Source organism: Mycolicibacterium vulneris (assembly GCF_002104765.1).
GTDB lineage: Bacteria > Actinomycetota > Actinomycetes > Mycobacteriales > Mycobacteriaceae > Mycobacterium > Mycobacterium vulneris.
The window spans coordinates 1-57,671 of the sequence record NZ_NCXM01000022.1 but is presented as its reverse complement, the minus strand read 5'-3'; the positions used below and the strand labels follow the sequence as shown (position 1 = coordinate 57,671).

The window sequence follows — 57,671 nt, the reverse complement described above, 5'->3', positions numbered from 1 at the left end:
TGGTGGACACCGGACTCAGCAAGACGTTCACGCCACCGGCCAACGCCAGATCGCAGTCACCGGAGTGCAATGCCTGGCAGGCCTGATGAACGGCCACCAACGACGAACTGCACGCGGTGTCGACCGCCACCGCCGGCCCTTCCAGCCCGAGCACGAAGGCAACCCGGCCCGAAATCGCATTGAGCGCGTTGCCCGTGATGAAGTGGGGCTCGATCTTCTCGACCGAGTCGGCGGACAGCAGATGCGAATACTCGTTGGAGCCGACCCCCACGAAGATCCCGCTTCGGCTGCCGCGCAAATCGCCCGGCGAATACCCGGCTCGTTCCAAGCCCTCCCACGCAGTTTCCAGCATCAGCCGTTGCTGCGGATCGATCCAGACAGCCTCGCGCGGGGAGATACCGAAGAATTCCGGATCGAAACCGTCTATTCCGTCGAGGAATCCACCGAAGCGGCTGTAGATCTTGCCCGGAGTGTCGGGATCCGGATCGTAGAACTCGTCGATGTCGTATCGGTCATCCGGGACTTCCCGGATCGCATCGACGCCGCCGGACAACACTTCCCAGAAAGCTTCGGGATCGGGTGCGCCGGGGAAGCGGCACGCCACTGCGACGATCGCGATCGGCTCATCCGTGCGCGTCGTCGCTACCGACGCCGGCCGCGGCCGCGGATCGGCGGATGCCTGCTGGCTGAGCCCGAGCACGTCGCCGAGCAGGTAGTCCGCCACGTCGGACAGGCGTGGGTAGTCCATCGCCAGGGTCGCCGGCAACTCCTTGCCCACCCCTTGCTCCATGCGGCGCCGCAGTTCGACGGCCATCAGCGAATCCATGCCCAGATCGAAGAATCCGGCGTCCGCGCGGATCTCCGCGGCATCGACTCGGGTCACCTCCGCTACTGCGTCACGCAGGTAGTCCGTCACGAGTTTCTTGCGCTGCTGCACCGGAGCGGTAGTGAGCTGCTCGACCAGCTGCGTCCTACCGGATGCCGTTGGCGCGGAGACGAAATCGGGAACTTCACCCGCCAACTCCGCCAGCAACGACCGCTTGCCAGCCTGCTGGTACAGCGGCAGGAAACGGGACCAGTCGATCCGGGCCACGACCCCTTGTGCAACGCCCTGCGCAGCAGAAGCCGCGATGACATCGGCCATGCCCGCCAGCGCATCGGCAGGTGACAATGTCCGGACCCCGCGTTCAGCCAGTCGCGCCCGGGCCTCCTCGTCGGCCATACCCGCCGACCAGGGACCGAAGTTGACGCTGATCCCAGCCACGCCCTGCTCGCGCAGCCGCCAGGCCAACCCGTCGAGGAAGGCGTTGGCCGCGCCGTAGGCCGTCTGGCCGAGTCCGCCCCACACCGAAGCGATCGAAGAAGTGCTGAGGAAGAAGTCCAGCTGCAGGTCGGCGGCTGCCTCGCTCAAATGCCAAGCCCCCCAGACCTTCCCAGCGAACACTCGATCTACCTCAGCGTCGTCCAGGGCGCGCAGCGGAGTGGTACCGATCTCGCCCGCCGCATGGACGATGCCTGCCACCGGCGGCAGTTCGGCCCGCACCGTGCCTAACAGGCGCGCGACGTCGTGGGCGTCGGCCACATCGGCGGTGACAACCCGAACCTCGCATCCGTGCTGTTCGCGCAGGGCATCGATGCGCTGTTGGGCGGTCTCGCTGGGCGAGCGCCGGCCGGTCAGCACCAGGTGCCGGGCGCCGTGTGCTGCCAGGTACCCGGCGATTTCCAGTCCGACCGAACCAAGGCCACCGGTCACCAAATACGTTGCATCACCACGCAATGTCAGTGGTGCTGCGGCAGGCTGCCCGATTCGCCGGACCAGCCGGGGAACATAGACGTCATGACCACGCAGCGCGATCTGGTCTTCGCTGACCGCCGAGTCGCGCGATGTCGCCGCCACCTTGATCAACCGCGACCATTCGTCGTCATTACCTTCAGCGAGGTCCGCCAGCCCGCCCCACAATTGCGGATGCTCCAGCGAGGCGGCGCGACCGAATCCCCATAGGCAACTCTGATCCGGGAATACGGTGTCGGCGTCGACGACTCGTTGCGCGCCACGGGTGACCATCCAAATGGGTTGGCGCAGTTCGGCGGCGGCCGCGGCACGGAAGAGTCGCCGCGTTCCGGCCAGTACCCGGTGTTGCATCCGCAGCAGCGACCGCATCGATGGTGCGGTGCCGGAATCCAGGGCCGCGGCATGCACGATGCGTAGCGGCGCATCGTGTGCCGCCGCAGCGCGCAATACGATCTCGAGCCGTTCCTCGTCCGCGTCGGTCGCGGGCAACGCCAGAATCCGAGACTGCTGCCCGCGCGCGGTGAGCGTGTCGACCAAAGGCTGGACGACATCGTCATCGCCGACGACAAGCCAGGTGGATCCCTCGCCGGCTTCCGCGTCGGAAAGCGGCGCCGTGGACTTCTCCCAGCGAATTTCGTAACGATCGTCCGAGATGGACTGGCCCTTACGCTGTTGATTGTGTTGCGCGGCAAGCTTTGTCAGAACATTTAGGGTGTTTTGATCACCGCTCGCACCATCGAGTAGCGCTGCGAGCTCCGCGATCCGGTCGTCCTCGAGAAGGCGGACGGCGTCGGTACGCGAGAAGGCGGTCTGGCGGGCAGTGGGCCGGACCCGCTTGTCGCGGAACCAGTACTGGCGATGCTGGAACGGGTAGGTCGGCAGGTCGAGCTTTCGCGCTGGTTCCTGCCGCACAGCACCGAATTTGGGCAAGTGGCCCAGAACGTAGGCATCGGCAAGGGCTTCGGTGATCTGGCGATGGTCGGCGGTGTTTCGACGCATGGACGCGATCGCCCGCGGTGCAGTGGCCGGGTCAGGCCATGCGCGCAGGGCTGCGGCGGTGAGAACCGGTTGCGGGCCCACCTCCAACAACACTTTGCAATTCAGGTCGGCAAGAGTCCGTACGCTCTTGGCGAATTCGACTGGTTGGCGGGCGTGGCGACGCCAATAGGAGCCGTCTAATTTCACGCTTCTGCCGAGCGCGGCACCGGTACGGTTGCACACCAGAAGCCGTTGTGGCGAGCTGAAATTGAACCGGTTCGCGTACGACTCGAACTCGTCGAGGATCGGATCCAGCAGCGACGAGTGGAACGCATGGCTGGTGTCCAGCCAGTCACACCGGACACCGTCGGCGGTCAACCTGGCCACCGCCTGCTCGAGATCCTGCGCGGGCCCAGACAATACGGTGTTAGCGCCGTTGTAGGCGGCGACCGACAGGCTCGGGAGCTCGTCAGTCAGGGCCTCGACGCGCTCGACGGTGGTGAACACCGCGACCATCCGACCACCCGCAGGCAAACTGCCGAAAAGACGGCCGCGCTCGGCCATCAGCAGCGCGCCGTCCTCGAGGCTGAACACACCCGCGACGCAGGCCGCCGAATACTGGCCGACGCTGTGGCCCAGCACCACGTCGGGTTCGAAGCCCCACGACTGCCAGAGGCGGGCCAGGCCCATCTCCACCGCGAACAACGCGGGCTGGGCAAAGGTGGTCTGACACAACGTCTCTTCGCTGTCTGGACCATCCACATCGAAAATTACTTCCAGCAAAGGCTTTTCGAGAACGTCGGCAACAACTGCAGCGCAGCGGGTCAGTGTCTCCGCGAACACCGGCTCGGTGTCGAACAGCTCCCTGGCCATGCCGGCGTACTGGCTGCCTTGACCGGTGAACAGCCACGCAGTCTTCGGTGTGTCATCGGATACACCCCGAATCAAACCGGGTGCCGGGCGGTCGTCGGCGAGCGCGCCGAGCAACTCACTGGCAGATTCTCTCGAATTCACCACCAACGCTGCCCGGTGCTCCAAGTGCGCTCGCCCCACCCCGGTGGTAAAGCGCAAATCGGCAAGGGTGGCTTCGGGGTTCGCGCTCAACCAACTTCGGTATCGATCGGCGATCTGCACGAGCGCGGCGGGTGTCCGCGCCGACAGCGGAAGGATGCTGAACCGTCGGTCTTCGGCCGGGTCGGCGGAAATCGGGGTTGCAGCAATCTGAACCAGTTCCTCGGGCGCTTCCTCGAGGATGACGTGCGCGTTGGTCCCGGCGAACCCGAACGAACTGACTCCCGCGATACGCGGCCGACCGTTCCGTTCCCAGGCAGTCGCTTCTTGGACGACCTGCACCGGAAGGCGGTCCCACGGAATGTGTGGAGACGGATTGCGAAAGTGTAGGTGCTGCGGCAGTAATCCGTGTTCGAGCGAGAGAATGACCTTGATGACGCCCGCGATCCCTGCGGCCGCTTCCAGGTGCCCGATGTTGGTCTTCACCGAGCCGATCAACAGCGGCCGGCTTGCCTCGCGCCCGGCGCCGAGCACCGCGCCCGCGGCCTGGGCCTCGATCGGATCACCCAGCGACGTCCCGGTCCCATGTGCCTCCAGGTATCCGACGTCCCCGGGTGCGATGCCGGCGCGCTGCAGCGCCTCGGCGATAACGCGTTGCTGGGCAATGCCGTTCGGCACGGTCAAACCGCCCGATGCGCCGTCCTGGTTGATTGCGCTGCCCCGGATCACGGCCCGAATCCGGTCACCGTCACGGATCGCGTCTTCAAGCCGCTTCACGACAATGACGCCACAACCTTCGCCACGCACGTAGCCATCCGCGGCGGCATCGAAAGTTTTGCACCGGCCGTCGGGCGCGAGCATGTGCGCGTGGGAGAAGGTGATCATGGTCGCGGGGGTGAGCAGGACATTTGCGCCGCCGGCCAGCGCAAGGTCGCATTCCCCCAAGCGCAGCGCTTGGCATGCCTGATGGATCGCCACCAACGACGAGCTGCAGGCCGTGTCGACGGCGACCGCCGGACCCTGCAGTCCCAACCGATAGCTGATCCGGCCCGCTGCCGCGGCAGACGACGTCCCGATCGCCATGTAGGCCTCGATCTCGGCGTAAGTCAGCTCGTCGGAAGCCATTCCAAGGTAGTCATGGGTGGACATCCCGACGAACACACCAGTGTTGGTGTTCGCCAACGCCGTTGGCGCGGTGCCCGAATGTTCCACCGCCCGCCACGCCGTCTCCAGCAAGATCCGATGCTGCGGGTCCATCAACCTGACCTCGCGCGCCGACATGCCGAAAAACGGCGCGTCGAAACCCGTTACGTCATCGACGAAACCCGCCCGACGGGTCACAACCTTCCCGGGCGCATCGGGATCCGGGTCGAAGAATTCATCGGCGTCCCAACGGTCCTGGGGCACCTCCGATATCGCATCCCGACCATCCCGCAGCAGCTGCCAGAATTCGTCGGTGTCCGAGGCGCCGGGAAAGCGCGCCGCGTATCCGACGATCGCAAAACCGGATGCGGGCTCGATGAGACCTTCGGCGGTTGACATGTGGTTGTCCTCTCCGTTTCGGCTCGCGAGGATTCCGTCGCCGTGCACCTTTCAGCGCCACGGCCGTGGTGTCCGTACCAGATCTTGGGCCGCTCACTGCACACCCCGGAGCAGACAGCGTGCGGAAGTTTGCTGGTGCACTGCCTCCAGCAACCGTCGTCAGCTCAAATCACTTCACCACCAAACCAGCCCGTGTTCGGAGAGTACCCCGACCCGCCGTGCCGCAGATATCTTCAAGCGCCGCACTCAAATTCGCGCTTCCCGCAAATCATCGACCGCAGGAAGGCTTCAGGTATAGGCGACGACAATACACCCGGCAGAATGGGCGGGCGGACCCTGCCGCTGCGGCAGCGACAAGGCACCTCCTCGACCTGCATGCACGTCGATCGCCCCATCGCACGCGATCGACTCCCACAGTCACGCGGGATCTCATGTCCCGCAACGTGGTCCACCAGTCCAGATACATCAGGGCATGCGATGACTTGCCTGCTCTCAACGGGCCTTGATCCGACATTGCAACGCACGGCCCATCTCGACACTCCTAGCAAGATCAAATGCTCCCGCCGGCTCAGCCGTCGCTGACCGGCCGACAAAGGCGTGCGGCGGCGAAACAATCAGGTCCGTCAATCAATGTACGCATGGCGGTCCGATTGTGCACGCGTATAACAGTCAAACGAGTATGGCGCTTCTCTGCGGCGTGTTGCACAAGTATCGTCAGGTGATCGCGCGAGTATCGTCAACTGTCGGCGCCGGCCTGCGTCCGGCGCGGGGCCGTTCCATCCTGACCACCGCCTGCCGTGTCGGTGGGTTGTCGCACGCGCATCCGCGCACCTCGCTTCGGTCACTCCGGACAGGGTTATCTTGGTGCCGCGACCGGCAGGGCCGAACCGCGGCCGTCGAGACCGAGGAGACTAGATTGCGCATCGGGAAAATTACGATCGGCTCGCTCGGTGATTGGACCCCGGCCCCTGGGTCGGTCATCTCCTGGCACCCGACGGCCGCGGCCGCCGAGAAGGCGCAACAGGCGCCGGCCAGTTCGGTACCGGTCAGCTACATGCAGGGCCAGCATCTTCGTAATTTTCACGAGCGAACGTCCGCGGGGCTCGACTTTTCCCGGCAAATCATCGCGACCTGTGACGTACCCGGCCAATGCGATATTTCCGCCATGAACCATGCCGTCAACGCATACCTGCGCCGGCATGACACGTTCCGCAGTTGGTTCGACCACACCGGCGACGGAGAGTTCATCAGGCACACCATCAGCGACCCCGCTGATATTGAATTCGCCCCGATCGATCACGGCGAAATGACAGGTGACGAAATGCGCGCTCATGTGGTGGCGATACCGAATCCGCTGGAGTGGGGCTGCTTCACCTTCGGGATTGTCCAGAGCGATGATCACTTTACTTTCTTTGCCGCTATGGATCATGTCCACGGGGACGCGACGCTGATCGGCACAACGATGCTCGAGGCCAACGGAATGTATGCGGCGGCGAGCGCAGGCGGTGAACCCCTCGAGCTTCCCGATGCCGGCAGCTTTGACGATTTCTGCGCGGGGGAGCGTCGGTACACGTCGACGTTAACCGTGGATTCGCCTGAGGTACGCACGTGGATTGACTTCGCCGAGAACAACAATGGCAGTTTTCCTGAATTTCCGCTGCCATTGGGCAACCCGTCGGGGGCGACTGCCAGCGACATGGTCTCCGAACTCCTGATGGACGCAGAACAGACGGAGCGATTCGAATCGGCTTGCACCGCGGTCGGCGCGCGTTTCATCGGTGGCCTGTTCGCGTGCATCGCCCAGGTCGAGCACGAATTCACCGGTGCGCCAACGTATTACGGCCTAACTCCGAGGGATACACGCAGGACTACAGATAATTTCATGACGCAGGGTTGGTTTACCGGCTTGGTCCCGATCGCCGTGCCGATAGCCGCAGCCACTTTCGCCGAGGCCGCCTGGGCGGCGCAGACTTCTTTCGATTCAGGTCAGCACCTGGCGAAGGTGCCGTATTACCGCGTATTGGAATTAGCGCCGTGGCTGAAGTGGCCGCAGCCAAACTTTCCGGTATCGAACTTTTTCCATGGTGGCGCCGCTCCCCTAAATGCCGTGCTCGCGGCAGCTGACCTCGGCTATGCGAACAACATAGGAATCTACTCGGACGGCCGGTATTCGTACCAGCTGACCATCTACCTATTTCGGTACGGGGAAGGCACGGCAATGGCGATGATGTTCCCCGATGATCCGATCGCTCAGAAATCGGTTGCCCGCTATTTGGAAGCGATGCGGTCCGTGTGCGGGCGGGTCGCCGACACCGGGCATTGGGGACGCGTTGGGTAGCGTGGAGTAGTTCGATGACTCGCGGGAAATTGCGCGGTTTGACCACAGCGTCGGCGGGTGCCGCCGCAGAACGCAAACAACTGCGGCGGCCGGGATGAGGCCGATATGCGACGAATAGCCGCTTTTGTGGTGCGGTGGCCCTGGGTCGTTATAGGGGCCTGGGCCGCTTTAGCGGTCGCCCTGCCACTGACATTCCCATCCCTCAACGAGATGGCCCAAAAGCATCCGCTCGCTATCTTGCCGAGCAATGCGCCGTCCAGTATCACCGCCCGAAAGATGACCGAGGCGTTCCACGAGTCGGGCTCCGACGACCTCCTACTGGTGGCCCTGACCGATGAGAAGGGCCTCGGCCCCGCCGACGAAGCCACTTACCGCAAATTGGTGACCGCGCTGCGCCAGGACACGCGAGATGTCGTGATGTTGCAGGATTTCGTCAGCGCGCCGCCCCTGCGTTCGGTCGTGACCAGCAAGGACCACAAGGCTTGGGTGTTCCCGGTCGGCGTTGCGGGCGAGCTGGGCACCCCGCAGTCTTACGCTGCCTTCAACCGGATCAGCGACATCGTCAAACGAACGCTGGAGAACAATCCGACCGGAACGCCCCTGGCGGTGAACCTCACCGGCCCCGCGGCGACCGTCGCCGACCTCACCGTCGCGGGCGATCGGGATCGGCTCCCGATCGAGCTGGCGATCGCCATTCTGGTGCTCATCGTCCTGATATTCGTTTACCGCAGCGCGGTCACAATGCTGCTGCCGTTGATCACTATCGGGTTGTCCCTGATGATCGCGGAGGCGGCGGTGGCGGGCTACTCGCAATTCACCGGCTCGGGGGTCTCTAACCAGTCCATCGTGTTCCTGAGCGCGATCATGGCTGGCGCCGGGACCGATTACGCCGTCTTTCTCATCAGTCGCTATCACGACTATCTGCGGTCGGGAGACGATTTCGATCAGGCGATGAAGAAGGCGCTGATCTCGATCGGGAAGGTGATCACTGCGTCCGCCAGCACCGTGGGAATCACCTTTCTCCTCATCAGCTTCGCCCGGATGGGCGTGTTCAAAACGGTCGGGATCTCCTCGGCAATCGGGATCGGCGTCGCATTCCTGGCCGCAGTGACGCTGTTGCCGGCAATCATGGTGCTCGCCGGACCACGCGGTTGGATCAAGCCCCGGCGTGAACTGACCGCGCGGTTCTGGCGGCGTTCCGGGATACGCATTGTGCGCCGGCCGAGGGCACATCTGGTTGCCAGCGTGCTTGTGCTGATCATCTTGGCCAGCTGCGCGGGCTTGGTGCGCTACAACTACGACGACCGCAAGGCCCTGCGGGCGTCTGCTCCGAGCTCCATCGGATACGCGGCGCTGGATCGCCATTTCCCCGTGAATCAATCCATTCCGGAATACATCCTGGTCCAGTCGCCGCATGACCTTCGCACGCCGCAGGCCCTTGCGGACTTGGAACAGATGGCGGATCGCGTCAGCCAACTGCCGAATGTCGGTGCCGTCAGCGGCATCACCCGCCCCACCGGGAATGTGCCGGAACAATTCAGAGCCACCTATCAGGCAGGCGCAATCGGCAGCCTGCTGGCCGGCGGGTCCAGGATGATCAACGACCAGACCAATGACCTCAACCGCCTGACCGAAGGGGCCGGCACGCTGGCCGACAACCTTGGCGATGTCCGCGGCCAGGTCAACCAGCTCGCTGCGAGCGTGCGCGAACTGGAGACTGCCTTCTCATCGACGAAGAACCAGTACAGCGGCAACGCGCTGGTCGAAGAGGTCGACATCGCAGCCCGACTCGTCGACCACGTCAACTCGCTCAGCAATGCGATGGGTTGGAACTTCTCGGCCGCCAAGAACATGTTCGCGTGGATAGGCCCGGTCTTGACGGCGCTGCAAGGCAACCCGGTCTGCGATGCCGACTCGTCGTGTAGCGCCACCCGCGGGACGTTCGAGCAGCTGGTGGGCGCGCGCGATCAAGCAGACCTCGACGCCATCAATGACTTGTCCCACCAACTGCAGGAGTACCCGGACAAGCGGGCCCTGAAAGCGTCGACAGACCGCCTGCGCAGCGCGTTCGCGAAGCTCAGCGACGTGCTGCATTCCATGGGGATGGACAAACCCGGCGGCCTGCAGGCCAACCTCAACACCCTGCAAAGTGGCGCAGACCAGCTCGCCGGTGGGAGCCGGCAGGTGGCCGACGCGGTGGCTCAACTCATCGACAAGGTCAAGCAGCTGGGCGCGGGGCTCAGCGAGTCAGCCGCGTTTTTGCTGTCGCTGAAACGTGACGCGGCGCGTCCGGCAATGGCGGGGTTCAATATCCCGTCCCAGCTTCTGCACCTACCGGAGTTCCAGCAGGCGGCCAAGGTGTTCATTTCACAAGACGGCCGCTCGGTGCGGTACTTGGTCCAAACCAAACTCAATCCCTTCAGCACCGAAGCCATGGATCAGGTCAATGCCATCACCGCGACCGCCCGGGGAGCCCAACCCAATACCGCGTTGGCGGACGCCACCGTATCGATGGCGGGGTACACCGCAGGCCTGAAGGACACGCGGGACTATTACCAACACGACATCCGGTTTATCATCGCGGTAACCCTGCTCGTCGTGCTGCTGACGTTGATCGCGCTGCTACGCGCGATCGTCGCGCCGCTGTATCTGGTTGCCACCGTGGTTATTTCGTATCTATCGGCGGTGGGGATCGGCGGTCTGGGGTTTCAATTCCTACTCGGTCAGCACTTGCATTGGAGCGTGCCGCCGCTGGCATTCGTGGTGCTGGTCGCGGTGGGAGCCGACTACAACATGCTGCTTGTCTCGCGAATGCGTGACGAGTCTCCGCACAGCATGCGTTACGGCATCATCCGCACCCTGAGTTCGACAGGCGGCGTGATCACTGCGGCGGGTCTGATCTTCGCCGCGTCGATGTGCGGTCTCCTGTTCTCCAGCATCGGCACCGTGATTCAAGGCGGTTTCGTGATCGGCGTGGGAATTCTGCTGGATACCTTCTTGGTGCGCACCATCACGGTTCCCGCCATCGCTGCGCTGGCGGGGCGGGCGAACTGGTGGCCGTCACGAATGAGCGTAGGGCGATCCTTGCGGCGGCGGCCGCCGTCGCAAGCGGCGGTCGGACGCGCCGAACCAGAGCCCAGTTAGCACGCACCCATGATGTATGTGAGACTAGAGAAGCCGAAGGGTCAGGAGTAGGGATGAAGAAACTACTCGCAGGAGTTGCGGCGCTGTTAACTGTAAGTGGCGCAGGGCATTTCGGCATCGGTACTGCAAAGGCCGACACGCCGATCGGCGGCCCGCCCACCCCCGGGGCGCCGGGCGACCAGACCGCCTACGCCCTTGGCGGCGCTCATGTGCTGGGCATCCCCTACGACCAGTACATCCGTATGGAGGGCGCGGAGTGGTTCCCGGGCCAGCAGCGCCAAATCGTTCGCTACCCCGCTGGTCAGGTGCAGGGGCATGTCTTGGAGCGACTCTTCCCGGGGATCGGCAAGATCGATGAATCCTTCCCGGGCCTGGGGATCGACGGCCCCAGCGTGGGCGAGTCTGTCGACGAGGGCATCAACAACCTCGACGCGGCGATCCGCACCACCGGTCGCCCCGGCACGGCGATCGGCTTGTCCGAGGGCGGGTTCGTTGTCGACGGCGAGCAGGCCCGACTGGCCAATGATCCGACCGCTCCCCCACCCGAGACGCTGAACTTCGCAACATTCGGCGACCCGATCGGGCAGCACGCCTTCGGCCAGAGTTTCCTGAGCGCCATGTTCCCGGTCGGCAGCGTTGTTCCAGCGCTCGACTACCGCATGCCACCGCCGTACGAGAGCCAGTACGACACCGACAAGTTCGTGGCAGCGTACGACTCGATTGCGGACTTCCCTGACCGGCCGGACAACTTGTTCGCTCTCGCCAACACGCTGCTGGGTCTCGCCACGGGTCACACCGCGGTGGCCTTCACGAACCCGAGCATGGTGCCGCCGCAGAACATCAGAACCACGGTTAACTCCCGGGGCGCCAAAATCACCACGATCATGGTCCCCGAAAAGCACCTTCCGCTGGTCATGCCGCTGGCCTACATCGGGATCCCGGAGGACACGCTGAACAAACTCGACGCGATCCTGACTCCCCGGGTGAACGCGGGCTATTCACGAAACGACGACCCGGCGACCGCTCCCGTGCAGGTGGACCCCGTGCACGGCTTCGACCCAGCGGCCGTCACGGCGCCGGCCAACCAGGCGACATTCGGCGGCGGCGCTGACCCGTTCTCGCAGATCCTCAGCGGTGCGATGTCCGTGTTGTCGCACAGCGCAGGCGAAGCCGACCACTGAACCCGAGCCGCAAATCGACTATCAGTACGGACGTGATGTGACGCCTATGTCCCAGTCTTCTATTCTCTCGATGCTGCATGGCCGTGCCAGCTTGCGGCCCAACGACATAGCGTTCACGTTCACCAATTACGACGACGACTGGGCGGGTGTTCCCGAGAGTCTGACGTGGTCGCAGTTGTCGCGCCGGACACTGAACTTGGCACGCGAACTTCACCTGCACGGGTCCGTCGGAGACAGGGCGGTGATCCTGGCTCCCCAGAGCCTCGACTACATCGTGGCCTTCTTGGGATCCATGCAGGCTGGTCTCATCGCAGTGCCGCTTCCATTGCCGCATCGAGGCTCGAGTCATGAGCGGGTGAGCGGGGTCCTCGCCGACACGTCGCCCTCGGTTGTTCTCACAACGTCCGCCGTCGCGGAAGACATCACCGAATACGTCGATAAAGCACGCCTGGACGCGGCTCCCAAGATCGTCGAAATCGATTCGCTGAACCTCAACGTCGATGGCGGAACAAGCGTTCGGACGGCCGATGTGCCCAGCACGGCGTATTTGCAGTACAGCTCAGGCTCAACACGGCAGCCAACCGGCGTCATGATCTCGCACCGCAACCTCCGGGTGAATTTCGAGCAGTTGATGCGTGGCTTCTTCGCGGACTCTAAGGTCAAAGCCCCACCAGATCTCACGATCGTCTCGTGGTTGCCCTTTTACCACGACATGGGTTTGGTGCTGGGGGTCTGCGCCCCGATCCTGGGCGGCTATCGCGGCGAGCTGAGCAGTCCGATCTCGTTTCTGGAAAGGCCGGCCAGATGGATGCGATCGTTGGCCGGCAGTCCTCATGCCTGGTCGGCGGCGCCGAATTTCGCCTTTGACTTGGCCGCCCGCAAAACCACCGACAACGACCTGGCCGGGCTCGATCTGTCCGGCGTGCTGGGCATCATCAGCGGTGCCGAACGCGTCGAGCCCGCCACGTTGCAGCGTTTCGTCGACAGGTTTGCGCACTTCAACTTTCACGACCATATGGTGCGTCCGTCATATGGTTTGGCGGAGGGAACCGTCTTCGCGGCGGCCGGCACCTGGAGCGATGCATCGGGCGCGGTTCATTTCGATGTCGGGGAGCTGTCCGCCGGCCGCGCTCAGCAATGTGCGGCCGGGACGGGCACCGCGCTGGTCAAATACAAAGTGCCGCACTCACCGACGCTGCGGATCGTCGACTGCGACACGTACCGAGAGTGCCCGCAGGGCTCGATCGGCGAGATCTGGCTGCATGGCGACAACGTGGCCGACGGCTACTGGCGCAAACCTCCGGAGGAGCAGCGTTGCTTCGGCGCAACACTCGTCGACCCGTCGCCGGGCACGCCCGAAGGGCCCTGGCTGAGAACCGGAGACCAAGGCTTCAGCTTCGACGGCGAGCTGTTCATTGTCGGCCGCATCAAGGATCTGCTGATCATCCAGGGGCGTAACCATTATCCCGAGGACATCGAGGCGACGATCCAAGAGATCACCCGCGGCCGGGTCGCGGCGATATCGGTTCCGCTGAACAGTACCGAGAAGTTGGTCACCATCATCGAGGTCAAAGAGCGAGGCGACTCCAACGAAGAGGCGATGCACCGCTTCACCCGCGTCAAACGCGATGTCACCTCCGCGATAGCCAATGCGCACGGCTTGAACGTCGGGGACCTCGTCCTGGTGCCACCCGGATCCATCCCCACCACGACGAGCGGCAAGATCCGCCGCGCCGCCTGTATCGAGCAGTACCAACAGAAGCAGTTCGTCCGGCTGGACGCCTGAACCGGCCAGTGGCGGGCATGCAGCCGTATCAATGTTGATCACTGTCCTGGTGATGGCCGTTGCCGTCAGTGTCGAACCATTCCGCATCGGTATGACGGTGCTCATGCTGAACAGGCCCAGACCGGTGCTGCAATTGCTCGCATTCTTATCTGGCGGTTTCGCGATGGGAATGACGGTGGGCCTGGTGGTCCTGTTCCTGCTTCGCCGCGGACTGATGGGGTCCAGCTACTTCACAGTGCCGAGGATTCAGATCCTGATCGGGTTGCTGGCGCTGGTGGTCGCGGTGGCAGTGGCCGTGGACATCCCCGGACGAATGGGCTCGCGCCCGGCAAGGTTGGCGATGCCGGGCCACCGATTTCTGAGGGGGCATTCGCTGCCGGTCGCGGGAATCGCCGGTCTCAGCATCGCATTGCCGTCGGTCGATTACCTTGCCGCGCTGGCGGTCATATTGGCCTCCGGCGCGGCGGCCATGACGCAGGTCGCAGTCCTGTTGATGTTCAACATCGTGGCGTTCGCGCTCGTGGAGCTTCCGCTGCTGGCCTATCTACTGGCACCCGAGGCGACCGCCTCGTCGATGAAAGCGTTGCACAACTGGATTCGATCGCGCCGGCGCCGCGAAGTCGCGCTTTTGCTTGCCGCGGCCGGTTGTTTGTTCCTCGCGGCCGGAACGGCCGGGCTTTGACTCCTGGCTCGCGCGCACGTGGGCCGGGTCGAACATAATGAGTCGATCGCACGGCAAAGGAGCCCGCATGAAAACGACCAGTCCATCCCGTCCGCTGCGGGTGATCCAGTGGACGACCGGCAACATCGGTCGTCGTTCGCTGCACGCCATCATCGGGCGGCCCGACCTCGAGCTGGCCGGGGTATATGCGCACGGCGCGGACAAGGTGGGCGTCGACGCCGCCGACCTGGCGGGCTGGCCCGAGCCCACCGGGGTGCAGGCGACGAACGACATCGACGCGCTGTTGGCTCTGGGCGCCGACGCTTGTTGCTATAACCCTGTGTGGCCCAACGTCGATGAGTTGGTGCGGCTGCTGGAATCGGGAGTCAACGTGTGCACCAGCGCGGCGTGGATCACCGGCGGCAAGCAGACACCGCAGGACCGCAAGCGCATCGAGGACGCCTGTCAGAAGGGCAATTCGACGATCTTCGGCAGCGGCGCCCACCCGGGCATGACGAACATGGTGGGCATGGTGCTGTCGGCCTCGTGCGAGCGCGTCGACGAGATCCGGATCACCGAGTCGGTGGACTGCTCGACCTACGAATCGGCGGAAACCCAGACGGCCATGGGGTTTTCGCAAGATCCCGACACCCCCGGCCTGGCCGAGAACGTCCGGCGGGAAAGCGAGGTCTTCGCCGAATCGGCCGCAATGATGGCCGACGCGATCGGGGCGAAGCTGGACAAGATGACCTTCGACGTCACCTTCACCGCGGCCACCGACGACTCCGATCTGGGCTTCATGAAAATTCCCGCCGGAACGGTCGGCAGCGTCTACGGCTACCACCGCGGCTGGGTCGGTGATCGCAACGTCGTCAGCGTCGGGTTCAACTGGACCATGGGCAGTCACGTCGTCCCGCCCAAGCCGCTGGAGCACGGGCACGTCATTCAGGTGTTCGGACTGCCCAACATGCGGACCGTGTTGCACTGCCTGCCGCCCAAGGACTGGACAGAGCCCGGATTCATGGGGCTGGGGATGATCTACACCGCGATGCCGGTTACCAATGCCGTCCCGGCGGTGGTGGCCGCCGAGCCCGGAATCGTGACGCTGGCGGATTTGCCGCCGGTCACCGGTCGGCTGGCCTACTAGCGGGAATGCCGTTGGCCACAAGTGGCGGCCCCGGGAGGAACGCTTGCGTGCACTAAGGTTAGTATCCCTAACTGAGCAAATGTTCCGTTGACAGTGGTGTCGTCGGCGACGGGTTGGTGAGCTTTGCGGAAGGCGGTCCAGGTGGTGGCTAGTCCAGACTCGGGTACCCGCCCCGGCCTTCTCAGCCGCGTGCTGAGACGAGCGTGGATTCCGCTGGTGCTGGTGGTCGTTTTGGCGCTGTCGGCACTCATCGTGTCGCGGCTGCACCGGATCTTCGGCTCAGAAGATCTGAACGCAAACGCCGGCAAGGGGATCGAAATCGTGCAGTTCAACCCGAAGGTCGTCGTCTACGAAATCTCCGGCAACCCGGGTACGACCGCGAACATCAACTACTGGGACGAAAACGCGAACACGCACCAGGTCAACAACGCCCCACTGCCCTGGACGACCACGATCTCGACCACGCTGCCCTCGGTCAGCGCCAACATCATGGCCCAGAGCGACGGCAGCACGATCAGCTGCAAGATCACCGTGGACGGCGTCGTCCGCGACAACCAGAACTCCAACGGCCATAACGCCCAGACCTTCTGCCTGGTGAAGTCCGCATGAGCGACACGAGCAACAAGACCGAGCGCGACCTGAGCGCCGCCGACACCGGCCCGATCACAACGGGGCGCCTGTCCAAGGCCGAGCGGGGCCACCGGCCCTACCTTCCCCATGCGATCCGCATCTTCGCGATACCGATCATTTTGGGCTGGGTGGCCGTCACCGTGTTGGTGAACGTCATCGTTCCCACGCTGGAAAAGGTCGGCGAGGCGCACTCGGCGCCGATGACACCGCTGGACGCACCGTCGATGAAAGCGATGATGCGCCTGGGCCACAACTTCCGGGAGTTCGACTCCAACAGCACCGTCATGATCGTGCTGGAGGGTCAGCACCCGCTCGGCCCGGACGCGCATCAGTACTACGACAAGCTGATTCGGCAACTCCGCCAGGACCCCAAGCACATTCAGCACATCCAGGACTTCTGGGGCGACCGGCTCACCGCCGCGGGCGCTCAGAGCGCCGACGCGAAGGCCGCCTATGTTCAGGTGAACCTCGCCGGTAACCAGGGCACGACGCAGGCCAACGAATCCGTGGACGCCGTTCGCAAGGTGATCGGCGAGAACAAGGCGCCACCCGGCGTGAAGGCCTACGTCACCGGTCCCGCAGCACTGTCCGATGACATGCATATCATCGGTAACGCCAGCCTGGCCAAGATCACGCTGTTCACCCTGGGTGCCATCGCGATCATGTTGCTGCTGGTCTACCGCTCCATCGTCACGACGCTCGTGCAGCTGTTCATGACGTTTGTCGCGCTGGCCTGTTCGCGCGGAGTCGTCGCGGTTCTCGCATACCACAACGCGTTTGGACTCACCACCTTCGCCGCCAACATCCTGACCATGCTGGCGATCGCCGCGGGAACGGACTACGGCATCTTCCTGGTCGGCCGCTATCAGGAGGCGTTGGCCGCCGGCGAGGATCGAGAAACCGCGTACTACACCACGTTCAAGGGCGTCGCCCCCGTCGTCTTGGGATCGGGCCTGACGATCGCGGGAGCGACCTACTGCCTGAGCTTTTCGCGGCTGCCGTGGTTCAACACCATGGGCGCGCCCGTGGCGATCGGCATGCTGGTCGTGGTGCTGGCCGGAATCACGCTGGGCCCCGCGGTCGTGTTCATCGGCAGCCGATTCCACCTCTTCGAGAAGCAGGCCAGGCGTGGTCGGCTCTGGCGCCGCGTGGGTACCGCCGTAGTGCGTTGGCCCGCACCGGTTTTGGCCGTCAGCGCCGCGGTCGTGCTGGTCGGCATGATCGCCCTGCCGAGCTTCCACACGAGCTACAACGACCGCCATTACCTGCCGTTGTCAGCGCCCTCCAATCAAGGGCAAGAGGCCGCGAATCGGCATTTCTCCGAAGCACGGATGAACCCCGACCTGCTGATGGTCGAGTCCGACCATGACATGCGCAACCCGGCCGACATGCTGGTGTTGGACCGGGTGGCCAAGAACGAGATGCGCACGCTCGGCATCGCCATGGTCCAGGACATCACGCGCCCGCTGGGGATCCCGATTCAGCACAGCTCGATTCCGTTCCAGAACAGCGTCCAAAGCCAGACGACAATGCAGAACATGAGCTTCCTCAAGGAGCGCATCGCCGATATTTTGAGGATGGCGGACGACCTGCAGACCCAGATCGAGACCACTCAACGCCAGTACGAGGTGTCGCTAGATCTGGCCAACGCCGCCGACGACAGCGCGAAGACCACGGCGGTCACCTCGCAGATCACCGACACCCTGCGCGACCACATCGCGGATTTCGACGACACCTTCCGGCCGATACGCTCCTACATGTACTGGGAGAAGCACTGCTACGACATTCCGGTGTGCATCGGGCTGCGGTCCCTCTTCGATACGTTCGACGGGTTCGACCAACTCGCCGAACAGTTCCACTACCTCACCGCTGACATTCAGCACACCGCCAACGCCACCCACGACCTCAATGCGCTGTTTCCGCCGCTGATCACCACACTGAAGACGACCAGGGGCATCACGCTGACGCTCTACCAGACGTTCAAAGCGATGATCAATCAGATGGAGGCGATGAGCAACACCGCCATCGTGATGGGGCAAAGCTTCGACAACTCCAAGAACGACGACTTCTTCTATCTCCCGCCGGAAGCCTTTGACAACCCCGACTTTCAGACGGGTCTTCGCATGTTCCTGTCGCCGGACGGTAAGTCGGCGCGGTTCTTCATCACCCACCAGGGCGATCCGATGTCGCCGGAGGGCATCGCGCGCGTCGACGCCGAACGCACCGCCGCGCAGGAGGGGTTGAAGCAGTCCTCGCTGTCGGATGCCCGGGTGTATCTCGGCGGGACCGCCGCGACCTTCAAGGACATGGCCGACGGCGAGAAGTACGACCTGATGATCGCGGTGGTGTCGGCCCTCACGCTGATCTTCATGATCATGCTGCTGCTGACCCGAAGCGTGGTGGCCGCGCTGGTGATCGTCGGCACGGCGGCCAGCTCGATCGCGGCGTCTTTCGGTCTGTCCGTGTTGATTTGGCAGGATCTGTTCGGCATCAGGATCCACTGGATCGTGATGGCGCTGTCGGTCATCATCCTGTTGGCCGTCGGGTCCGACTACAACCTGCTACTGGTCTCCCGGTTCCGCGAAGAGATCCACGGCGGGCTCAAGACGGGGATCATCCGGTCGATGGCCGGCACCGGTGGCGTGGTGACGGCCGCGGGTCTGGTGTTCGCCTTCACCATGGCATCCATGCTGGGCAGCGATCTGCGCGTGCTCGGTCAGTTCGGGTCGACCGTGTGCATCGGTCTGCTGCTCGACACGCTGATCGTGCGCACGTTGCTGATGCCCTCGATCGCCACCCTGCTCGGGCGGTGGTTCTGGTGGCCGCAAGTGGTGCACCCGCGCGGTGACAACGCGCGACGGCCGGTAAGCGCCACCTAATCCGACGGGAGCGCCACGCTCACCGCGACCGCGCCCGCGCCGACGTGCAGCGCGAGCACCGGTCCCAGCTCGGTGACGATCGCCGGCTCGCACGCCGGCAGCCGCTCGCCCAGCGCCGAGGCCACCTCACGGGCACCGTCCGGGTTGTTGACGTGGTGCACCGCCAGGGCGGCGGCGTCGTTGCCGACGACCTGACAGACCCGGTCGATCATCACCTCGGTCGCATGACTGACCGTGCGGACCCGTTGCGCCAGAACAAGTTTCCCGTCATCGATGCGCAACAGCGGCTTGAGTGCCAGCGCGGTACCCAGCCACGCCTTCGCCCCGCCGATGCGCCCGCTGCGGCGCAGGTTGTCCAGCCGGTGCACCACGATGAAGGCATGTCCGCGGTCCACGGCCGCGCGCGCGGCCTCCGCGACGGCGTCGACGTCTTTACCGTCGGCCGCGGCCCGCGCGGCGGCCAGCGCGACGAAGCCGGTGCCCATAGCGGCCGACTTGGAGTCGACGATGCGCACACCCGGGTCGAGGTCGGCGGCGGTGCGTTCGGCGGCCCGACAGGTGCCCGACAGCCCCGACGAAATATGCACGGCCACAACACCGTCGGCGCCGCTGTCGGTCAGCGCCTGCTGGTACACGTCGGCCAGTTCTGCCGGAGTGGCCGCGGCGGTGGTGGCCGCGAGTTTGTAGATGTCGCCGGGGACGTCGTCGACACCGTCGCGCAGATCGTCGCCGTCGAGCAGGATGTGCAGCGGAACGACTCGTATCCCCCACTTTTCGAGCAGGTCGGCGGGCAGACGTGCCGACGAGTCGGTCACCACCACGACGGTCATGGCGCTACCCGCGATGCTTCTCGTTAGGTACCCCGGCCTCGGCGAGCGCCTTGAGCATCAACTCCGCGACCGCCTGGTGAGCCTCGAAATTCCAGTGAATGCCGTCGGGGTTCCCGCGGCCACTCATAACCTGCTCGGCAACAGCGGCTTTGAGGTCGACCAGCGGTACCTGGTGGTTCTGCGCCCACTCGGCGATCGCGGCCACCGTCCCGGCGCGCCCGTGATGTGCCCGGCCGTAGGTGTCGGCCATGTGCACCGATGGCAGCGAGGCCACGATGGGGATGCCGGGGCGGTTGAAATCGATTGCACCACGGGTCTGTTCGAGGTAGTCCGCACTCAGGTGCGGAGGCAAAGCCGATCGGGCCACCGGCGAGAGCCTGGGCTGCAGCCAGCCATAGCCGTCGCGGACCCAACGCCGCAGCCAGGGCGGCCGCACATAGCGGATCAGCTCGCGCAGCGCGGTGGGCAGCACCGACGGCAGTGAATCCATGCCACCCGTGGCGAAGATGACCGCGCCGGCCCTGGGCAGCGCCGCCCAGGCCCGCGGGTCCTGGGTCGCCGCCCACCAGACGTCGCGGCACGTCCACCCGATGCGGCCGATCAGCTCGACATCCCAACCCAATTGCGCCGCAACGATGTTCGGCCAGATACGGGGATCGTCGGCGGGCAGCCCTCCGGTCGGCCCGTAGTAGGCCAACGAGTCGGCGAAAATCAGCAGTGCGGGCTTCGACCGCCGTTCAGAGGACATCGTTGGACACCTGCGCCGAAGCGTTCCACACATCCAGACGCCAACGGATGCTGTCGAAATCGTCGGCGGGATCGTCGTTGTGTCCGGACAGTTGCACCCAACTGGCATTGCCCATGCCACCCAGAATCGGCCAATTGGCGACCGGAAGCTTCAGCAGCGCGGCCGACAGCGCGGCGATCAGGCCGCCGTGGGCCACCAGCACCACCGGGCGATCCGGCCCCTCGGGATCGCCCCACTCCGGCTCGCCGGACACCAGTTCGGCGACCAACGGCACGCTGCGGGCCGCGACGTCGACCCTGCTCTCGCCGCCGTGCGGCGCCCAGGTGGCGTCCTCGCGCCAGGCCAGCCGTGCGCCCGGGGCCTGCGCGTCGACCTCGGTGTGGGTCAGGCCCTGCCAGTCACCCAGATGAGTCTCCCGCAATCGCTGATCCACCCGGATCGGCAGACCGGTCACCTCCCCCAGCCTGACCGCGGTGTCGTAGGCGCGATGCAGATCCGACGACACGATCAGGAGCGGCTGCAGCTTGCCCAGCACCTCGGCGGCGGCGATCGCCTGCGCCCGCCCGAGTTCGCTCAGTTCGGAATCCAGCTGGCCCTGCATCCGGCTACCGGCATTGAACTCGGTTTGCCCGTGCCGCAACATGATCAGACGCCGAATGTTCATCGCGCGCCCGAGTCTTCGGAGTTCCCGGGACTCTCGTCCAGCTCCACCGGCACCGTCGGGCAGTCACTCCACAGCCGGTCCAGGGCATAGAAGTCGCGGTCTTCCTGGTGCTGAATGTGAACGACGATGTCGCGATAGTCCAGCAGCGTCCAGCGGCCTTCCCGCGTGCCCTCGCGGCGAGCCGGCTTGTAGCCGGCCTTGCGCATCTTCTCCTCGACCTCGTCGACGATGGCGTTGACCTGCCGCTCGTTGGACGCCGAGGCGATCACGAAGCAGTCCGTGATGGCGAGCTGGGCCGAGACGTCGATGACGACGACGTCGTCGGCCAGCTTCGCGGCGGCCGCGCCGGCGGCCACCGTCGCCATGTCGATGGCCTCCCGGGTGGCGCTCACGGGTGTTCCCCCGTGCTCAGGCGTGTTTGGTTGACGATCACCGGCGGCCCCTCGTCGCGGTAGAGCCCGCGCTTGGAGACGTACTGCACGACGCCGTCGGGCATCAGGTACCACAGCGGCCTGCGCTGCGCCGCGCGTTGACGGCAATCGGTGGAGGAGATGGCCAGCGCCGGGATCTCGACGAGCGTCAGGGCGTCCTCGGGCAGCTCGCCGAGCACGCCGGTGATGTGTTCGCGGCGCAGCTCGTAACCGGGCCGGCTGACCCCGATGAACCGCGCCAGGTCGAACACCGTCTCCCAGCCCTGCCACGACAGAATAGAGGCCAGCGCGTCGGCCCCGGTGATGAAGTAGAGCTCGGAGTCCGGGTTGAGGGCTCGCAGATCGCTCAGCGTGTCCTTGGTGTAGGTGGGGCCGCCGCGGTCGATGTCGACGCGGCTGACCGAGAAGCGGGGATTGGACGCCGTGGCGATCACCGTCATCAGATACCGGTCCTCGGCGGCGGAAACTTGCCGCTCCTTCTGCCAGGGCTGCCCGCTGGGCACGAACACCACCTGGTCGAGGTCGAACAGGTCGGCGACCTCACTGGCGGCAACCAGGTGGCCGTAATGGATGGGGTCGAACGTCCCACCCATCACTCCTAACCTGCGAAGCTGCTTTTGCACGATTTGCCAGCTTACTTGAGCCGGTGTTACGGCCCGATTTCCCAGGTGTTGGCCAGACCGGCCACACCAGCCTCTGCGTCGGGGCGGCACGTGTTGCGCCCGCCTCACAGCGACAAATGGCTGACACATGGCTGCCGACGACGCCGGGACGTCGGCCGGCCCGCGGTTGTCGCTGCGAGGCGGACATCAAGAACACCCCCGCCGGCGGAGACGCGTGTGGCCGGTGTGAAACGGGCGGCACTCCTAAACGGGCAGCAACTGGTCGATCACCGCGGCCAGCTGTTTGGCGGACCGGCACTCGTGCATCGGGATGACCTCTTGATAGCGCGGCACCGCCGAGTCGCCGCTGCCCCACAGGTGCTTCGGCTCGGGATTCAGCCAGTGCGCGTGCCGGCTGGCGGTCACCATGTGGGTCAGCAGCTCAATCTCCGGATTGCGGTAGTTGGTGCGGCCATCCCCGAGGACCAGCAGCGAGGTGCGCGGTGACAGCACATTGGGGAACGCCTGCACGAACGACGCGAACGCGTTGCCGTAGTCCGAATGGCCGTCACGGCTGTACACGCCGGACTCCCGGGTGATCCGCTGGATGGCCACGGCCAGGTCCGCCTCCGGGCCGAACATGTGGGTCACCTCGTCGGTGGTGTCGATGAAGGCGAACACGCGCACCCGCGAGAACTGTTGGCGCAGAGCGTGCACGAGCAGCAGGGTGAAATGGCTGAACCCGGCGACCGAGCCGGACACGTCGCACAGCACCACCAGTTCCGGCCGTGCCGGGCGCGGCTTGGCCAGCACCACGTCGATCGGCACGCCGCCGGTGGACATCGACTTGCGCAGCGTCTTGCGCAGATCGATCGACCCCGCGCGGGCTCGTCGCCGCCGCGCCGCCAGGCGGGTCGCCAGCGTGCGGGCCAGTGGGGCCACCACCCGGCGCATCTGGCGCAGCTGCTCACCGGAGGCGCGCAGGAATTCCACATTCTCGGAAAGCTGTGGAATGCCGTACATTTGGACGTGATCGCGGCCCAGCTGCTCCGCGGTGCGCCGTTTGGTCTCGGAGTCGACCAGCTTGCGTATTTGGGAGATCCGCTGCGCGGCAAGCGCTTTGGCGATCTCCTCCTGGCTGGGAGTGGGTTCCTCGCCGTACGAGGCGAGCAGCCCGGCCAGCAGCTTGCCCTCGAGCTCGTCCAGCGCCATCGCCTTGAGCGCCTGATACGACGAGAAAGACGGGCCGCGGCTGGAGCTGTATTTGCCGTAGGCCTCCACGATCTGGGCGATCATCGCTACCAGGCGCTCGTCCATCTCGGCGAGATCGGGGTTGTCGGTCAGCAGGTCCGCCAGCATCTGGCGCATCGCCTCGACGTCGTCGGCCGGCAACGCGTCGTCGTCCGGCGAGTCGTCGGCCTCGTCGTCGGTGACCACCGCGCGAGCGCCCAGCGCCGCGGGGAACCACAGGTCAAACATCGCGTCGTAGGTCTCACGGTGGTCCGAGCGGCGCAGCACGGCGCACGCGAGGCCCTCGCGCAGCACCTTCCGGTCACTCAGGCCGAGCGTCGCCATCACCCGCCCGGCATCCACCGTCTCCGACGGACCTACCGAAATCCCTGCCCCGCGAAGCGCTTCCACAAATCCCACCAGGTGGCCCGGCAGCCCGTGCGGGGCGAGCGGCCGGGAGGGTCGGATACGGCGGGTGGCCATCGCAGCAGTCCTAATTCAGCCGCAGCTCGCCGGTTGCGCGCTGCTGGTCGGACTGGTGTTTGAGCACCACGCCGAGTGTGGCCGCGACGACCGCGTCGTCAATGGTGTCCAGGCCCAGCGCAAGCAGCGTGCGGCCCCAGTCGATGGTCTCGGCGATGGACGGCACCTTCTTGAGCTGCATACCGCGCAGCACGCCGATGATGCGAACGAGCTCCTCGGCCAGGTGCGCGGGCAGCTCGGGCACCCGGGACAGCAGGATGCGGCGTTCCAGGTCCGGACTGGGAAAGTTGATGTGCAAGAACAGGCACCGACGCTTGAGCGCCTCGGAGAGTTCGCGGGTGGCGTTGGAGGTCAGCACCACCAGCGGCGTGCGCTCGGCGGTGATCGTGCCCAGCTCGGGAACGGTCACGGCGAAGTCCGACAGCACCTCCAGCAGCAGGCCCTCAATTTCGATGTCGGCCTTGTCGGTCTCGTCGATCAGCAGCACCGTGGGCTCGGTGCGCCGGATGGCGGTCAGCAACGGACGCTGCAGCAGGAACTCCTCGCTGAACACGTCGTCCTTGGTCTGGTCCCAGTCCCCGTGTCCGGCAGCGTTGCTGGTTTGAATACGAAGTATCTGCTTGGCGTGGTTCCACTCGTATAGCGCGCGCGCCTCGTCGACGCCCTCGTAGCACTGCAGGCGCACCAGGCCCGAGCCGGTGGCCTGGGCGATGGCGCGGGCCAGCTCGGTTTTGCCCACGCCGGCGGGGCCTTCCACCAACAACGGCTTGCCGAGCCGGTCGGCCAGGAACACGGCCGTCGCGGTGGCGGTGTCGGGCAGGTAGCCGGTCTCGGCCAACCGCCGCGACACGTCGTCGATGTCGTCGAACAACGGCTTGGACCGGGCGGGCACACTCACGATCGGTTCTCCTAAACACTTGCTCTGCGCGGGGTATCAGGCCGGACGAGTTTGTCCGTCTCCCCACGCAATCCATTTGGTCGAGGTCAATTCGGGCAGCCCCATCGGGCCGCGGGCATGCAGCTTCTGGGTGGAGATGCCGATTTCGGCGCCGAAACCGAACTGCTCACCGTCGGTGAACGCCGTGGACGCGTTCACCATCACCGCGGCCGCGTCAACGCCGTCCGTAAACTTGTGCGCCGCAGCCATATTGGTGGTGACGATGGCCTCGGTGTGTCCGGTGCCGTACTCGTTGATGTGCGCGATCGCGGCGTCGATACCGTCGACCACCGCCACCGCGATGTCCATCGACAGGTACTCGCGACGCAGGTCATCCTCGTGCGCGTCCTTGGAAAATCCACCGTGCACCGTCACGCCGGCGTCTTGCAGCGCGGTCACCAGCCGGGGCAGCGCCTCCTCGGCGATCCCGACGTCGATCAGCAGTGTCTCGGCGGCGTTGCAGACACTGGGCCGACGGGTCTTGGAATTCAGCAGGATTCGCTCCGCCACATCCAGGTCGGCGCCCTCGTGCACGTAGACATGACAGTTCCCGACGCCGGTCTCGATGGTGGGCACCTGCGCGTCGCGGACCACCGCGTCGATCAGGCTCGCCCCGCCGCGCGGAATCACCACATCGACCAGGCCGCGGGCCTGGATCAGATGCGTCACCGTGGAGCGGTCATCGGCCGAAAGCAGTTGCACCGCATCGGCGGGCAGGTCCTCGCTGACCAGCGACGCGCGCAGCACCTGCACCAGCGCCTGGTTGGACCGCGACGCCGACGAACTTCCGCGCAGCAGCACGGCATTGCCGGATTTCAGCGCCAAACCGAAGGCATCGACGGTCACGTTGGGCCGGCCCTCGTAGATGATGCCGACGACGCCCAGCGGAACCCGCTGCTGGCGCAACTGCAGCCCGTTGGGCAGCGTGTAACCGCGCAACACCTCACCGACCGGATCGGGCAGCCTTGCGACCTGGCGCAGGCCGGCGGCTATGCCCTCGACCCGCTTGGGGTCCAGGGCCAACCGGTCGAGCATCGCGGACGGCGTACCGGCCGCCCGGGCGGCGTCGAGGTCTTCGGCGTTGGCCGACAGGATCAGTTCGGTGTGGGCAGCCACCGCGTCGGCCGCAGAACGCAGTGCCTGATCCTTGGCAACCGTCGGCAGCAATGCCAGGACACGTGACGCGACCCGGGCTCGGCGTGCTGCGTTGTGCACCTCCTGGCGCAAGTCAGGAAGCGATGGTGCTTGCAGACTCATTGAACCAGGGTATCCGGCGGCAAAACCCCGGGTGAGGCGACCCGATTCGGGCTAGTCCCGATGGTGGCGACCCGCTTCACCCGGCACCGCCGCGCTCGCGATCGCCACTGGGCCCGATGGTGGCGACCCGCTTCACCCGGCACCGCCGCGCTCGCGATCGCCACTACCCAACTCGCTCACCGCGCCGCGCGCTGCGCACCTTGCTGCGCCGCTCTTCGATGATGTTTCCGAAGTTCTGCAGCAGCAGGGGCGCACGCGTCACCAGGTGCTCGATGTGTTCGCGGTCGATCTCCAGGGCAGTGACCTCTTCCAGCGCGTACGCGCTGGCCAGGTTCGGTTGCCGGGTCAGCGCCGTCAGCCCCAGGAACGACCCCTCGACCAGCGTGCTGATCGGCACCACAGACCCGTCGTCGGCGGTCGCGGTCAGCTGCACGCGCCCGGAGACCAGGAATGTCATGGTCGCGGGCACCTGGCCGGCGTACTCCACCACCTCGTCAGCGCCGTAGCGGACGATCCGCGCCGCGGACCGCAGCGATCGCTGCTCCTCGGCGCCGATCCGCAACGCCGGCGCCACCACCGTGTGCAACGCGTGCTCCACCCGTTCGACGGTGGAGAAGTCGTCGTCGGCGTCGTCGAGGTGCAATTCCTCCCGCCGGGCCGCATACCAGGCCCAGCGCAGGAACGTGGCCTTGGCGGCGCCGCCGTCCGCGGGCGAGTCCAACCCGATGGTGGTGCGGTACTCGCCCGCGCCCATGGGGACCGTGCGCGGCACGCTGCCGGCCTTGAGTTGCGGCAACCCCTGCGCGATCCGCGACAGCAGCGCACACACCCGGTCCGGCGGGTCGACGCTGGAGAACATCGTCGTCACCGCCAGCTTGTGCGCGCCGGGCGGGCGGCTGAGATTTGTGAACGCGTTGCTGGCGAGCATGGAGTTCGGCATGACCCGAATGCCGCTGCCGGTGTCGATGTGCACGGCGCGCCAGTTCACCTCGACAACGCGCCCGCTCGCCGTGCCGGTGTCCAGCCACTCATCGATGCGGAAGGGCTGCTCGAACAACATGAACAGGCCGGACACGATCTGGCCGACGGAGTTCTGCAGCATCAGACCGATGACGACGGATGTGACGCCAAGCGCGGTGAAGATGCCGCCGATGCGCACGCCCCAGATGTAGGACGACATCACCGCCAGGCCAACACCGATCACCGCCAGCCGAGCGCAGTCTAAAAATATGGTGGGTAGCCTTTTGCGCCAACTCTTTTCGGGCGCGCCTTCAAACATCGTCGCGTTCAGACCGGACAGCAGGAGCACCAGCACCAGCAGACCGAACACGGTGGTCAAAACGCGGACCGGAACGTCGCCGGCCGGAACCTGCGAGGCCTGGACCAACAGCAGCAACAATGCACCGAGCGGCAGCAGGTAATTGCGCAGCAGGCCGACCTGCCGGGCCAGCGGGCTGTGCCGGCGCAGCAGCGCGTCGTGTAGCTCGGTGAGCGCGATCAACCCGAGCGGCAGTCCGACCGCGATGCCGATCGCCCAGTAGAACCATGTCGAGTTGAAGAGGTTCATCAGCGCTCCAGCAGCCGGTAGATGGCCTGATCGGTGCCGCTGACCGAGATGCTGCCGGCGGGCGTGAACTGCCGAACATCCCGCATCGCCTCATACACCTGCGAACTGACATACACGCCGGGCTGCGGTGAGCCACTGTGCATTTGATACGCCAGACTGACCGCACCGCCCCACATGTCATAAACCAGGCTGGACCGGCCGACCAGTCCGCTCACCACGTTGCCTGTGTTCACCCCGACCCGCAGAGCCAGCTGATGCGCGGCCTGGCGGTTGAAGCGATCGATGATACGACCGATCTCGAGGGCGAAGTCGACGGCACGGTGAATGCTGTCCAGGCGGGGGGTGACCACCCCACAACTGGCCAGATAGCCGTTGTGGAAGGTCCGAATCCGTTCGACGCCAAGGGCTTCGGCGGCCGAATCGAATTGGCGGAAAAGATCGTCCACGGTGGCGACCAACTCGTCTTCCGGTACGTCGTTGGAAAACTCGTCCAGGCCGACGATGTCGGCATAGATGATGGCGACGTCCTGATGTTTCTGGGCGATGGTCTCCTCGCCCTCGCGATAGCGTTGCAACACCGATTCGGGCATCAACGCCAGCAGCAGGCGGTCGTTTTCCCGGCGCTGCTCGTTGAGCAGCTCCTCCTTGATCGCCAGGTTCCGGCTCATCTCGTTGAACGCCGCGGTGAGATCACCGATTTCGTCGCGCTGCCGGACTGGGATGTTGATCTCGTAGTCGCCGGAGCTGATCTTGCGGGTGCCTTCTTCCAGGCGCCGGACCGGTCGCACAGCGGCCTGAGCGACGAACATCGACGCCACGCAGATGGCGAAGATCATTGCGGCGACCGCGATCACCAGCGTCTTGCTGAACCTGCCGAGCCGGGCGAACGCATCGGAGTTGTCGCGCGTCGCGAGGATCGACCAGTGCAGGTCGGAGTTGGGGATGCTCAGCGGTGAATAGGCTTCCAGCTCCCTGTTGCCCAGGTAATCGGTGGCGCTGACCACCCCCGTCTCACCGCGTTTGGCGGCGCGAAGACCGGCGGTGTCAACCGGCTGCACCAGGGTGGTGGTGCCCAACCGGATCGCCCGGTCCACCACGTCGGGCGGCGTGCCGGCGTCGATCGCCGAGCGCCGGTATTCCTTCGGATCCTCGATGAAATCCCGTGAATCGGAACGCATCAGGTCGTCGGGGCCGGCCAGATACGTTTCGGTCGCGGGCCCCATCCCGGCGGCCTCCCAGTGCTTGTCGGCCGTCATTATCTTATTGATCTTCGCGACCGGCACCGGCAGCGCCATCACGCCTTCGAACTTGCCGTTCATGCCGATCGGTGACACCACCCACGCCGTGGGGGTGTCGAGTGCCGGCTGGTACTGCTGGAAGTCGGTGATCCAGACGAAGTCGAGGTCGTTGGACGCCAAGGCTTTCTGATACGCCTCCCGCAGCTTCGACTCGCGATACGGGCCGGTCAGAATGTTGGTGCCGAGATCGGGTCCCTTCAGCACGCTGTAGACGACATTGCCCTGCATGTCCAACAGCAGCGCGTCGCGATAGTCGAAGCGCGTGACGATGCCGCGCATGTAGAAGTCGAAGCGCGCGTTGGTCGCCGACCATGCGCTGCCGTCGCCGGCATCCTGGGCGGGCAGCGCGTCGGGGCTCGGCCGGGGCGCGGCGGTGTAATACGCCTGAACATACTTCTGCGCGTTGGAATTTGGCAGGACGGCCCTGATGTCGATGGTGTCCCCGGTGATTCGCTTGATCGGTTTGATCATCTCGTTGTCGTAGTAATCGACCAGCGACTGCTGTTGGGCCGGAGAGATCTGCGCGTTGTTCAGTTGGGCGAAGTCCGCCGTGAGGGCCGTCGTCGCCTGGTTGATGCCGGGCCCGCCGCTCCAGGTGATCAGCGAATTCGACACCTCGCGGAACAACGCCTGCACCGCTCGCTTCTGGGATTCGCGCATCTCGATCAGGCGTTCGGACTCGACCTGCCGCAACGCGTTGCGCCCGGACACCGCCCCGATGGCGCCGATCACCGCCACGCCCAGGATGCTCGACAGCAGCATGGTGATCAGAATCTTGGATTGGATGCCGAAACGGAATCGGGCCAGCGCACGGTGACGCGGGCGCTTGGTGGCCGGTTGGGCCGGTTCGGAATCGATATGGGGTTCAGCGTCTGTTAGCTCGCTTGTGGTCAACCGCCTGCCCCTTTTCTCGGGATCCAGCACCCCTAACGGAGCAGAATATCGTGCGGCCATCAAGTTATTCGGCGTTTGCCGTTACGCGATTCGGCGTCGAAAGTGCTGGTGGCCCTGGTGTGCTTTGCCATCCCGTCGCGACTAACGTCGGCGTCATGGCTGGGGTTTGTGTGGTGGGCAGCGTGAATCTCGATCTGTCGTTGGGTGTCGACGCCCTTCCACGGCCTGGCGAAACGGTTTTGGCGTCGTCGTTGACCCAGGCCCCTGGCGGCAAGGGCGGCAATCAGGCGGTGGCGGCGGCGCGCGCGGGCGCGGAGGTGCAGTTCGTCGGTGCGGTGGGCGATGACGCGGCCGCCGAACAATTGCGCGCCCACCTCGGGGCCAACGGCGTCGGGCTCGACGGAGCCGTCGAAATTCCCGGCCCCAGCGGCACGGCCGTCGTGGTGGTCGACGCGAACGCCGAGAACACCATCGTGGTCGCGCCGGGCGCCAACAGTCGTTTCACGCTGACCGACGATCGTGCGCGTGCGGTCGTCGCGCACTGCGATGTGATGTTGACCCAGCTGGAGATTCCGGTGGACACGGCTGTCGCGGCGGCGCAACACGCGCGTTCGGCGGGGGCGATCGTCATCGTGAATGCCTCGCCGGCCGGCCAGGACCCCCGCTCGTTAGGCGAGTTGGCGGCCGCGGCGGACGTGGTGATCACCAACGAAGACGAAGCCGACGAATGGCCTTGGCGTCCAGAGCATTTAGTGATCACGCTGGGTGCGCGCGGCGCCCGCTACATTGGCACGGACGGCGACTACACCGTGCCGGCTCCGACAGTGGATCCGGTGGACACCACCGGGGCCGGCGACGTGTTCGCCGGCGTACTGGCCGCGAATTGGCCGTCCAATCCCGGCTCGCGGGATCAGCGGCGGCTCGCGTTGCAGCGTGCGTGCGCGGCGGGTGCGCTGGCGACGTTGGTTGCCGGCGCCGGTGATTGCGCACCCGACCTCGGAGCGATCGACAAGGCGGTCCGAAACGCGTCCTAGCCGCTCTGTCGGCCGACGTCGTGGGCGATTCTCAGACCGTCGCCGGTTTCCATCTCGTCGGCCGCCTGGGTGACCAGCACGCGACTTCGGCTCGGCGATAGCAGGGCTGAGAGATAGTGGTGCGGTGCGTCGGCCGCGTAGACGAGCCGGTTGACCCGCAGCAGGGCCGCGCCGATCGGCATGTCGAGCAGCTGTGCGTTGCGCGGGCCCGCGATTTCGGCCGTGATCTCGTGACGCACCCGGTTCATGGTGATGCCGCCGTCGGACAACAGCTCGTAGAGGGGTGCGCGCCGCAACGCGGCCTCGGTCAGCACCGGGGCCAGTTCCGGCGGCAGCCAGGCGTCGGTCACCAAAAGCGGCTCGCCGGTCCTGCGTTGTCGCCGCACCCGCACGATGTGCAGCAGCTCGCCGGTGCGCCCGAGGGCTTCGGCGACGGCCCGCGCGGGCGACCGCGTGCCGAGTTCGACCACCTCGACCTCGGTCTCGAATTGGGTCTGGCGCAGTTCCTGCAGATACGAGCGTCCGGTCGGTGCATCGGCCGGATCATGTTGGCGCACAAACGAACCAATGCCATGCCGGCGTTCGATGTAACCCTGTTCGGCGAGGTCGGCCAGCGCCCGCCGCACGGTGATGCGAGAGACCCCGAACTGATCGCACAGGGTCTGCTCGGTGGGCAGCGCCTCGCCGGGGGCGATCACCCCGCGGTCGATCTCGTCGTGCAGCACCAAGTACAGCTGCCGGTGCAACGGCACACCGGCGGTCGCGGACACCGGACCGGCCTTCTCGCTGCGCTGCTGCACGGTGGTCAATGCTGTCACACCGCCTCCCTTGCACGATTCGATCAGTTGTTATAAACATATAACAACTGCCACCCATCGACTAGGGGGTCGCGATGACCGCGGTGCAGCAGCGAGTCGCCAGCGATCCGGCCGGGCCGACCGGGCGCCTTGCCACCTGGGTCGCCGAGCTCACGCTCGACGACGTTCCCTCCGCCGTCGTCGATCGCGCCAAACACCTGCTGCTCGACGGCATCGGCTGCGCCCTGGTGGGGGCCCAATTGCCGTGGTCACGCGTAGCCACCGGCGCCGTGCTGGGTTTGGAGGGCCGCGGCGACTGCGCCGTCATCGGGACCGGCCAGCGGACCAGCGCGCCCGCGGCCGCGGTGCTGAACGGCACGTTCATCCAGGGCTTCGAACTCGACGACTTCCACCCGCTGGCCCCGCTGCACAGCTGCTCGCTGCTCATCCCGGCGCTGCTGTCCACGGCGTCGACACGTCCGGAGCCGACGACCGGCGCCGACCTGTTGCTCGCGGCCATCGCCGGGTTCGAGGTCGGGCCCCGCGTGGGCTACACCCTGCACGGCACCCAAATGCTCGACCGCGGATGGCATTCGGGCCCGGTCTTCGGCACCCATTCGGCGGCGATGGCGTCCGGCAAGCTGCGCGGACTGCCGCCGGCGCAGCTGGAAGACGCGCTGGGCCTGGCCGCCACCCAGTCGGCGGGTCTGATGGCCGCGCAGTACGAAGCGATGAGCAAGCGCATGCACCACGGCCTGGCCGCGCGCAACGGCTTCTACGCGGCGGGTCTGGCGGCCGCCGGGTACACCGGGATCAAGCGGGTGTTCGAACGTGAATATGGCGGCTTCCTCAGCGTTTTCGGCGAGGGCCACGACCCGGATGCCGCACCGCTGACCGATGAACTCGGCCACCGCTGGGAGACCTCTCTCATCATGGTCAAGTCCTATGCCGCGATGGGCGGGCTGCACAGCGCCATCGACGCCGCCCGGCAGTTGCGGAATTCGGTTGCGCCGGGCGACATCTCGTCGGTAGACATCACCGTCGGAGAGACCGTGTACAAGCACGGTTGGTGGCGGCCGGAGCGCCCGCTCACCCCGATCGGGGCACAGATGAACATCGGGTACGCCACCGCGGCCGCGTTGCTCGACGGCAACGTGCTGCCCGAACAGTTCACCCCGGCCCGGCTCGATTCCGACGACATCTGGTCGCTGATCGCGGCCACCACGGTTCATCTCGACGAATCACTGGCCCGCGCCGGCATCGCCGAGAAATTCCGCACCGACGTTGCGGTGACCACCCGGGACGGAACCGTGCACCGCGCGCGAGTGGCGCTGCCGCACGGCGCACCCCACGATCCCGTATCCAACGACGAACTGGTGGCCAAGTTCCACGCGCTGGCCGACCGGGTCACCGATCGCGGCCGCGCCGCGGCGATCGAACGTGCGGTGGTCGGGCTCGACGACCTGACCGACATCAACAACCTGATCGACCTGCTCGCCGGCCCAGTCGCCGGCGCGCTGGACTGAAAGGACGCAGGATGGCAACAACACCGGCCCGCACTCAGCTGAGAGCATTACTGGACAAACGCGAACTGATCGTCGCGCCAGGCGTTTTCGACGGGATATCCGCGCACCTGACCAGACGCACCGGGCACGTCGCCGCCTATATGACGGGCGCCGGCGTGGCGGCGTCCGGCTTCGGCTTGCCCGACATCGGCCTGGTCACCGCGACCGAGATGGCCGATCGGGTCGCGATGATCGCCGGCGCCCTCGGTGACGTCCCGCTGATCGCCGACGCCGACACCGGCTACGGCGGACCGATGAACGTGGTGCGCACGGTTCGTTCCTATGACGCGGCCGGGGTGGCCGCCATCCAGCTGGAGGACCAGGTGTTCCCCAAGCGTTGCGGTCACCTGCCGGGCAAGCAGGTCGTCGACGCGGCGGTGTTCGAACAGACGCTGGCGGCCGCGCTGGACGCCAGATCCGATGACGACCTGCTGGTGGTGGCCCGCACCGACGCCCGCGCACCACTCGGTCTGGATGCGGCGATCGAGCGCGCCAACCGGTACGCGCAAGCCGGCGCCGACATCATCTTCGTGGAGGCGCCGCAGGACCTCGGCGAAATCGAGCGCATCGCACACGAAGTCGACGCTCCCCTGCTGATCAACCTGGTGCTCGGGGGCCTGACACCGCTGCAGTCGGCGTCACGACTGCAGGAATTGGGTTACGCGATCGCCATCCACCCCAGCAATCTGCTGATGCAGACGACGTTCGCGATGCTGCAAAGCCTGTGCGAACTCAACGGCACCGACCTCGCCGCCCAGCTGCCCACCTCCCCGGCTGACTTCTTCAACCTGGTGGGCATGTCGGAATGGCGGGCGCTCGACGACAAGTACGCACGGACCGAGGACCGCACATGGGCATGACCATCATCGAAAAGATCTTCGCCCACAAGGCCGGGCTGGACTCGGTGACACCGGGTGACACGGTCGTGGTCGACGTGGACATGACCGTCCTGATCGACCTGCAGTTCGCCACCATGTGGATACAGCCCAACAGGATTCACGACCCCGACAAGCTCGCGGTGATCATGGATCACGCCGTGCCCGCCCCGACCATCAAGGATGCCGAGGGCGGCCACCACGCCCGCAAGTTCGTCGCCGACTTCGGCATCGAGCGCTTCTACGACGTCGGTCGGCATGGCATCTGCCATCAGGTGATCGCGGAGAACGGGCTGGCCCGTCCGGGAGAAGTGTTGGCGTGCACCGACTCTCACACCTGCGCGGCAGGCGCATACAACACCGCGGCGCGCGGGCTGGGCCCCGCCGAGATCTATTCGATCATGTGCACCGGTTCCACCTGGTTCCAGGTCGCGCCCACGATCCGCTACGAATTCCACGGCGCCAAACCGGACGTGGTGAGCGGCAAGGACATTTTCCTGCACATCGCCAACGAGTACGGCGACGCACCCAATCAGAACCTCGAGTTCGGCGGGCCCGGCCTGGCCGGCATCCCGATGCACGATCGGCGGACCATCGCGACCCAGGGCGCCGAGGTGTCGGCCGATTTCAGCACATTCGAGCCCGACGAAGTGCTGGCGTCGTTCCTCGACGAACGCGGGGCCACCGGATTCGACGCCGTCACACCGGATTCCGACGCTGCCTACCAGGACATCCGGCGCATCGACCTCGCGGCGCTGGAACCCTACGTGGCCCGGCCCGGCACCGTCAGCCGCAACGGTTCGCCGGTATCGCAACTGGGCAAACAGAAAATCGACCAGGCCTTCATCGGTTCCTGCGCCAACGGGCAACTCGAGGACCTGCAGATCGCCGCGCAGGTGTTGCGCGGCAAGTCCGTCGCACCGGGCGTGCGGCTGCTGGTGACCCCCGCCTCGCAGGCCGTGTACCGCGAGGCCATGCGGCGCGGCTACCTTCAGGACCTCGCCGACGCCGGCGCCGTCGTCACCAACTCCACCTGCGGAGCCTGTTTCGGGTACCACATGGGCGTGGTGGGCGCCGGCGAGGTGTGCATCACGGCCAGCACCCGCAACTTCACCGGGCGCATGGGCAGCACCGAGGCCGAGATCTACATGGCCTCCCCGGCCACCGTCGCCGCGTCCGCGGTCACCGGCTACATCAGCGACCCGAGGAGCGTGATGGCATGACGCTGCGTTCGCTGACCTTCCAAGGCAAAGTCTGGGTGTTCGGCGACAACCTGAACACCGACGCCATGTATCCGGCGTTCGCCATGAAGATGGAACCGGCCGAGGCCGCCAGGCATGTCTTCTACGAGGTGCGGCCGGGCTGGACCGACGAGGTGTCACCGGGCGATATCGTGTTGGCCGGCAAGAACTTCGGGCTCGGCTCGTCGCGGCCCGTGGCGGCGTTGTTCGTCGAGCTCGGCGTCGCCGGCCTGGTCGCCGAGGAATTCAACTCGCTGTTCTTTCGCAACGCCGTGAACTCGGGGCTGCCGGCGATAACCGTCCCCGACGCCACCGCGGCGTTCAGCGACGGCAACACCGGAACCTTCGACCTGGCCGACGGCAGCTGGCGCAACGACACCACCGGCGCCTCGGGCACCGTCGCGAAGCTGCCCGACCTGATTCTCGACATCATCGAGAGCGGCGGCGTGCTGCCGCGGCTTGCCCGGCAGGGCTACCTGCCCAGCGAACTGGGCGACCTGCTGCGCTCGCCCGCGGTGGCGATGCGCGGCGCGGGCAGCGGCGCATGATCGAGCTGCTGGGCAGAATGCTCCGCGGCGTGCGCGCGGGTGCCCACCGAAGTCCCCTCGCCAATGGCGCATTCGCCGCACCCACCACCATCACGGTCACCAGCACCGCGTTCGCCGACGGCCAAGCGATGCAGGCGTCCAGCGCGGGCAAGGGCGTCGGTGACAACACGTCGCCGCCGCTGCGCTGGGCGGGACCACCGCCCGACACTCGTCAGCTGGCGCTGCTCATCGATGACGTCGACGTCCCACTCCCCCGTCCGCTCGTGCACACCGCCGCGGTGATCGAACCGAGCGTCGACGGCGTGGCCGCGGGCGCACTGCAACCGGGATGCGCGGGAATCCGCTTCCTGCGGGCCGACCTCGGTCACCACGGCTACGCCGGCCCACGGCCGATTCCCGGCCACGGGCCACACCACTACCGCTTTCACGTGTTCGCGCTCGACACCGTCCTCCCGGACACCGTGACCACCGCCAAGGGACTGCTGGCCGCGATGCGCGGGCACGTGCTGGCGCGGGGCACGCTGACCGGAACCTACCAGCGCTGAACGGAAAAGACCCTCTGACCTGCGGTTGGCAGTGTCTGGCAGCGCCTGGGATCGATCTGGCAGTGGTTCGCGAGCAGCGTCGGTGGTGATCGCAGTCGCCATCGAGAAAGGAACATCATGTCCGCAACCACGATTGACCGCACCGGCACCCGGGACGGGTTGCTTCGCCTTGCCATGCGGGCCGACGCCGCCATCAGCGGACTGGTCGGCCTGGCAGGTATGCCGTTCGCCGGCTGGCTCGCCGACATCTCGGGCACCACGAAGGCGTTCGAGTACGGCATGGGCGCGTTCTTGATCGCCTACGGCATCGTCGTGTTCGGGCTGGCCGCCCTGCCGTCGGTGCGGCGCGCCGGCATGGCCGTCATCATCGCGAACGTGGCGTACACGGTGGCCGCAATCGTTCTCGTGCTAGCCGACGTCTTCCCGTTGACGTCGACCGGCGTGGTGTTGAACCTGGCGGCCGGCGTGTACACGCTCGTGTTCGCCGAACTGCAGTACCAGGGCTGGCGCCGAGCGAAGGCCTGAGTCCCCACGCTCAGGGCCCGCTCGGTACTGCCGGGCGGGCCGATGAGTGCGCGGGCTAGTCCTCGGGGATCTCGCGGTCGATCTCGTCGAGCCAGATGCGCGCCGACATATCGGACGGCGCGCGCCAATCCCCCCGCGGCGACAGCGAACCACCGTGCGACACCTTGGGCCCATTAGGCAGGGCCGAACGCTTGAACTGGCTGAACGAGTAGAACCGCTGCACGAAGACCTGCAGCCAGTGCCGAATTTCCTTCAGCGAGTACGACGGCCGTTTGTCCTCGGGGAAACCGGGCGGCCAGATGCCGTGCTCGGGATCGCTCCACGCATGCCAGGCCAGGAAGGCGATCTTCGATGGCCGGAATCCGAAACGCAGCACGTGGAACAGCGAAAAGTCTTGCAGCGCAAACGGGCCCACTCTCGCCTCGCTGCTCTGCAGCTCCTCTTCCTCGCCGCTGGGAACCAGCTCCGGGGTGATCTCGGTGTCGAGCACCGACTGCAGCACCTCGCTGACCTCCGGCTCGAACTGTTCCGAGGAGATCACCCACCGGATCAGGTGCTGGACCAGCGTTTTTGGCACGCCGCCGTTGACGTTGTAGTGCGACATCTGGTCGCCGACACCGTATGTCGACCAGCCCAGCCCGAGCTCGGACAAGTCGCCGGTGCCCAGCACGATGCCGCCGCGCTGGTTGGCCAGCCGGAACAAGTAGTCGGTGCGCAAACCGGCCTGGACGTTTTCGAACGTGACGTCGTACACCTTCTCGCCCCGGGCGAACGGGTGGTCCATCTCCTTGAGCATCAGCGCCGCGGTCTCGCGGATGTCGATCTCGGAGAACGTCACACCCAGCGTGCGGCACAGTTCGGCCGCGTTGCGTTTGGTGTGTTTTCCGGTCGCGAAGCCGGGCAGTGTGAACGCCAGAATGTCACTGCGCGGCCGTTGTTCTCGATCCATTGCGCGGGCGGCGACGATGAGGGCGTGGGTCGAGTCCAGTCCGCCGGAGATCCCGATGACGATTTTCGGGAAGTCCAGTGCGCGCAACCGCTGTTCGAGGCCGGCGACCTGGATGTTGTAGGCCTCGAAGCAATCCTGTTCCAGCCGTTGCGGATCGGCGGGAACGAAGGGAAAACGCTCGACATCGCGCCGCAGCCCGATGTCGCCGCCCGGGGGGTCCAGCCGGAAATCGATGCGCCGGTAGGTATCCGTCGTCGTCCGGTGGTGGCGCCGGTTGTCGTCGAAGGTGCCCATCCGGAGCCGTTCCGAGCGAAGCAATTCGATGTCGATGTCGGCGATGCTGAATCGCTCCCCCTTGGGGAATCGCTCGGACTGGGCCAGCATCACGCCGTTCTCGAACACCATGGTCTGACCGTCCCAGGCCAGGTCGGTCGTCGATTCGCCTTCCCCGGCAGCCGAATACACGTAAGCGGCCAGGCAACGCGACGAGGCCGAACGGGCCAGCAGGCAACGGTCCTCGGCGCGGCCGATCGTGATCGGACTGCCGGACAGGTTGGCCAGCACCGTCGCACCCGCCAGCGCGGCCTCCGCGCTCGGCGGGATCGGCACGAACATGTCCTCACAGATTTCCACGTGCAGCACCAGGCCGGGGACGTCGGAAGCCTCGAAGAGCAGGTCGGGACCGAACGGCACCTCGGCGCCCGCGACGCGGATGGTGCCGCGCTCGTCGTCTCCGGGTGCGATCTGGCGGCGTTCGTAGAACTCCCGATAGGTGGGCAGGTATGACTTCGGCGCCACCCCGAGCACCGCGCCGCGATGGATGACTACGGCGGCGTTGTAGATCCGGTGCCGATGGCGCAGCGGGGCTCCGACGACCAGGACCGGCAGCAATTCGGCCGAGGCCGCGACGATCTCCGCGACGGCCTTCTCGACATCGTCGAGCAGCAGGTCCTGCAGCACGATGTCCTCGATGGAGTATCCGGACAGCGTGAGCTCCGGGAAGACGGCCAGCGCGACGGCATCGTCGTGGCATTCCCTGGCCATCCGCAGGACCGATTCGGCATTCGCGGCCGGGTCACCGATGACCGTGTGGTGCGTGCAAGCGGCGACGCGGGCAAAGCCCTGGCTGTAAGCGTTGTAAAAGTCCATCGCCCTTCCATTGTCGTCCCATGCGTGTCAACTCTTACCCGTCGGGTATCCCCGACGGCATGAGTGACACAGCTCTCCTGGTGGTCGACATGATGAACACGTATCAGCATCCCGACGCTGAAAATCTAATACCCAGTGTCGAGAAGGTCATTGAGCCTTTGACCGATTTGGTTCGGCGGGCGCGTGAATCTGACGGCGTCGACCTGGTCTACGTCAACGACAACTACGGCGACTTCACCGCAGAGTTCTCCGACGTCGTCCATTCCGCATGCGACGGGGCGCGGCCCGATCTGGTGAAGCCGATCCTGCCGACCGAGGAGTGCCGCGTGATGACGAAGGTCCGGCACAGCGGGTTTTATGCGACGCCGCTGGCGTATCTGCTCAACCGGCTGGAGACCAAGCGGTTGATCATCACCGGTCAGGTCACCGAGCAATGCATCCTCTACACGGCCCTGGACGCGTACGTCCGGCACTTCCCCGTGGTCATTCCGACCGATGCCGTCGCACACATCGACCCCGACCTGGGCGAGGCGGCGTGCAAGATGATGCAGCAAAATATGTCCGCCGAGCTCACGACCGCGGCGGACTGCCTGGGCTGATCCGTACCCTGGATGAGGTGACCGTCCGCTGTGCAGAATCGCCCGAACTGGTCACGCTACTGGCCGGTCGCCGCATCACGGTGCTGACGGGCGCGGGCATCTCCACCGATTCGGGCATTCCCGACTACCGCGGACCCGATTCACCGCCGAGCAATCCCATGACGATCCACCAGTTCACCGGCGATCCGGCGTTTCGGCAGCGGTATTGGGCACGCAACCACGTCGGCTGGCGGCACATGAACGACACGCTGCCCAATGCGGGCCACCGGGCACTCGCCGCGCTCGAGGACGCGTCGGTGGTCAACGGCGTGATCACCCAGAACGTCGACCTGCTGCACACCAAGGCCGGCAGCCGAAACGTCATCAACCTGCACGGCACCTACGCGCAGGTGGTCTGTTTGAACTGCGGATCCACCATGACGCGCGCCGCTGTGGGCGAGCGGCTGGAGGCGCTCAACCCCGGCTTCATCGAGCGCGCCGAAGCGATCGGTGGGCTGGCGGTGGCTCCCGACGCCGACGCCGTCGTCGCCGATACCGCGTCGTTCCGGTACCTGGATTGCGAGCGGTGCGGCGGCATGCTCAAGCCGGACATCGTCTATTTCGGCGAAAGTGTCTCGAAAGACATTGTGTCGGAAGCTTATAGGTGGGTCGAGCGGGCCGACGCACTGCTGGTCGCGGGTTCGTCGCTGACCGTGTTCTCCGGCTACCGGTTTGTGCGGCACGCCGCCGCACTGGGCATCCCGGTGGCCATCGTCAACCGCGGCGGCACCCGCGGCGACGACCTGGCCACCGTCAAAGTCGACGGCGGCTGTTCGGAGTTGCTGGCCCTGCTCGCCGACGAGTTAGCGCCCCTGTCAACGCATTAGAACGTGCACGGCATGCTGCGGATGGCGTGCACGAAATTGCCCGCCAGGTACGCGGGCTCGCCCGCCCGAATGTCAGGCAGCTGACGGAACAGCTCGCCGAAGATGGCCCGCAGCTGCGCGCGAGCCACGTGTGCACCGAGGCAGAAATGCAGTCCGCCACCGCCGAAGCCGACGTGCGGATTCGGGTCGCGGCTCAGGTTCAGGCGTTCCGGGTGGTCGAACGCCTCGGTGTCCCAGTTGCCGGACGGATAGAACATGACCACCTTCTCGCCCGCCGCGATGCGTTGGCCGCCTAGCTCGAAATCCGTTGCGGCCGTGCGGCGGAAGGTCATCACCGGCGACGCCCAGCGGATGAATTCCTCGATGGCCGTCCCGATCCTGTTCTCGAAATCCTCTAGCAGCCAAGCCTTTTGGTCAGGGAAGTCGCTGAGCGCCTTCATCGCGTGACTGATGGTCTGCCGGGTGGTGTCGTTTCCAGCCACGGAGAGCAGGACGAAGAACGCCGCTACCTCCGCGTCAGTTAGCCGGTCGCCGTCCACCTCGGCTGTCACCAGGCTGCTGAACAGGTCATCGCCGGGGTGCTCGCGGCGCGCGGCGGCCAGCATCGCGGCGACTTGGTGCAGGTACGTCTGATTCTCCAATAAGACTTCCAGCGGGTGGCGGCCGTTCAGGTAGACGGGATCGGCCCAGGAGACCAGAGCGTCGACTGCGTGAGCCACCTGCTGGCGCTCGGATTCCGGAATACCGACCATGTCCGACAGGGTGCGGATGGGTAGTTCTTTGGCACAGTGGTCGACGAAATCGGCGCCGCTGCCGGCGGCCCGCAGTTCCTCGACGATGGTCTTGGCGTTGACCTTGATCGAGTCCTCGATGCGCCGGACCTGCCTCGGGGTGAAGGCGGCGTGAGCGAGCTTGCGCAGCTTGGTGTGTCGCGGCGGGTCCATCGCGAGGAACGACTGCGACGCCTCGAGCAGTTCCACCGGGATGCTCTCGAACATCACGCCCTGGCCGGACAGGAAGACGTCGTTGTTGCGGCTGACCGCGACGATGTCGGAGCGCCGGGTGACCGCCCAGAAGCCCGGGTCGGTGGGATCGGGCATCAGCGAGTCTTCAACGGGCGGATGCCAGCTCACCGGGCGCTCGGCGCGCAGCATGGCGAACGAGCGTTCCCGGTCCGCCGCGGTGGTGGACCAGAACGCCCGCGAGGACAGATCGATCTCGTCGTAGGCGCGACCCGACTTGTCGGTCCCAGACTTACCCGTAATCACGGCCATTGGTGGTCCTCCGTCTCGCATGACCCCGGTCACAGACTTCCCAGCGACAATATGCCTAGACATTTTGTCTAGTCAATATGTCGATCGCTCGGCTATGCTCGGCGCATGCCATCGCTCACCCGCAAGCCGCGGGGCCACCGGAGCCTGGGGCGCGAGCAGCGGCGCGAGCAAATGGAGCGCAGCCTGCTGGACGCCACCGAGCGGCTGATGCGCGATGGCGCGAGCTTCACCGAACTGAGCGTGGATCGGCTCTCCGGCGAGGCCGGCATCTCCCGGGCCAGCTTCTACATCTACTTCGAGGACAAGGGTCATCTGCTGCGACGGCTCGCGGGCCAGGTGTTCGGCGATCTGACCGACAGCGCGCGGAGTTGGTGGAGCGTGGCCGGGCGGCATGACCCGGACGACGCGCGCACGGCGATGAGCCGCATCATCGCCACCTACCGGCGGCATCAGGCGGTGCTGGTCGCGCTCAACGAGATGGCCGCCTACGACCCGCTGACGGCGCAAACGTATCGCGAACTGCTGACCGGCATCTCCGAGCAGTTCACCCAGGTCATTGAGGCCGGCCAGGCCGACGGCTCGATCCGCCCCGAGCTGGCCCCGCTGACCACCGCCAGCGCGCTGACCTGGATGGTCGAGCGGGCCTGCCAGCAGAACCCGCCGGCCAAACCGCCCGACTACGATGCCGAGCTGGCCGCGACCCTGGCCGAAATCGCCTGGGGTGCACTGTATCTCAAGCCAACCTCGGAGCGCTGACCCGACTGTGTAGCACCGCGCCGACGCGCTTCTACACCGCCACCAGGTCGTCGGCATGCACCGCGGGCCGGCGCAACTCACCCGGCAGCTCAGAGGTGGACCGGCCCATCATGGTGCTCAGTTCGGTCGCGTCGTAGGCGACCACGCCACGGGCCACCATCACCGCATCCGGGTCGCGCAATTCGACGACGTCGCCGGCGTAGAACCGGCCGGCCACCGCGGTGATCCCGGCGGGCAGCAGCGAGCGACGCTGCCGCACCACCGCGCGCACCGCGCCCTCGTCCAGCGTCAGCTCGCCGGCCGCCTCGGCGGCGTAACGCACCCAGAACCGCCGCGCCGACATTCGTACCGGGCGCGCGGCGAACACCGTGCCGACCGAGGCGTCGGTGAGCGCGGTCGCGGCGTCGGCCGCGGCGGCCAGCAGCACCGGCACACCGGCGTCCGCGGCAAGCAGCGCCGACGACATCTTCGAGGTCATCCCGCCGGTACCCAAATCGCTTCCGGGCCCGGCGATTACACCGATCAGATCCGCGGAGTCCGACACCTCCGAGATGAACCTGGCGCCGTCGGTCTTTCGCGGATCCGAGTCGTAGAGCCCATCGATGTCGGACAGCAACACCAACGCCTCGGCGCCGACCAGGTGGGCCACCAGCGCCGAGAGCCGGTCGTTGTCACCGAACCGGATCTCGTTGGTGGCCACGGTGTCGTTCTCGTTGACGATCGCCACCGCGTGCAGTGCGCGCAGCCGATCCAGCGTGCGCTGGGCGTTGGTGTGCTGGGCCCGCATCGAGATGTCGTGCGCGCTCAGCAGCACCTGCCCGACCGTGCGGCCATAGCGGGCAAACGCGGCGCTCCACGAATTCACCAGCGCCACCTGACCGACGCTGGCCGCGGCCTGCTTCGTCGCCAAATCCCTAGGACGACGGGACAATCCGAGCGGCTCGATGCCGGCGGCGATGGCTCCCGACGACACGATGACCACGTCGGTACCGGCCTTCATCCGCGCCTCGATTGCTTCGACGAGTCCGGCCAGCCGGCCGGCGTCGAAGACGCCCGCCGGTGTGGTCAGCGCGTTGGTCCCCACCTTGACGACCAGGCTGCGCGCAGTGCGGATGACGTCGCGGTGGGCGCTCACGACTCCTCGCCGTGTTCACTGGTTCTGCGCCGCTCCTCAGCATCGCTGCTCTCTGCATCGTCGCCGGCGCGGCGCCGGCGCCGGGCGGCCTTGCGTTCGGCGGCGCCGACGCGCTCGGTGCGCTCCAACCGCGCGTCGGTTCCGCGTCCCGACAGCGCAACCTGTTGTCCGGCGGGCGTTTGCGGCTCCCAATCGAACGTCATGTCCCCGATGGTCACTTCGCAGCCCGGCCGCGCACCCAGCCGTAGCAATTCCTCTTCGACACCGAGGCGCGCCAGCCGGTCGGCGAGGTATCCGACGGCCTCGTCGTTGTCGAAGTTGGTCTGGCGGATCCACCGCTCGGGGCGCGCGCCGCTGACCACGAAGGCGCCCGGCTGCCGGGGGTCGGGCTCGACGCTGAAACCGCTGTCGTCGACGGGAACCGGACGGATCACCGGGCGGCGCGGCACGATCTCCGGCTGGGCGGCCTTAAACTCCGAGATCATCTTCCACAACCCGAAGATCAACGGCTGCAAGCCGTCTCGCGTGACCGTCGACACCAGGAACACCGGCCAGCCGCGCTCGGCGATCTCCTGACGGACGAACTCGGCGAGTTCGCGCGCCTCGGGCACGTCGGTCTTGTTGAGCACCACCGCGCGAGGCCGTTCGGTCAGATCACCCAACGTCGCATCCCCTTGCAGGGTGGGCGTATACGCGGCGAGTTCGGCCTCCAGCGCGTCGATGTCGGAGAGGGGGTCACGGCCGGGGTCCGCGGTGGCGCAGTCGACGACGTGCACCAGCACGGCGCATCGTTCGATGTGCCGGAGGAAGTCCAGGCCCAGGCCGCGGCCCTCGGACGCACCCGGGATCAGGCCGGGCACGTCGGCAACGGTGAAGGTGTGCTCCCCCGCCGACACCACACCGAGGTTGGGAACCAGCGTGGTGAACGGGTAGTCGGCGATCTTGGGCTTGGCCGCCGAGATCGTCGACACCAGCGACGATTTGCCGGCCGAGGGAAAACCGATCAGGCCGGCGTCGGCGACGGTCTTGAGTTCCAGGGTCAGGTCGCGGGTCTGGCCCTGTTCGCCCAGCAGCGCGAAGCCGGGGGCCTTGCGCGCCCGCGATGCGAGGGCGGCGTTGCCCAGCCCGCCGCGTCCCCCCGCGGCGGCTTCAAAGCGGGTGCCCGCGCCGACCAGGTCGGCCAGCAGCCGACCGTTCTCGTCGAGGACGACGGTGCCGTCGGGCACCTTGACTTCCAGGTCGGCGCCGGCCGCGCCGTCGCGATTGTTGCCCATCCCCTGCTTGCCCGAGGGCGCGGTGACGTGCGGATGGAAATGGACGTCGAGCAGGGTGTGCACCTGCGGATCGACGACGAAGACAATGCTGCCGCCGCGCCCGCCGTTGCCACCGTCGGGGCCGCCGAGCGGCTTGAACTTCTCGCGATGGACCGAGGCGCAGCCGTTACCCCCGGCACCGGCGCGCGCATGGATGACGACGCGGTCGACGAACCGAGGCATCGTGAATCCTCTCACCTACCACCGGGCGCCGAAATCACCGGGCTGGGCCCGGAAACACGGGTCAGTCGGTGGCTTGTCCGGCCGCCACGATGTTGACGGTCTTGCGGCCGCGCTTGATGCCGAACTCGACGGCGCCGGCCTCCTTGGCGAACAGCGTGTCGTCCCCGCCGCGCCCAACACCAACACCCGGGTGGAACTTGGTGCCGCGCTGCCGAACGATGATCTCGCCCGCCTTGACGACCTGGCCGCCGAATCGCTTCACGCCCAGCCGCTGCGCGGCGGAATCGCGACCGTTGCGCGAGCTGGAAGCGCCCTTCTTGTGTGCCATGTTCTGTCGCCTTCGCTATTTGATTCCGGTGACCTTCAGGACCGTCAGCTGCTGACGGTGCCCCTGACGCTTGTGGTAGCCGGTCTTGTTCCTGAACTTGTGGATACGGATCTTGGGGCCCTTGGTGTGCTCGAGCACCTCGCCGGTCACCGCGACCTTGGCCAGCGCGGCCGCGTCGGTGGTCACCTTGGCGCCGTCCACCACCAGGGCGACCGGCAGCGACACGTTCGAGCCAGGCTCGGATTCAAGCTTCTCGACCTTGACCACGTCCCCGACGGCGACCTTGTACTGCTTGCCGCCCGTCTTCACGATTGCGTAGGTCGCCATCGTCGCTCTGCTCCTTCTGCTAGCCGCTGCTCTGCGCGTCGCGCGCGAACCAGCCGCGGTGCGCGTGGTGGGTCTGGGTTGCGGGCCTGCGCCGATTCCCCGGGAGTCCCGCTGCCGCCGGCCAAAGTTTAGTCACCCGGCCTGACGACAACTGTCCAAGGGTACGTGACCAGCGGCTACAGGGTCAAACCGGACACCCCGGCGCCTTCGGCGTCAGCCCGGGTCAGTCCGCGTGGATCGGCGGACCGGCCGGCCTGCCCGCAGCGCGCCGGCGCCTGGGGCGTCCCGAGACGGCCTGGCCGGCCCCGGCGGAGGCCTCCCCGGCGTCGGTGTCGTCCGAATCGTCGTCCTCCGTGTCCAGATCGTCGTCGTCGAGCTCGAGGTCCTCGTCATCGTCGCCGAGGTCTTCTTCGTCGTCGAGGTCGTCGTCATCGTCGTCATCGTCGATGTCGTCGTCATCGTCCGAATCGTCGTCGTCAATGTCGTCGTCGTCAGTGTCGTCGTCGTCCGAGTCCTCGTCATCGGAATCGTCGTCCGAGTCCTCGTCGTCGGTGTCGTCGAAGTCCTCGTCGTCGGTGTCCGCGACGCCACCGGCGCGTCCCGCCTCCTCCTGGTCGAGGTCGTCAGTGGTTTCTTCGGTGGTCTCGTCGGACTCGTCGTCCTCGGACTGCGTGGAGGAGCCGGCGGCCATTGCCTTGAACATCGGGTGCTCGCCGGGAGCGTGGGCGGGCACCTTGGCCACCACCTGCTCTTCGGTCTTGTTCTTCTTGCGCCTGCCCCGGCGGCCGCCCCCACCGGATTCGGACTTGCGCCCGTTCGACGGGGCCGAATCCACCGGGTCCGTGTGCAACAGGATGCCGCGCCCACCACAGTTCGAGCACGACGTCGAGAACGCTTCGATGAGGCCGGTGCCCAACCGCTTGCGGGTCAGCTGCACCAAACCGAGCGATGTCACCTCGGACACCTGATGCCGGGTGCGGTCGCGGGCCAGCGCCTCGGTCAGCCGCCGGAGCACCAGATCGCGGTTGGACTCCAGCACCATGTCGATGAAGTCGATGACCACGATGCCGCCGATGTCGCGCAGCCGCAGCTGGCGCACGATCTCCTCGGCCGCCTCGAGGTTGTTCTTGGTGACCGTCTGCTCGAGGTTGCCCCCAGACCCGGTGAACTTGCCGGTGTTGACGTCGACCACCGTCATGGCCTCGGTCCGGTCGATCACCAGCGTGCCACCCGACGGCAGCCACACCTTGCGCTCCATCGCCTTGGCCAGCTGCTCGTCGATGCGGTGCACCGCGAACACGTCCGGCCCGGCCTGCCCTTCCGGCCCGGCGGGCGCCTCGTACTTGGTGAGCTTCGAAACCAGGTCCGGGGCAACGGATTTCACGTAGTCGTTGATCGTGGTCCAGGCCTCGTCGCCGGAGACGATGAGGCCGGCGAAGTCCTCGTTGAACAGGTCGCGGATCACCTTGACCAGCACGTCGGGCTCTTCGTAGAGGGCCACCGCGGCGCCGGCGGCCTTCTCCTTGATCTCGATCGCCTTGGCCTCGATCTGCTTCCAGCGCTCCTGCAGGCGCGTGACGTCGCTACGGATGTCCTCTTCCTTGACGCCCTCGGACGCGGTCCGGATGATCACCCCGGCGTCGGACGGCACGACCTCGCGCAGGATCTCTTTGAGCCGCTGGCGCTCGGTGTCGGGCAGCTTGCGGCTGATCCCGGTCGATGACGCCCCCGGCACGTAGACCAGGTAGCGGCCCGCCAGCGACACCTGCGTGGTCAGCCGGGCGCCCTTGTGCCCGACCGGGTCCTTGCTGACCTGGACGACGACATAGTCGCCGGGCTTGAGCGCTTGTTCAATCTTGCGGTCGGACCCGCCGAGTCCGGCGGCTTCCCAGTTGACCTCGCCCGCGTAGAGCACACCGTTGCGGCCGCGGCCGATGTCGACGAACGCCGCCTCCATCGACGGCAGCACGTTCTGCACGATGCCCAGGTAGATGTTGCCCACCAGGGAGGCCGACGCGGCCGACGTGACGAAGTGCTCGACCACGATGCCGTCCTCGAGCACCGCGATCTGGGTGTAGCGCGACCCCTGGTTCGGCTGCTCGGTGCGGACCCGGTCGCGCACGACCATCATCCGCTCGACGGCCTCGCGGCGGGCCAGGAATTCGGCCTCGGTCAGCACCGGGGGCCGGCGCCGTCCGGCGTCGCGGCCGTCCCGGCGCCGCTGCCGCTTGGCCTCCAGCCGGGTGGAGCCGTTGATGCCCTTGATCTCGTTGTTCGAGCCGCCGGAGTCATCTCCGCCGCCCTTGCCGCTGCGGGGCGACCGCTCGTGCACGACCGTGTTGGGCGGATCGTCCGGCGACGAGCTCTCGTCGTTGTCGTCGCCCGATCCGGATTTGCGCCGCCGACGCCGCCGGCGGCGACGGTTGCCGCCGTCGGCCGAACCGTCGTCCCCGTTGTCCGAATCGTCGGAGTCGTCGGAGTCGTCGGAGTCGTCGGAATCCTGGCCGTCGGAGTCCTCGGAGTCGGCTTGACCGCCCTTCTTGCCCCGCGGTTGCCCTTCGTCGTCGTCACCGTCGTCGGCCTGGCCGTCGGATCCGCCCTGCTCACCGCGCCCGCGGCCACGACCGCGACGGCCGCGGCGCCGCCGCCGGTTCGACGGCCGGTCGGACTGCTCGTCGTCGTCGCTGTCGGAATCGTCGGAATCGGCGCTGTCGTCGGCGCCGGCCTCCTCCTCGCGGGCATCGATCGGCTGCGGCGCGACGAAAAGCGGCATGTAATGCGGGCGCTCGGCGGCGTTGTCCGGCGTCTCGAGCAGCAGCCGAGATTCGGGTTCGTCGGCCTCGCCGCCGGCCGCCGGTGCGCTCTCCGCGTCCTCCGCGCTCGCCGAGGGCCGCGCAGACGCCAGCAGGTCGCGCACCCGGACCGCGTCGTCGCGGTCCACGGTGGAATGTGCGCTGCGGATTCGCCCGTCCAGCTCGCTCAGTGCGTCGAGCACCCGCTTGCTGGTGGTTCCCAGCGTTCGGGCCAGCGAATGAACTCTTAGGCGGTCCGGTAGTTCCTCCGGACGAGTCGATTCTTCTGATGGGTCTGCAGTCGGTGCACCGTCTACCACGTATTCTCCTCAAGCCCCCGGGCGCGTCTTTTGCGACGCGGCCACGCGAGGGCTTCGCTATGGGCCCGGGCCACTTCTCCCGGGCTTGTAATGGTCTCGCCCCGAGCGGCCCAGCTTCAGGACCTACTCGGCGCCGTGCTGAATGACGGCCTGACATGCAGCGAACCAAGGCGACGGGGCTATGGTCGCGCTTGTCTAAGTCTTCATTCGGGTGTCTGACGCCGGTCCGGCGACGTTCACCCGAGACCAGTATCCCACATCACGTGGCCGACCCAGCCGCACCTGATGCAGCCCGCCTCAGCAAAGTCGCCCCGGACCGGGTCGTCGCAGCTCTAGGCGGTGGGAAACCAGAGCGCGATTTCGCGCTTCGCGGACTCCACCGAATCCGACCCGTGGACCAGATTGAACTGGGTCTCTAGCCCGAAATCGCCGCGGATCGTGCCCGGGATCGCCTTCTCCACCGGGTCGGTACCGCCCGCGAGCTGCCGAAACGCCGCGATCGCCCGCGGCCCCTCGACGATGGCCGCCACCACCGGTCCAGACGTGATGAACTCCAGCAGCGACTCGAAGAAGGGCTTGCCGTCGTGTTCCGCGTAGTGCTGGGCGGCGAGGTCGCGGCCGACGGCCCGCAGCTCCAGCGCAGCGATGGAAAGGCCCTTGCGCTCGATGCGGCCGATGATCTCCCCCACCAGCTGCCGCTGCACGCCGTCAGGCTTGATCAGTACCAATGTCCGTTCGGTCACGGCGGACAGCGTACATAACCGGGCGGCACGGGGCCGGACGAGAGCGGCCGGGCCCTGCTCGGGGGATTTCTGCGCCTACCGCCGGCCTACTGCTGCCTGCGCCGGACCTCCGCGCGGAAGTAGGCGATCAAGCCCCACAGGCCGGTGAACAGCACGCCGATGAACCCCACCCCCGGGTAAACCACGAAGCCGGCGAGCAGGATCACCTGCACGCCGAGGTTGGCCCAGATCGCCCAGGGTTTGCGCTGCACCCCGGCCATCAGGATCAGCAGCACGGCCAGCCCGATCAGGTAGACCAGCGACGCCGTCGTCAGGCCGCCGCCGACCGCGCCCACCACCGGGATCGCCAGCAGCACCACGATCGCTTCCAGAAACAGCGTCAGGGCCATCACCGCGCCGAAGCTGCGCCACGGGTCGGCCGGCGGCGCCGGGGCGCGCTCCTCGGGGTTCTCGGGCACGTCCGTCATTGCGGATCACGACCGAACAGGGTCCGCGCCGCCCCGGCGGTCACCACCGACCCGGTGATGATGATGCCGGTGCCGGAGAAGGCTTCGGCTGGTCCGTCCGCCGCGGCCTCGTCGACCAGTGCAGTCGCGACGTCGATGGCGTCGCGCAGGTTCTCGGCGGTGCTCACCCGGTCGGGCCCGAACCGCTCGCGCGCCGCCAGGGCCAGCGACTCGACGTCGAGCGCCCGCGGGGATCCGTTGTGGGTCACCACGACAGCGTCGAACACCGGCTGCAGGGCGGCCAGGATGCCGTCGACGTCCTTGTCCGCGAGCACGCTGAGCACCCCGACGAGATAGCGGAAGTCGAATTCGTCGGCCAGGGTCTGCGCCAGCGCGGCCGCGCCGGCGGGATTGTGCGCGGCGTCGAGGAACACCGTGGGTGCGCTGCGCATCCGCTCCAGCCGTCCGGGGCTGGCGACGGCGGCGAAGCCGGCGCGCACCGCCTCGACGTCGAGCTGACGCTGCGCACCGGCGCCGAAGAACGCCTCGACGGCCGCGAGGGCCAGCGCGGCGTTGTGCGCCTGGTGTTCGCCGTGCAGCGGTAGGTAGACATCGGAATACACCCCGCCCAGGCCCTGTAGTTGCAGCACCTGCCCGCCGATCGCTACCTGACGGCCCAGGACGGCGAACTCGGAGTCCTCGCGGGCCACCGCGGCGTCGGCTTGCACGGTCTGGGTCAACAACACCTCCATCGCCTCGGGGGCCTGACGCCCGATGACCGCGACGGTATCGGGTGCACCCTCGGGCGCCCGGGTGATGATGCCGGCCTTCTCCCCCGCGATGGTGGCGAGATCGTCGCCCAGGTATTCGACGTGGTCGATCGAGATCGGGGTGATGACCGCGACGGGGGCGTTGATCACGTTGGTGGCATCCCAGCGGCCGCCCATGCCCACCTCGACCACGGCGACGTCGACGGGCGCGTCGGCGAACGCGGCGAACGCCATCGCGGTCAGCACCTCGAACTTGCTCATCGCGGGGCCGCCGTCCGCCTGCGACTGCGCGTCGACCATCTGCACGAACGGCTCGATCTCGCGATAGGTCGCCACGTATTGCGCCGGGCTGATCGGCTTGGAGTCGATCGAGATGCGTTCCACCGCCGATTGCAGGTGCGGGCTGGTGGTGCGCCCGGTGCGACGGTGCAACGCGGTGATCAGCGCGTCAATCATCCGGGCGACCGAGGTCTTGCCGTTGGTGCCCGCGACATGGATCGACGGGTAGGCCAGTTGCGGCGACCCCAGCAGGTCCATCAGCGCACTGATCCGGGTCAGGCTCGGCTCGATCTTGGTCTCCGGCCAGCGCTGATCCAGCAGGTGCTCGACCTGCAGCAGCGACGCGATCTCGTCCGGGGTGGGGGCCGGGTCGGGGATCTCGGCGGGCACTTCGTCCTGCGGCCAGTCGGGGTCCTGCGGCCAGTCGGGCGGCTCGGTCATCGAACCCTCACTGCAGCCCGGCTAACCGCGCGTTGATCCGCTCGGTTTCCTCCTGGGCCAGGCGCTGGCGATCGCGGATCTTGTCGACGACGTTTTGCGGGGCCTTGCCCAGGAATTCGTCGTTGGCCAATTTGGCGGTGGTCGATGCCAGCTCCTTGTGCGCCGCGGCCAGATCCTTTTCCAGCCGGCGACGTTCGGCGGCGACGTCGATGGTGCCGGAGGTGTCGAGCTCGACGACGACGGTGCCGCCGCTGAGCCGCACCTCCACCGACGCCGACGGGCGAAACTCCGGGCCCGCCGCCGTGAGCCACGCCAACGACGTCACCGCGCTCACCTGGGTGCCCAGATCGGATTCGTCGACACCGGACATCCGCGCCGGCACCTTCTGGCGGTCCGCCAGGCCCTGGTCGCTGCGGAACCGACGCACCTCGGTCACCATCTTTTGCATATCGGTAATCCGCTGTGCGGCAACCGGATCCAGGCTGATCCCGGACGACTGCGGCCAGTCGGCGATCACCAGCGACTCCTGGGCCTCATCGCCGGTCAGCGCCTGCCACAGGGCCTCGGTGATGAAGGGGATCACCGGATGCAGCAACCGCAGCAGAGTGTCCAGCGTCGCCGCCAGCACGGCAGTGGTGTGCGTAAGCCCTTCGGCCAGTTGCGTCTTGGCCAATTCGACGTACCAGTCACAGAATTCGTCCCACGCGAAGTGGTAGAGCGCCTCGCAGGCGCGACTGAACTCGTAGCTGTCGAATGCCGAATCAACCTCCGCGCGAACCTCTTCCAGCCGGCCGAGAATCCATCGGTCGGCGTCGGTGAGCTCGGCCACGGCGGGCAGCGGGGCCAGCCTCGCGCCGTTGAGCAACGCGTAGCGGGTGGCGTTGAACAGCTTGGTGCAGAAATTGCGCGACGCGCGGACGTGGTCCTCGCCGACCGCCAGGTCGCCGCCGGGGCTGGCGCCGCGAGCCAGCGTGAACCGCAGCGCGTCGGCCCCGAACGCGTCCACCCAGTCCAGCGGGTCGATGACGTTGCCCTTGGACTTGCTCATCTTGCGGCCCGCCTCATCGCGGATCAGCCCGTGCAGGAAGACATTGGTGAACGGCACCTGCGGACCGCGGCGGCCGTCCAGGGTGATGGCCTCATCGTCACCGACGAAGGTGCCGAACATCATCATCCTGGCCACCCAGAAGAACAGGATGTCATAACCGGTGACCAGAACGCTTGTGGGATAGAACTTCTCGAGCTCCGGAGTCTTGTCGGGCCAGCCCAGAGTGGAAAACGGCCACAACCCCGAGGAGAACCAGGTGTCCAGCACGTCGGGGTCCTGCTCCCAACCGTCCGGCGGCGTCTCGTCGGGACCGACGCAGCGCTGTTCACCGTTGGGTCCGTACCAGATCGGTATGCGGTGGCCCCACCACAGCTGGCGCGAGATGCACCAGTCGTGCATGTCGTCGACCCAGGCGAACCAGCGCGGTTCCAGACTGGCGGGGTGAATCACGGTGTCCCCGTTGCGCACCGCGTCACCGGCGGCCTTGGCGAGCGATTCCACCCGGACCCACCACTGCAGGGAAAGACGTGGTTCGATCGGCTCGCCGCTGCGCTCGGAGTGCCCGACGCTGTGCAGGTACGGCCGTTTCTCCTCGGTAATACGGCCCTGGGCCGACAGCGCCTCCCGCACCGCGACCCTGGCCTGGAATCGGTCCATGCCGTCGAATTGCGTTCCGGTGTCGGTGATCCGGCCCTTGGTGTCCATGATCGAGATCATCGGCAGCTGATGCCGCAGGCCGATCTCGAAGTCATTGGGGTCGTGTGCGGGCGTGACTTTGACTGCGCCGGTGCCGAATTCGGGGTCGACGTGCTCGTCGGCGACCACCAGCAGCTGACGGTCCACGAACGGGTGCGGCAGGCTGGTGCCAACCAGGTGCCGGTAGCGTTCGTCGTCGGGATGCACCGCGATCGCGGTGTCGCCGAGCATCGTTTCCATCCGGGTGGTGGCCACCACGATGTGTGGTTGCGAGTCGTCCATCGAGCCGTATCGGAACGACACCAGCTCGCCTTCGACCTCTTGATAGTCGACCTCGATGTCCGAGATCGCCGTCTGCAGCACGGGCGACCAGTTGACCAGCCGCTCGGCCCGATAGATCAGTCCGGCGTCGTAGAGGCGCTTGAATATCGCGCGAACCGCCCGCGACAGGCCCTCGTCCATGGTGAAGCGGTCGCGGCTCCAGTCCACGCCGTCGCCGAGCCGGCGCATCTGGCCGCCGATGGCGCCACCGGACTCCCGCTTCCAGTCCCAGACCTTTTCGATGAACAGCTCTCGGCCGAAGTCCTCTTTGGTCTTGCCGTCGACCGCGAGCTGCTTTTCCACCACGCTCTGCGTCGCAATGCCGGCATGGTCCATGCCCGGCTGCCATAGCACCTCGTAACCCTGCATCCGCTTGCGCCGGGTCAGGGCGTCCATCATGGTGTGCTCGAGCGCGTGGCCCATGTGCAGGCTGCCGGTCACGTTCGGCGGCGGCAGCACAATCGAATACCCGGGCTTGGTGCTGGCGGGGTCGGCCGTGAAGTAACCCGCGTCCACCCATCTCTGGTAGATCACGCTTTCGGCCGCAGCCGGATCCCACGACTTAGGCAGGTCGGTGGCGGGGCTGCGGCTGGCGGTCACCCGTCAATTCTAGGGAGCGGTGTTTACCTCCATGTAAGCGCCCAAACCCGCAGGTGGCGGCGTCGGTTGCCCGGTGATCAGGGAATTGTGAGCACTTGGCCGGGCTGGATCAGGTCCGGGTTCGAGATGCCGCTGGCGTCGGCGATCGCCTGGTATCTGTTGCCGTCGCCGTAGAAGCGCTCCGCGATCGCCCACAGGGTGTCGCCGGAGGCGACCGTGTAGGTCCGCGCCGCGGGCTCTGGCTCCGCAGCGACCTCGGCTGGGGCCTCTTCGGCGACGGCATCCTCGGCCTGCGCGGGCTCGTCGGCGGCGACCTCGGGTGCCGGCGGCGGCGGGTTGTCGGTCTCTGTGTGCGTCGACCATGCCGGCCCGTCGGAGGCATACAGCACCAAGTTGCGGTCGTCTTGAAGCACGAGTTTGACGTCCTTCTTGCCCTTGGTGTCGGTATGCCAGACCGGTTTATCCGCCGTGTAGAGGACGAAGTTGCCGTCGGGCTGCACCTCGGCACGCACCACATTTTGGCCCTCGGTCGACGTGGACCACAGAGCCTGACCTCGCGAGGCCAGCACCAGGTTGCCGTCGTCCTCCAGGGTCAAGGTGTAGGCGCCGTTGCTCGAGGCGAGCGATTCCCCGCGCACAAGCTTTTGACCGCCAGTAAGCGTGTCTGACATAGCATTACCTCTCTCATCAACGCAGTCCGGCCACGCCAAGGCCGAACATTGCTCGTACCCGCTAGGGGCTGGTCGATCTTTATTGGGGCCTGGGCATCCCTCCCTCGACGCAGTCGAAACCAGCCGGGAAATACCGATGAAGGCTCCGCGTGGATTTTGCGGCGCCGGGCTACTTCTTGCCGCCGAGCAACCCACCGAGGATGTCGCCCAGCGCACCGCCCTTGCCGCCCAACACGTTTCCGAGAATGCCGCCAAAGGATTTGTCACCGGCGCCGGCACTGAGGATGCTGCCCAGAACTTCGCCCAGGGCGCCACCCGAAGCGGCCTGCGTCGTCCGAGGGACCGTTTCCGGCGACCCCCGGCCCCCCGGATTCAGCTGTTTTCCGATGTATGCCAACACGATCGGGGCCAAGACCGGCAGCAACTGCTTGAGCATGTCGCTGTTACCGGCGCCTCCCCTGGCCAGCGCCGACGCGACTTGATCGGCGTCGTTGCCACCGAAGATCGTCGCGATCGCCTGCCGGCCGTCGCCGGCATCGACCTGGTCGACGTCCCCGCCGGCGTCGAGCAGTCCACGGGCGGCGTGACTCGTGGCAGCGGACTCGATCCGGTCGGCCACCGCGGGATCCTGCGAGTTCTGGTGAAGGCCGCTCAGCAGTACCGGCACCAGTGTGTGAACCGCGCTGACGACTTCGTCTTCGTTCACGCCTAGCCTTGTCGCGATTTCAGATGTAGGGATCTGGGCGTACAGATCATCAAGACCGGCCATCGGGGTCACCCGCCTTATTGCTGGATGTATGAGCCAAGTCAGCTACGACAGTAGACTCATGCGGCCGCGCACAACAGCCCTTGCGGTGGGTCACTAACCCAGCCGCTCGACCTCCAATGTCACGCCCGCGGCGGGGAACCGGTCCAGCAGCGCGTCGCCCATCGCGGCCGCGGGGGTGAGAACGCCGTGCAGGTCTGGGAGCGTGTCGCGGTCCACGGCCAGCGCGAGGCCGCACTCCCCCAGCAATACCGAAGTCGCCTTATAGCCGGGGTCGCCGCGCTGTTCCATGCGCGCCACGTAACGGGCGCCGGTGGTTGTGGTGGTGAAGGTCTCGATCCGGTAGTAGCCGCGTTCCCGGGCGGCCTCGCTCGGGCCGGTGCCGGGTTTGGGCACGATGCGCTCCACCAGTTTGCGTGGCAGCAGCCGGAAATACCGGCTGCCCAATCCGAAGGTGGCCGCGCCGACCCCGCCCACCACCGCGGACGCGACCGGGGCCAGCGGCGACGAGCCCAGGCTCATACTTTCGCTGTACCGCAGTTGGCGTCCGTAGGCCCAGTCCAGCAATGCGTTGCTGCGCCGCACAATTCGGGTGTTGTAAGGAGCCATCAGGAAGCCCGACGTCCACAACCCGGTCAGCTCCGGCGCGATCCGACCACCGCGACGCCAGGGCAGATCGGGCTGGGGGCCGATTTCGGGTTCGGCACCGCGGTCGGTGGTCAGCGTGTACGGGTCGGCGAGCTGGCGGCGGGCGTCGGGATCGCGGGAGGCGGTATCGAGCACTTCCAGCATCGACGCGACGGTTCCGCCGGACACGCCGCCGGAAAAGGAGCGCACCACCAAGTCGGTGTCGCCGAGCTCTCCGGCGCCGTCGTCCCGCACCGCCCGGTAGAGCGCATACACGCTGAGATCCGAAGGGACGGAATCGAATCCGCACGCGTGCACAATGCGGGCGCCGGTGTCGGCGGCCTGCTTGTGGTACAGGTCGATGCTTTCGCGGACGAACATCGCCTCGCCGGTCAGGTCGGCGTAATCGGTGCCCGCGCCGGCGCAGGCGGCCACCAGCGGCAATCCGTAACGGGTGTAGGGCCCGACCGTGGTGATGACGACCTGGGTGCGGGCCGCCATCTCATCGAGCGTGGAGGGCGACGACGCATCGGCGTTCAGGATGGGCCACGCCTGCGCGCTGTCGCCGAGACTGTCGCGGACGGCGCGCAACCGGTCGGCTGATCTGCCGGCCAGCGCGATCCGCGTGTCCGGTGCCGAGCCGGCCAGGTATTCGGCGGTGAGCTTTCCGACGAAGCCGGTTGCCCCATACAGCACAATGTCGAATTCGCGCGGCGTTGCGGTCACTGACCCGACGCTACCCGACGCCGGGCGTCCCACCCCCTGCAGCTAAGAAGTGCCGGGCACGACGGCCCGGCACTTCTTATATGTGTGTACGGCTGCGAAGCCGTCGATTGTGGCTGCGACTCAGCCGCGGCGCCCGCAGACCGGCCATGCGCCAATGCCCTGCGAGTGCAGCACGTTCTCGGCGACTCGGATCTGCTCGTCGCGGCTCGCGCCGGCCGGGGATCCCGACCCACCGTTGGCACGCCAGGTGCTCGGGGTGAACTGCAGGCCACCAGCGAAGCCGTTACCGGTGCTAATCCCCCAGTTGCCACCCGACTCGCACTGCGCGATGGCGTCCCAGTTCACGCTGTACGCGCGGTGGGCGGGAGGCGGCGGGACGTCCGGGC

The 57,671-nt window shown here is 66.6% G+C and carries 45 protein-coding genes (1 of these 45 running past the window's edge); 18 read left to right on the top strand and 27 right to left on the bottom strand.

The window, feature by feature from the left end; translation table 11 throughout:
* Positions 1–5,323, bottom strand: the start of a protein-coding gene (locus tag B8W69_RS20195) for a type I polyketide synthase (protein ID WP_085291596.1). It extends 5,759 nt beyond the left edge of the window; 5,323 of the gene's 11,082 nt are visible here — the first part of the coding sequence; the start codon lies at positions 5,321–5,323; its stop codon lies beyond the left edge, outside the window.
* 916 nt (positions 5,324–6,239) lie between these two features.
* On the opposite strand from B8W69_RS20195, the gene B8W69_RS20190 reads away from it, so the two are divergent.
* The 8 genes from B8W69_RS20190 to B8W69_RS20155 all read left to right on the top strand — a co-directional run bounded on the left by B8W69_RS20190 (position 6,240) and on the right by B8W69_RS20155 (position 19,089).
* Positions 6,240–7,661 (top strand): condensation domain-containing protein, encoded by a 1,422-nt coding sequence (locus B8W69_RS20190; RefSeq protein ID WP_085291595.1) that lies wholly within the window; start codon positions 6,240–6,242, stop codon positions 7,659–7,661.
* A gap of 105 nt (positions 7,662–7,766) precedes the next feature.
* On the top strand, positions 7,767–10,805 hold the full coding sequence (locus tag B8W69_RS20185) for an MMPL/RND family transporter (protein WP_085291594.1): 3,039 nt from the start codon (positions 7,767–7,769) through the stop codon (positions 10,803–10,805).
* A gap of 53 nt (positions 10,806–10,858) precedes the next feature.
* Positions 10,859–11,986: an acyltransferase PE gene (pe, locus tag B8W69_RS20180; protein WP_085291548.1), complete on the top strand. Its 1,128-nt coding sequence runs from the start codon at positions 10,859–10,861 to the stop codon at positions 11,984–11,986.
* Positions 11,987–12,032: 46 nt separating this feature from the next.
* Positions 12,033–13,772, top strand: a complete 1,740-nt coding sequence (locus B8W69_RS20175) for an AMP-binding protein (RefSeq protein ID WP_085291547.1) — start codon at positions 12,033–12,035, stop codon at positions 13,770–13,772.
* A 31-nt stretch (positions 13,773–13,803) separates the two neighbouring features.
* On the top strand, positions 13,804–14,454 hold the full coding sequence (locus B8W69_RS20170; RefSeq protein ID WP_085291546.1) for a GAP family protein: 651 nt from the start codon (positions 13,804–13,806) through the stop codon (positions 14,452–14,454).
* Between the two features lie 67 nt (positions 14,455–14,521).
* Positions 14,522–15,580: an NAD(P)H-dependent amine dehydrogenase family protein gene (locus B8W69_RS20165; RefSeq protein ID WP_085291545.1), complete on the top strand. Its 1,059-nt coding sequence runs from the start codon at positions 14,522–14,524 to the stop codon at positions 15,578–15,580.
* A 141-nt stretch (positions 15,581–15,721) separates the two neighbouring features.
* The gene (locus tag B8W69_RS20160; protein ID WP_181447447.1) at positions 15,722–16,189 is read left to right on the top strand and encodes an MmpS family transport accessory protein; all 468 of its coding nucleotides are present in this window, start codon (positions 15,722–15,724) and stop codon (positions 16,187–16,189) included.
* Positions 16,186–19,089: an MMPL/RND family transporter gene (locus B8W69_RS20155; RefSeq protein WP_085291544.1), complete on the top strand. Its 2,904-nt coding sequence runs from the start codon at positions 16,186–16,188 to the stop codon at positions 19,087–19,089. Before B8W69_RS20160 ends, B8W69_RS20155 begins: the two co-directional genes overlap by 4 nt.
* Here B8W69_RS20155 and B8W69_RS20150 read toward each other — a convergent pair.
* The 10 genes from B8W69_RS20150 to B8W69_RS20105 all read right to left on the bottom strand — a co-directional run bounded on the left by B8W69_RS20150 (position 19,086) and on the right by B8W69_RS20105 (position 30,030).
* Positions 19,086–19,919, bottom strand: coding sequence for a DegV family protein (locus tag B8W69_RS20150; protein WP_085291543.1), 834 nt, complete (start codon positions 19,917–19,919; stop codon positions 19,086–19,088). The genes B8W69_RS20155 and B8W69_RS20150 overlap by 4 nt on opposite strands.
* Before the next feature lie 4 nt (positions 19,920–19,923).
* Positions 19,924–20,667 carry a diglucosylglycerate octanoyltransferase gene (octT, locus tag B8W69_RS20145; protein WP_085291542.1) on the bottom strand — a complete coding sequence of 248 codons (744 nt, stop codon included), beginning with the start codon at positions 20,665–20,667 and terminating at the stop codon, positions 19,924–19,926.
* Complete coding sequence (gpgP, locus tag B8W69_RS20140) at positions 20,657–21,331, bottom strand: glucosyl-3-phosphoglycerate phosphatase (RefSeq protein WP_085291541.1); 675 nt, start codon at positions 21,329–21,331, stop codon at positions 20,657–20,659. The genes octT and gpgP overlap by 11 nt, the downstream gene beginning before the upstream one ends.
* A complete protein-coding gene (rsfS, locus tag B8W69_RS20135; RefSeq protein ID WP_085291540.1) occupies positions 21,328–21,723 on the bottom strand; it encodes a ribosome silencing factor in 396 nt (131 codons plus the stop codon). The genes gpgP and rsfS overlap by 4 nt, the downstream gene beginning before the upstream one ends.
* On the bottom strand, positions 21,720–22,385 hold the full coding sequence (nadD, locus tag B8W69_RS20130; RefSeq protein WP_085291539.1) for a nicotinate-nucleotide adenylyltransferase: 666 nt from the start codon (positions 22,383–22,385) through the stop codon (positions 21,720–21,722). Before nadD ends, rsfS begins: the two co-directional genes overlap by 4 nt.
* Before the next feature lie 243 nt (positions 22,386–22,628).
* Positions 22,629–24,077 carry a vWA domain-containing protein gene (locus B8W69_RS20125; RefSeq protein WP_085291538.1) on the bottom strand — a complete coding sequence of 483 codons (1,449 nt, stop codon included), beginning with the start codon at positions 24,075–24,077 and terminating at the stop codon, positions 22,629–22,631.
* 10 nt (positions 24,078–24,087) lie between these two features.
* Positions 24,088–24,975 carry an AAA family ATPase gene (locus B8W69_RS20120; protein ID WP_085291537.1) on the bottom strand — a complete coding sequence of 296 codons (888 nt, stop codon included), beginning with the start codon at positions 24,973–24,975 and terminating at the stop codon, positions 24,088–24,090.
* Between the two features lie 36 nt (positions 24,976–25,011).
* Positions 25,012–26,271 (bottom strand): glutamate-5-semialdehyde dehydrogenase, encoded by a 1,260-nt coding sequence (locus B8W69_RS20115; RefSeq protein WP_085291536.1) that lies wholly within the window; start codon positions 26,269–26,271, stop codon positions 25,012–25,014.
* A gap of 163 nt (positions 26,272–26,434) precedes the next feature.
* Positions 26,435–27,838 (bottom strand): mechanosensitive ion channel family protein, encoded by a 1,404-nt coding sequence (locus B8W69_RS20110; protein WP_085291535.1) that lies wholly within the window; start codon positions 27,836–27,838, stop codon positions 26,435–26,437.
* On the bottom strand, positions 27,838–30,030 hold the full coding sequence (locus B8W69_RS20105; protein ID WP_085291592.1) for an adenylate/guanylate cyclase domain-containing protein: 2,193 nt from the start codon (positions 30,028–30,030) through the stop codon (positions 27,838–27,840). The genes B8W69_RS20110 and B8W69_RS20105 overlap by 1 nt, the downstream gene beginning before the upstream one ends.
* 155 nt (positions 30,031–30,185) lie before the next feature.
* Between B8W69_RS20105 and B8W69_RS20100 the strand changes: the two genes are divergently transcribed.
* On the top strand, positions 30,186–31,064 hold the full coding sequence (locus tag B8W69_RS20100; protein ID WP_085291534.1) for a ribokinase: 879 nt from the start codon (positions 30,186–30,188) through the stop codon (positions 31,062–31,064).
* Here the strand turns inward: B8W69_RS20100 and B8W69_RS20095 are convergent.
* Positions 31,061–31,873 carry a UTRA domain-containing protein gene (locus B8W69_RS20095; protein WP_110881996.1) on the bottom strand — a complete coding sequence of 271 codons (813 nt, stop codon included), beginning with the start codon at positions 31,871–31,873 and terminating at the stop codon, positions 31,061–31,063. The two genes, B8W69_RS20100 and B8W69_RS20095, sit on opposite strands and share 4 nt — an antisense overlap.
* A gap of 83 nt (positions 31,874–31,956) precedes the next feature.
* On the opposite strand from B8W69_RS20095, the gene B8W69_RS20090 reads away from it, so the two are divergent.
* The 6 genes from B8W69_RS20090 to B8W69_RS20065 all read left to right on the top strand — a co-directional run bounded on the left by B8W69_RS20090 (position 31,957) and on the right by B8W69_RS20065 (position 37,160).
* A complete protein-coding gene (locus B8W69_RS20090) occupies positions 31,957–33,387 on the top strand; it encodes an MmgE/PrpD family protein (RefSeq protein ID WP_085291533.1) in 1,431 nt (476 codons plus the stop codon).
* An 11-nt stretch (positions 33,388–33,398) separates the two neighbouring features.
* Positions 33,399–34,286, top strand: coding sequence for an isocitrate lyase/PEP mutase family protein (locus B8W69_RS20085; protein WP_085291532.1), 888 nt, complete (start codon positions 33,399–33,401; stop codon positions 34,284–34,286).
* A complete protein-coding gene (locus B8W69_RS20080; protein ID WP_085291531.1) occupies positions 34,277–35,524 on the top strand; it encodes a 3-isopropylmalate dehydratase large subunit in 1,248 nt (415 codons plus the stop codon). The genes B8W69_RS20085 and B8W69_RS20080 overlap by 10 nt, the downstream gene beginning before the upstream one ends.
* Positions 35,521–36,090 (top strand): LeuD/DmdB family oxidoreductase small subunit, encoded by a 570-nt coding sequence (locus tag B8W69_RS20075; RefSeq protein ID WP_085291530.1) that lies wholly within the window; start codon positions 35,521–35,523, stop codon positions 36,088–36,090. The genes B8W69_RS20080 and B8W69_RS20075 overlap by 4 nt, the downstream gene beginning before the upstream one ends.
* Positions 36,087–36,635, top strand: coding sequence for a YbhB/YbcL family Raf kinase inhibitor-like protein (locus B8W69_RS20070; RefSeq protein ID WP_085291529.1), 549 nt, complete (start codon positions 36,087–36,089; stop codon positions 36,633–36,635). The genes B8W69_RS20075 and B8W69_RS20070 overlap by 4 nt, the downstream gene beginning before the upstream one ends.
* Before the next feature lie 117 nt (positions 36,636–36,752).
* Positions 36,753–37,160, top strand: a complete 408-nt coding sequence (locus tag B8W69_RS20065) for a hypothetical protein (RefSeq protein ID WP_085291528.1) — start codon at positions 36,753–36,755, stop codon at positions 37,158–37,160.
* 55 nt (positions 37,161–37,215) lie between these two features.
* On the opposite strand, the gene B8W69_RS20060 is transcribed toward B8W69_RS20065, so the two are convergent.
* Positions 37,216–39,258 carry an NAD(+) synthase gene (locus B8W69_RS20060; protein WP_085291527.1) on the bottom strand — a complete coding sequence of 681 codons (2,043 nt, stop codon included), beginning with the start codon at positions 39,256–39,258 and terminating at the stop codon, positions 37,216–37,218.
* Positions 39,259–39,317: 59 nt separating this feature from the next.
* Between B8W69_RS20060 and B8W69_RS20055 the strand changes: the two genes are divergently transcribed.
* Together B8W69_RS20055 and B8W69_RS20050 are read left to right on the top strand one after the other, a co-directional pair.
* Positions 39,318–39,857, top strand: a complete 540-nt coding sequence (locus B8W69_RS20055) for a cysteine hydrolase family protein (protein WP_085291590.1) — start codon at positions 39,318–39,320, stop codon at positions 39,855–39,857.
* Between the two features lie 17 nt (positions 39,858–39,874).
* Positions 39,875–40,723: an SIR2 family NAD-dependent protein deacylase gene (locus B8W69_RS20050; RefSeq protein WP_085291526.1), complete on the top strand. Its 849-nt coding sequence runs from the start codon at positions 39,875–39,877 to the stop codon at positions 40,721–40,723.
* Here the strand turns inward: B8W69_RS20050 and B8W69_RS20045 are convergent.
* On the bottom strand, positions 40,720–41,997 hold the full coding sequence (locus B8W69_RS20045) for a cytochrome P450 (RefSeq protein WP_085291525.1): 1,278 nt from the start codon (positions 41,995–41,997) through the stop codon (positions 40,720–40,722). The two genes, B8W69_RS20050 and B8W69_RS20045, sit on opposite strands and share 4 nt — an antisense overlap.
* A 105-nt stretch (positions 41,998–42,102) precedes the next feature.
* On the opposite strand from B8W69_RS20045, the gene B8W69_RS20040 reads away from it, so the two are divergent.
* Entirely contained in the window at positions 42,103–42,753 is a 651-nt protein-coding gene (locus B8W69_RS20040) for a TetR/AcrR family transcriptional regulator (RefSeq protein ID WP_085291524.1), read from the top strand.
* A gap of 31 nt (positions 42,754–42,784) precedes the next feature.
* Here B8W69_RS20040 and proB read toward each other — a convergent pair whose 3' ends face one another.
* The 13 genes from proB to B8W69_RS19975 form a co-directional block, all read right to left on the bottom strand.
* Positions 42,785–43,888 carry a glutamate 5-kinase gene (gene proB / locus B8W69_RS20035; protein WP_085291523.1) on the bottom strand — a complete coding sequence of 368 codons (1,104 nt, stop codon included), beginning with the start codon at positions 43,886–43,888 and terminating at the stop codon, positions 42,785–42,787.
* Positions 43,885–45,384: a GTPase ObgE gene (gene obgE / locus B8W69_RS20030; RefSeq protein ID WP_085291522.1), complete on the bottom strand. Its 1,500-nt coding sequence runs from the start codon at positions 45,382–45,384 to the stop codon at positions 43,885–43,887. The genes proB and obgE overlap by 4 nt, the downstream gene beginning before the upstream one ends.
* Before the next feature lie 61 nt (positions 45,385–45,445).
* Complete coding sequence (gene rpmA, locus B8W69_RS20025; protein ID WP_008255217.1) at positions 45,446–45,712, bottom strand: 50S ribosomal protein L27; 267 nt, start codon at positions 45,710–45,712, stop codon at positions 45,446–45,448.
* Positions 45,713–45,727: 15 nt separating this feature from the next.
* Positions 45,728–46,039 carry a 50S ribosomal protein L21 gene (rplU, locus tag B8W69_RS20020; protein WP_007769829.1) on the bottom strand — a complete coding sequence of 104 codons (312 nt, stop codon included), beginning with the start codon at positions 46,037–46,039 and terminating at the stop codon, positions 45,728–45,730.
* A gap of 223 nt (positions 46,040–46,262) precedes the next feature.
* Positions 46,263–49,151: a ribonuclease E gene (rne, locus tag B8W69_RS20015; RefSeq protein WP_085291521.1), complete on the bottom strand. Its 2,889-nt coding sequence runs from the start codon at positions 49,149–49,151 to the stop codon at positions 46,263–46,265.
* Positions 49,152–49,483: 332 nt separating this feature from the next.
* Complete coding sequence (gene ndk, locus B8W69_RS20010; protein WP_085291520.1) at positions 49,484–49,894, bottom strand: nucleoside-diphosphate kinase; 411 nt, start codon at positions 49,892–49,894, stop codon at positions 49,484–49,486.
* A gap of 86 nt (positions 49,895–49,980) precedes the next feature.
* Complete coding sequence (locus B8W69_RS20005) at positions 49,981–50,361, bottom strand: DUF4233 domain-containing protein (protein WP_085291519.1); 381 nt, start codon at positions 50,359–50,361, stop codon at positions 49,981–49,983.
* A complete protein-coding gene (gene folC, locus B8W69_RS20000) occupies positions 50,358–51,830 on the bottom strand; it encodes a bifunctional tetrahydrofolate synthase/dihydrofolate synthase (protein ID WP_085291518.1) in 1,473 nt (490 codons plus the stop codon). Before folC ends, B8W69_RS20005 begins: the two co-directional genes overlap by 4 nt.
* A 7-nt stretch (positions 51,831–51,837) precedes the next feature.
* The gene (locus B8W69_RS19995) at positions 51,838–54,495 is read right to left on the bottom strand and encodes a valine--tRNA ligase (protein ID WP_085291517.1); all 2,658 of its coding nucleotides are present in this window, start codon (positions 54,493–54,495) and stop codon (positions 51,838–51,840) included.
* 77 nt (positions 54,496–54,572) lie between these two features.
* Positions 54,573–55,166, bottom strand: coding sequence for a LysM peptidoglycan-binding domain-containing protein (locus B8W69_RS19990; RefSeq protein WP_085291516.1), 594 nt, complete (start codon positions 55,164–55,166; stop codon positions 54,573–54,575).
* A 169-nt stretch (positions 55,167–55,335) separates the two neighbouring features.
* The gene (locus B8W69_RS19985) at positions 55,336–55,935 is read right to left on the bottom strand and encodes a DUF937 domain-containing protein (RefSeq protein WP_085291589.1); all 600 of its coding nucleotides are present in this window, start codon (positions 55,933–55,935) and stop codon (positions 55,336–55,338) included.
* A 93-nt stretch (positions 55,936–56,028) separates the two neighbouring features.
* Positions 56,029–57,285, bottom strand: a complete 1,257-nt coding sequence (locus tag B8W69_RS19980; RefSeq protein WP_085291515.1) for a saccharopine dehydrogenase family protein — start codon at positions 57,283–57,285, stop codon at positions 56,029–56,031.
* Between the two features lie 120 nt (positions 57,286–57,405).
* Positions 57,406–57,671, bottom strand: a 266-nt coding sequence (locus B8W69_RS19975; RefSeq protein WP_181447446.1) for a transglycosylase family protein, incomplete at its 5' end; no start/stop codon positions are given.

What these genes read in the sequence shown, in the direction of transcription:
- B8W69_RS20110 (WP_085291535.1), bottom strand. Translation starts at nt 27,838, where the DNA reads ATGAACCTCTTCAACTCGACATGGTTCTACTGGGCGATCGGCATCGCG.
- B8W69_RS20170 (WP_085291546.1), top strand. Translation starts at nt 13,804, where the DNA reads ATGTTGATCACTGTCCTGGTGATGGCCGTTGCCGTCAGTGTCGAACCA.
- B8W69_RS20085 (WP_085291532.1), top strand. Translation starts at nt 33,399, where the DNA reads ATGGCAACAACACCGGCCCGCACTCAGCTGAGAGCATTACTGGACAAA.
- B8W69_RS19990 (WP_085291516.1), bottom strand. Translation starts at nt 55,166, where the DNA reads ATGTCAGACACGCTTACTGGCGGTCAAAAGCTTGTGCGCGGGGAATCG.
- B8W69_RS20175 (WP_085291547.1), top strand. Translation starts at nt 12,033, where the DNA reads ATGTCCCAGTCTTCTATTCTCTCGATGCTGCATGGCCGTGCCAGCTTG.
- pe (WP_085291548.1), top strand. Translation starts at nt 10,859, where the DNA reads ATGAAGAAACTACTCGCAGGAGTTGCGGCGCTGTTAACTGTAAGTGGC.
- octT (WP_085291542.1), bottom strand. Translation starts at nt 20,667, where the DNA reads ATGTCCTCTGAACGGCGGTCGAAGCCCGCACTGCTGATTTTCGCCGAC.
- gpgP (WP_085291541.1), bottom strand. Translation starts at nt 21,331, where the DNA reads ATGAACATTCGGCGTCTGATCATGTTGCGGCACGGGCAAACCGAGTTC.
- rplU (WP_007769829.1), bottom strand. Translation starts at nt 46,039, where the DNA reads ATGGCGACCTACGCAATCGTGAAGACGGGCGGCAAGCAGTACAAGGTC.
- B8W69_RS20155 (WP_085291544.1), top strand. Translation starts at nt 16,186, where the DNA reads ATGAGCGACACGAGCAACAAGACCGAGCGCGACCTGAGCGCCGCCGAC.
- B8W69_RS20005 (WP_085291519.1), bottom strand. Translation starts at nt 50,361, where the DNA reads ATGACGGACGTGCCCGAGAACCCCGAGGAGCGCGCCCCGGCGCCGCCG.
- B8W69_RS20115 (WP_085291536.1), bottom strand. Translation starts at nt 26,271, where the DNA reads ATGAGTCTGCAAGCACCATCGCTTCCTGACTTGCGCCAGGAGGTGCAC.
- B8W69_RS19985 (WP_085291589.1), bottom strand. Translation starts at nt 55,935, where the DNA reads ATGGCCGGTCTTGATGATCTGTACGCCCAGATCCCTACATCTGAAATC.
- B8W69_RS20080 (WP_085291531.1), top strand. Translation starts at nt 34,277, where the DNA reads ATGGGCATGACCATCATCGAAAAGATCTTCGCCCACAAGGCCGGGCTG.
- B8W69_RS20040 (WP_085291524.1), top strand. Translation starts at nt 42,103, where the DNA reads ATGCCATCGCTCACCCGCAAGCCGCGGGGCCACCGGAGCCTGGGGCGC.
- B8W69_RS20185 (WP_085291594.1), top strand. Translation starts at nt 7,767, where the DNA reads ATGCGACGAATAGCCGCTTTTGTGGTGCGGTGGCCCTGGGTCGTTATA.
- rpmA (WP_008255217.1), bottom strand. Translation starts at nt 45,712, where the DNA reads ATGGCACACAAGAAGGGCGCTTCCAGCTCGCGCAACGGTCGCGATTCC.
- B8W69_RS20070 (WP_085291529.1), top strand. Translation starts at nt 36,087, where the DNA reads ATGATCGAGCTGCTGGGCAGAATGCTCCGCGGCGTGCGCGCGGGTGCC.
- B8W69_RS20075 (WP_085291530.1), top strand. Translation starts at nt 35,521, where the DNA reads ATGACGCTGCGTTCGCTGACCTTCCAAGGCAAAGTCTGGGTGTTCGGC.
- B8W69_RS20060 (WP_085291527.1), bottom strand. Translation starts at nt 39,258, where the DNA reads ATGGACTTTTACAACGCTTACAGCCAGGGCTTTGCCCGCGTCGCCGCT.
- B8W69_RS20065 (WP_085291528.1), top strand. Translation starts at nt 36,753, where the DNA reads ATGTCCGCAACCACGATTGACCGCACCGGCACCCGGGACGGGTTGCTT.
- B8W69_RS20045 (WP_085291525.1), bottom strand. Translation starts at nt 41,997, where the DNA reads ATGGCCGTGATTACGGGTAAGTCTGGGACCGACAAGTCGGGTCGCGCC.
- B8W69_RS20055 (WP_085291590.1), top strand. Translation starts at nt 39,318, where the DNA reads ATGAGTGACACAGCTCTCCTGGTGGTCGACATGATGAACACGTATCAG.
- B8W69_RS20125 (WP_085291538.1), bottom strand. Translation starts at nt 24,077, where the DNA reads ATGGCCACCCGCCGTATCCGACCCTCCCGGCCGCTCGCCCCGCACGGG.
- B8W69_RS20090 (WP_085291533.1), top strand. Translation starts at nt 31,957, where the DNA reads ATGACCGCGGTGCAGCAGCGAGTCGCCAGCGATCCGGCCGGGCCGACC.
- B8W69_RS20100 (WP_085291534.1), top strand. Translation starts at nt 30,186, where the DNA reads ATGGCTGGGGTTTGTGTGGTGGGCAGCGTGAATCTCGATCTGTCGTTG.
- obgE (WP_085291522.1), bottom strand. Translation starts at nt 45,384, where the DNA reads ATGCCTCGGTTCGTCGACCGCGTCGTCATCCATGCGCGCGCCGGTGCC.
- B8W69_RS20150 (WP_085291543.1), bottom strand. Translation starts at nt 19,919, where the DNA reads ATGACCGTCGTGGTGGTGACCGACTCGTCGGCACGTCTGCCCGCCGAC.
- folC (WP_085291518.1), bottom strand. Translation starts at nt 51,830, where the DNA reads ATGACCGAGCCGCCCGACTGGCCGCAGGACCCCGACTGGCCGCAGGAC.
- B8W69_RS20165 (WP_085291545.1), top strand. Translation starts at nt 14,522, where the DNA reads ATGAAAACGACCAGTCCATCCCGTCCGCTGCGGGTGATCCAGTGGACG.